Annotated in this window: 47 protein-coding genes, 3 tRNA genes and 1 CRISPR repeat array; of the genes, 15 read left to right on the top strand and 35 right to left on the bottom strand. The window is 71.3% G+C overall.

Annotated features, from left to right (window positions below; all coding sequences use genetic code 11):
- The 11 genes from cas2e to IE145_RS23835 form a co-directional block, all read right to left on the bottom strand.
- On the bottom strand, positions 1-339 hold a 339-nt coding region (gene cas2e / locus IE145_RS23785), incomplete at its 3' end, for a type I-E CRISPR-associated endoribonuclease Cas2e (protein ID WP_229825774.1).
- The gene (gene cas1e / locus IE145_RS23790) at positions 336-1,343 is read right to left on the bottom strand and encodes a type I-E CRISPR-associated endonuclease Cas1e (RefSeq protein ID WP_189527484.1); all 1,008 of its coding nucleotides are present in this window, start codon (positions 1,341-1,343) and stop codon (positions 336-338) included. The genes cas1e and cas2e, both read right to left, overlap by 4 nt.
- A gap of 6 nt (positions 1,344-1,349) precedes the next feature.
- Positions 1,350-2,105, bottom strand: coding sequence for a type I-E CRISPR-associated protein Cas6/Cse3/CasE (gene cas6e / locus IE145_RS23795; protein ID WP_189527567.1), 756 nt, complete (start codon positions 2,103-2,105; stop codon positions 1,350-1,352).
- Between the two features lie 5 nt (positions 2,106-2,110).
- Positions 2,111-2,911: a type I-E CRISPR-associated protein Cas5/CasD gene (cas5e, locus tag IE145_RS23800; protein ID WP_189527485.1), complete on the bottom strand. Its 801-nt coding sequence runs from the start codon at positions 2,909-2,911 to the stop codon at positions 2,111-2,113.
- Complete coding sequence (gene cas7e / locus IE145_RS23805) at positions 2,908-4,062, bottom strand: type I-E CRISPR-associated protein Cas7/Cse4/CasC (RefSeq protein WP_189527486.1); 1,155 nt, start codon at positions 4,060-4,062, stop codon at positions 2,908-2,910. Before cas7e ends, cas5e begins: the two co-directional genes overlap by 4 nt.
- Before the next feature lie 109 nt (positions 4,063-4,171).
- Complete coding sequence (gene casB / locus IE145_RS23810) at positions 4,172-4,777, bottom strand: type I-E CRISPR-associated protein Cse2/CasB (RefSeq protein WP_189527487.1); 606 nt, start codon at positions 4,775-4,777, stop codon at positions 4,172-4,174.
- 132 nt (positions 4,778-4,909) lie between these two features.
- Entirely contained in the window at positions 4,910-6,616 is a 1,707-nt protein-coding gene (casA, locus tag IE145_RS23815) for a type I-E CRISPR-associated protein Cse1/CasA (protein WP_189527488.1), read from the bottom strand.
- A 279-nt stretch (positions 6,617-6,895) separates the two neighbouring features.
- Positions 6,896-9,808 (bottom strand): CRISPR-associated helicase Cas3', encoded by a 2,913-nt coding sequence (cas3, locus tag IE145_RS23820; protein WP_189527489.1) that lies wholly within the window; start codon positions 9,806-9,808, stop codon positions 6,896-6,898.
- A gap of 148 nt (positions 9,809-9,956) precedes the next feature.
- Positions 9,957-10,839: direct repeats of the CRISPR family, unit length 29 nt; unit sequence CGGACCATCCCCGCAGGCGCGGGGTCCAC.
- 647 nt (positions 10,840-11,486) lie between these two features.
- Positions 11,487-11,560 (bottom strand) — tRNA-Ile (locus IE145_RS23825).
- Between the two features lie 247 nt (positions 11,561-11,807).
- Positions 11,808-11,880, bottom strand: a tRNA-Asn gene (locus IE145_RS23830).
- A gap of 5 nt (positions 11,881-11,885) precedes the next feature.
- A tRNA-Asn gene (locus IE145_RS23835) sits at positions 11,886-11,958 on the bottom strand.
- Between the two features lie 182 nt (positions 11,959-12,140).
- Between IE145_RS23835 and IE145_RS23840 the strand changes: the two genes are divergently transcribed.
- The 4 genes from IE145_RS23840 to IE145_RS23855 all read left to right on the top strand — a co-directional run bounded on the left by IE145_RS23840 (position 12,141) and on the right by IE145_RS23855 (position 18,131).
- Positions 12,141-12,446 (top strand): hypothetical protein, encoded by a 306-nt coding sequence (locus IE145_RS23840; protein WP_003969335.1) that lies wholly within the window; start codon positions 12,141-12,143, stop codon positions 12,444-12,446.
- Between the two features lie 245 nt (positions 12,447-12,691).
- Entirely contained in the window at positions 12,692-14,143 is a 1,452-nt protein-coding gene (locus IE145_RS23845; protein WP_189527490.1) for an FGGY family carbohydrate kinase, read from the top strand.
- A 326-nt stretch (positions 14,144-14,469) separates the two neighbouring features.
- Positions 14,470-16,203: an ABC transporter ATP-binding protein gene (locus IE145_RS23850; RefSeq protein ID WP_189527491.1), complete on the top strand. Its 1,734-nt coding sequence runs from the start codon at positions 14,470-14,472 to the stop codon at positions 16,201-16,203.
- Positions 16,203-18,131 (top strand): ABC transporter ATP-binding protein, encoded by a 1,929-nt coding sequence (locus tag IE145_RS23855; RefSeq protein WP_189527568.1) that lies wholly within the window; start codon positions 16,203-16,205, stop codon positions 18,129-18,131. The genes IE145_RS23850 and IE145_RS23855 overlap by 1 nt, the downstream gene beginning before the upstream one ends.
- A gap of 15 nt (positions 18,132-18,146) precedes the next feature.
- Here IE145_RS23855 and IE145_RS23860 read toward each other — a convergent pair whose 3' ends face one another.
- The 5 genes from IE145_RS23860 to IE145_RS23880 all read right to left on the bottom strand — a co-directional run bounded on the left by IE145_RS23860 (position 18,147) and on the right by IE145_RS23880 (position 25,193).
- Positions 18,147-19,238 (bottom strand): RNA polymerase sigma factor, encoded by a 1,092-nt coding sequence (locus tag IE145_RS23860; RefSeq protein WP_189527492.1) that lies wholly within the window; start codon positions 19,236-19,238, stop codon positions 18,147-18,149.
- 205 nt (positions 19,239-19,443) lie between these two features.
- Positions 19,444-21,375 carry a DNA primase gene (gene dnaG, locus IE145_RS23865; RefSeq protein WP_189527493.1) on the bottom strand — a complete coding sequence of 644 codons (1,932 nt, stop codon included), beginning with the start codon at positions 21,373-21,375 and terminating at the stop codon, positions 19,444-19,446.
- A 94-nt stretch (positions 21,376-21,469) separates the two neighbouring features.
- Positions 21,470-22,729 carry an NAD(P)/FAD-dependent oxidoreductase gene (locus tag IE145_RS23870; protein WP_189527494.1) on the bottom strand — a complete coding sequence of 420 codons (1,260 nt, stop codon included), beginning with the start codon at positions 22,727-22,729 and terminating at the stop codon, positions 21,470-21,472.
- A gap of 138 nt (positions 22,730-22,867) precedes the next feature.
- Complete coding sequence (locus tag IE145_RS23875) at positions 22,868-24,217, bottom strand: deoxyguanosinetriphosphate triphosphohydrolase (protein ID WP_189527495.1); 1,350 nt, start codon at positions 24,215-24,217, stop codon at positions 22,868-22,870.
- A 52-nt stretch (positions 24,218-24,269) separates the two neighbouring features.
- On the bottom strand, positions 24,270-25,193 hold the full coding sequence (locus tag IE145_RS23880; protein ID WP_189527496.1) for a sirohydrochlorin chelatase: 924 nt from the start codon (positions 25,191-25,193) through the stop codon (positions 24,270-24,272).
- A gap of 258 nt (positions 25,194-25,451) precedes the next feature.
- On the opposite strand from IE145_RS23880, the gene IE145_RS23885 reads away from it, so the two are divergent.
- Positions 25,452-26,189: a SanA/YdcF family protein gene (locus tag IE145_RS23885; protein ID WP_373296625.1), complete on the top strand. Its 738-nt coding sequence runs from the start codon at positions 25,452-25,454 to the stop codon at positions 26,187-26,189.
- A gap of 119 nt (positions 26,190-26,308) precedes the next feature.
- Here the strand turns inward: IE145_RS23885 and IE145_RS23890 are convergent, their stop codons facing one another.
- From IE145_RS23890 to IE145_RS23900, 3 genes are all read right to left on the bottom strand, one after another.
- Complete coding sequence (locus tag IE145_RS23890; protein WP_373296626.1) at positions 26,309-26,779, bottom strand: gamma-glutamylcyclotransferase family protein; 471 nt, start codon at positions 26,777-26,779, stop codon at positions 26,309-26,311.
- 11 nt (positions 26,780-26,790) lie between these two features.
- The gene (gene cutA / locus IE145_RS23895) at positions 26,791-27,132 is read right to left on the bottom strand and encodes a divalent-cation tolerance protein CutA (protein ID WP_189527498.1); all 342 of its coding nucleotides are present in this window, start codon (positions 27,130-27,132) and stop codon (positions 26,791-26,793) included.
- A gap of 85 nt (positions 27,133-27,217) precedes the next feature.
- The gene (locus tag IE145_RS23900) at positions 27,218-27,826 is read right to left on the bottom strand and encodes an NADPH-dependent FMN reductase (RefSeq protein WP_189527499.1); all 609 of its coding nucleotides are present in this window, start codon (positions 27,824-27,826) and stop codon (positions 27,218-27,220) included.
- Positions 27,827-27,905: 79 nt separating this feature from the next.
- On the opposite strand from IE145_RS23900, the gene IE145_RS23905 reads away from it, so the two are divergent.
- The 4 genes from IE145_RS23905 (at position 27,906) to IE145_RS23920 (ending at position 30,919) form a co-directional block, all read left to right on the top strand.
- Positions 27,906-28,709 (top strand): aminotransferase class IV family protein, encoded by an 804-nt coding sequence (locus tag IE145_RS23905; RefSeq protein WP_189527500.1) that lies wholly within the window; start codon positions 27,906-27,908, stop codon positions 28,707-28,709.
- 55 nt (positions 28,710-28,764) lie between these two features.
- Positions 28,765-29,226 (top strand): DUF5990 family protein, encoded by a 462-nt coding sequence (locus IE145_RS23910; protein ID WP_189527501.1) that lies wholly within the window; start codon positions 28,765-28,767, stop codon positions 29,224-29,226.
- A 383-nt stretch (positions 29,227-29,609) separates the two neighbouring features.
- Positions 29,610-30,155, top strand: a complete 546-nt coding sequence (locus tag IE145_RS23915; protein ID WP_189527502.1) for a GVDTG sorting domain-containing protein — start codon at positions 29,610-29,612, stop codon at positions 30,153-30,155.
- 131 nt (positions 30,156-30,286) lie between these two features.
- Positions 30,287-30,919 carry a class F sortase gene (locus IE145_RS23920; RefSeq protein WP_189527503.1) on the top strand — a complete coding sequence of 211 codons (633 nt, stop codon included), beginning with the start codon at positions 30,287-30,289 and terminating at the stop codon, positions 30,917-30,919.
- Between the two features lie 19 nt (positions 30,920-30,938).
- On the opposite strand, the gene IE145_RS23925 is transcribed toward IE145_RS23920, so the two are convergent.
- Positions 30,939-31,730 carry a TSUP family transporter gene (locus IE145_RS23925; RefSeq protein ID WP_189527504.1) on the bottom strand — a complete coding sequence of 264 codons (792 nt, stop codon included), beginning with the start codon at positions 31,728-31,730 and terminating at the stop codon, positions 30,939-30,941.
- Positions 31,731-31,897: 167 nt separating this feature from the next.
- Here IE145_RS23925 and nirB point away from each other — a divergent pair, with 167 nt between their 5' ends.
- From nirB to IE145_RS23940, 3 genes are all read left to right on the top strand, one after another.
- Positions 31,898-34,525, top strand: a complete 2,628-nt coding sequence (gene nirB, locus IE145_RS23930; RefSeq protein WP_189527505.1) for a nitrite reductase large subunit NirB — start codon at positions 31,898-31,900, stop codon at positions 34,523-34,525.
- The gene (gene nirD, locus IE145_RS23935) at positions 34,525-34,884 is read left to right on the top strand and encodes a nitrite reductase small subunit NirD (protein WP_189527506.1); all 360 of its coding nucleotides are present in this window, start codon (positions 34,525-34,527) and stop codon (positions 34,882-34,884) included. The genes nirB and nirD overlap by 1 nt, the downstream gene beginning before the upstream one ends.
- 154 nt (positions 34,885-35,038) lie before the next feature.
- Positions 35,039-36,205: an alkaline phosphatase PhoX gene (locus tag IE145_RS23940; RefSeq protein ID WP_189527507.1), complete on the top strand. Its 1,167-nt coding sequence runs from the start codon at positions 35,039-35,041 to the stop codon at positions 36,203-36,205.
- 93 nt (positions 36,206-36,298) lie between these two features.
- Here IE145_RS23940 and IE145_RS23945 read toward each other — a convergent pair whose 3' ends face one another.
- From IE145_RS23945 to IE145_RS23980, 8 genes are all read right to left on the bottom strand, one after another.
- Positions 36,299-36,709, bottom strand: a complete 411-nt coding sequence (locus tag IE145_RS23945) for a VOC family protein (protein WP_189527508.1) — start codon at positions 36,707-36,709, stop codon at positions 36,299-36,301.
- Positions 36,710-36,857: 148 nt separating this feature from the next.
- Positions 36,858-37,895, bottom strand: a complete 1,038-nt coding sequence (locus IE145_RS23950) for an ArsR/SmtB family transcription factor (RefSeq protein WP_189527509.1) — start codon at positions 37,893-37,895, stop codon at positions 36,858-36,860.
- 651 nt (positions 37,896-38,546) lie between these two features.
- Positions 38,547-41,258, bottom strand: coding sequence for a pyruvate, phosphate dikinase (gene ppdK / locus IE145_RS23955; RefSeq protein ID WP_189527510.1), 2,712 nt, complete (start codon positions 41,256-41,258; stop codon positions 38,547-38,549).
- A gap of 365 nt (positions 41,259-41,623) precedes the next feature.
- Complete coding sequence (locus IE145_RS23960) at positions 41,624-42,307, bottom strand: HAD family hydrolase (protein WP_189527511.1); 684 nt, start codon at positions 42,305-42,307, stop codon at positions 41,624-41,626.
- Positions 42,304-43,479, bottom strand: coding sequence for an ABC transporter ATP-binding protein (locus IE145_RS23965; protein WP_229825776.1), 1,176 nt, complete (start codon positions 43,477-43,479; stop codon positions 42,304-42,306). The genes IE145_RS23960 and IE145_RS23965 overlap by 4 nt, the downstream gene beginning before the upstream one ends.
- A 6-nt stretch (positions 43,480-43,485) precedes the next feature.
- Complete coding sequence (locus IE145_RS23970; protein ID WP_229825777.1) at positions 43,486-44,490, bottom strand: ABC transporter permease; 1,005 nt, start codon at positions 44,488-44,490, stop codon at positions 43,486-43,488.
- Entirely contained in the window at positions 44,478-45,392 is a 915-nt protein-coding gene (locus IE145_RS23975; protein ID WP_189527512.1) for an ABC transporter permease, read from the bottom strand. Before IE145_RS23975 ends, IE145_RS23970 begins: the two co-directional genes overlap by 13 nt.
- Entirely contained in the window at positions 45,392-46,570 is a 1,179-nt protein-coding gene (locus IE145_RS23980) for an ABC transporter substrate-binding protein (RefSeq protein WP_189527513.1), read from the bottom strand. Before IE145_RS23980 ends, IE145_RS23975 begins: the two co-directional genes overlap by 1 nt.
- Before the next feature lie 206 nt (positions 46,571-46,776).
- On the opposite strand from IE145_RS23980, the gene IE145_RS34005 reads away from it, so the two are divergent.
- Positions 46,777-46,965 (top strand): UTRA domain-containing protein, encoded by a 189-nt coding sequence (locus IE145_RS34005; RefSeq protein ID WP_373296627.1) that lies wholly within the window; start codon positions 46,777-46,779, stop codon positions 46,963-46,965.
- Positions 46,966-46,982: 17 nt separating this feature from the next.
- On the opposite strand, the gene dusB is transcribed toward IE145_RS34005, so the two are convergent.
- From dusB to IE145_RS24010, 5 genes are all read right to left on the bottom strand, one after another.
- Positions 46,983-48,131, bottom strand: a complete 1,149-nt coding sequence (gene dusB, locus IE145_RS23990) for a tRNA dihydrouridine synthase DusB (protein ID WP_189527514.1) — start codon at positions 48,129-48,131, stop codon at positions 46,983-46,985.
- An 89-nt stretch (positions 48,132-48,220) separates the two neighbouring features.
- Positions 48,221-49,189 carry a glutaminase gene (locus IE145_RS23995; protein ID WP_189527515.1) on the bottom strand — a complete coding sequence of 323 codons (969 nt, stop codon included), beginning with the start codon at positions 49,187-49,189 and terminating at the stop codon, positions 48,221-48,223.
- A 99-nt stretch (positions 49,190-49,288) separates the two neighbouring features.
- Positions 49,289-52,000 carry a rifamycin-inactivating phosphotransferase gene (gene rph / locus IE145_RS24000; RefSeq protein WP_189527516.1) on the bottom strand — a complete coding sequence of 904 codons (2,712 nt, stop codon included), beginning with the start codon at positions 51,998-52,000 and terminating at the stop codon, positions 49,289-49,291.
- A gap of 144 nt (positions 52,001-52,144) precedes the next feature.
- A complete protein-coding gene (locus tag IE145_RS24005) occupies positions 52,145-53,113 on the bottom strand; it encodes a dioxygenase family protein (protein ID WP_189527572.1) in 969 nt (322 codons plus the stop codon).
- Positions 53,114-53,370: 257 nt separating this feature from the next.
- Entirely contained in the window at positions 53,371-54,120 is a 750-nt protein-coding gene (locus IE145_RS24010; protein ID WP_189527573.1) for an alpha/beta fold hydrolase, read from the bottom strand.
- Between the two features lie 342 nt (positions 54,121-54,462).
- Between IE145_RS24010 and IE145_RS24015 the strand changes: the two genes are divergently transcribed.
- Complete coding sequence (locus tag IE145_RS24015) at positions 54,463-55,227, top strand: hypothetical protein (RefSeq protein ID WP_189527517.1); 765 nt, start codon at positions 54,463-54,465, stop codon at positions 55,225-55,227.
- A gap of 180 nt (positions 55,228-55,407) precedes the next feature.
- On the opposite strand, the gene IE145_RS24020 is transcribed toward IE145_RS24015, so the two are convergent.
- Positions 55,408-55,764: a DoxX family protein gene (locus IE145_RS24020; protein WP_189527518.1), complete on the bottom strand. Its 357-nt coding sequence runs from the start codon at positions 55,762-55,764 to the stop codon at positions 55,408-55,410.
- 130 nt (positions 55,765-55,894) lie between these two features.
- Between IE145_RS24020 and IE145_RS24025 the strand changes: the two genes are divergently transcribed.
- The gene (locus IE145_RS24025; protein ID WP_189527519.1) at positions 55,895-56,803 is read left to right on the top strand and encodes a sigma-70 family RNA polymerase sigma factor; all 909 of its coding nucleotides are present in this window, start codon (positions 55,895-55,897) and stop codon (positions 56,801-56,803) included.
- A gap of 79 nt (positions 56,804-56,882) precedes the next feature.
- On the opposite strand, the gene IE145_RS24030 is transcribed toward IE145_RS24025, so the two are convergent.
- Positions 56,883-57,608 carry a dienelactone hydrolase family protein gene (locus IE145_RS24030; RefSeq protein WP_189527520.1) on the bottom strand — a complete coding sequence of 242 codons (726 nt, stop codon included), beginning with the start codon at positions 57,606-57,608 and terminating at the stop codon, positions 56,883-56,885.
- Between the last annotated feature and the right edge of the window lie 63 nt (positions 57,609-57,671).

Raw genomic sequence — 57,671 nt, forward strand, 5'->3', positions numbered from 1 at the left:
AGGTCCTTCAGCAGCTCGACGACGACTGACCGTCGGCCCCATTCTGAAACGATCAGTTAGTGGGTTCTTCGGGCGGGCCGAGAGAATCAGGCCGTCGAAGTCGACAGGTTGCCAGCGGTCTCGGCCTGCGGTGCGGACGGCCCATCCCTGTTCGTTGGCAGCGGGTTCGATGAGGATGACCTGGCCGTCGCCGATTCGGATGGCCAGGAGTTCCCAGAGGCGGTCGCGGATCCGGCGGCTGGGGTTGCCGACGAACACTCCGGCGCTGGCCTCGACCATCCATCGGGTCAGGTGACCACGGAGCCCTTCCGGGGCGGCGATGAGAATGATGACGGTCACGACGTGGGTTCGGTTTCGTGAGGTTCGGGTCCGATGACCGCGATGTGGTTGTCGGTCATTCCGTGTGTCGACAGGTCCGCGTGGCTCGCGTAATTGGTACCTCCCGGAACAGCGCCAACACTCTCGTCCCACAGGCTGTTGGCTTCGGGGTCGTCGAAGTCCGTTCCCTCGGGACTGAGCAGGCTCTTGACGTCGGTGACGATTCGGCCGAGCAGTTTGTCGCGGGCGATGAGGTCACGCAGTCCGAGTCGCGCATCGCGCTCTTCCGTGAGGCCCTGTGCTGCGAGATCGAAGGCGAGCGGGATCGTGTATTCGGCCTTGTAGAGGTCGGCGATGTCCAGGACGAATGAGGTGGCTTTGCCGGTGTGGACGAACCCGAGTCCTGTGCTGGCGCCGAGTCCGATAATGACGGCGTGGCAAATGCCGTAGAGGGCGGCGTTGGCGGCGGACAGGAGACGGTTGAGGTCGTCGCCGGCTGCGAATGCGTCCCCCGCCTTGTAGACACGGCCGTTCCAAGCGACGCCGGTTCGGTCGGCCTGCGCGCGGTAGAGCTTCTTGATGCGCGTGCCTTCCCGGCCGCGGAGTTGCTGCATGGTGAGGGCGGAGACGTCCTCGCCCGGGAAGCGCATGCCGTACATGGCGCGGGCCACGGAAAGGCGTTCCTTGGGGCGGGTGACGAGCCAGGCCTGGCGGTGCAGGAGGCCCGCTCCGCGGCTGGGGCCGAGTCCTGCCGCGTACATGCGGACACCTTGTTCACCGACCCAGCACACAGCGGTACCGGAGTCGGCGAGCAAGCGGATGGCACCGTGGGTCACGCGTGTGCCGGGGCCGAGCAGCATCACGGCCACCATCGCTGCGGGCACCCGGACGGTTTGCCTCTTGTTGATGATGACGACGGCGTTCTCGTCGCGGTCGAGATGGCTTCGTTCGACATAGACGCTGGAGACGCGGTCCACGAGACGGTGCAAGTCCTGGGGGTCGGCCTTCCACCAGATATCGGGCACGGGTTGTCATTCCCTTTCGGAGAGCGGGGCGAGGGTGAGCAGTCCGCATCCGTATGCCTTGGACGGTCCGATGCCGCCCAGGAGACGTTCGGTGAGGAGGGCAGGGTCGGTGACCCGCAGGCGTCCCTCGAAGGTCACGGCGTTCAGGACGACGTGGGCCTCCTTCGCGGTGACCGCCCCCTTTTTGAAGGAGCGACGCTGGCGGGCAGTGATGCGGATGTCACGGGGTGGTTCGTTGTCCGCACCGCCGGTTGCCTCCAGGTGGGGAGCGGCAGGGACGTCGAAACCCCACTTGGCGGTACGGGTGAGAAACCAGTTGAGCTGGGCTGCGGCCGTGCGGTGGCCGAGACGGAAACCTCGTCGCCGGCCTCCGTCCTCGATACGTGACTGTTGGCGCTCTGTGGGTTTGTCCGGCCTGCTGGTGTTCTGCACGGGGTTGGCGGTGAGGCGGAAGGCGAAGCTGCGCCCCGGCGCCAGTTGTTGCAGCAGCGGGGCGTAGTCGCGTACGGCGTAGTGATCACCGTCCGCGCCGGGCCATCCCGCCTGTTCGACGAGATGGGTCCAGTCCGGTGCGCCGGTACTCAGGACGAACAGGTGGGGGCGGTGAGGGTTGTCCGGGTCGAGCCGCCACAAGGTACGGGCCTGTTCGGGCACGCCCGGGAGCCCTCCTTCGACCGCGGCGTGCATGGCGCGCGGGCTGGCCAGAAGCTTGCGACTCGCGGCGCGCCAAGGGTTAATGCGAATACGGGAGAGATAGGGCATGTCGGTCACCAGCCCAGGAGGGCGAAGGGGTCGTGGCCGCCGGTGTCTCCGGGGCGATGGGGGTCCGGGGTCAGGCCGGTAGGTACTTCGAGGTAGGTATGCCGGGTACGGCGAGTGGTGAAGGCACGGCCGGCAGGCGCGAAGGACAGGGGAACGTCGTCGCGGACCTCCTCTCCCGCGGGGTCGTCGAGCGTCGCGGGAAGCCGGACGTGCGGTGCGTCGCCGTTCGCCCGCCCCCACCGTCGGCGTACGGCGCGCGCGGCCTGCCAGGGCTCCTCACGCAGTACGCCCTCGAGCGATCCGGAGCGTTGCCCCAGGGCCAGAGGCTGTGAGGGTGCACAGGATCGACGGCCTAGAGCAAGAGGGAAGGCGGGGTGCCGTACGGCGTGTTCGAGGGTGGTGATGAGCTCCTGGGGACCTTCCACTGCCGCGAGGAAGATGGCGTCCTGCAGATAGAAGCGCTGGGTGATATGAGTGCGCTTCGCGGGCGAGGTGGGCTTCTGCGAACCCTTTGCGGTCACGGCGGCGGAGAGGAGCGGCTGTCCCCGGTAGTCGCTCACCGTGTGGTAGTCGCGCAGGATACTGCCGGGTTGGTCGATGCGGATGCCGAGGGCCAGACCGGTCAGATCATCCAAGGGCGCGTAGCGGGAACGGCCGGCGGCTGCCGCGAGGAGCCCGACGACTCCGGATTTCGTCGGCTCGGGCCGGGTTTCACGACGGTTCAGGAGGCTGCTGCGGTCGCCCCACGACTGGAGCGGAGCGGCAAGTCGCAGCAGAAGGACGGAGGTGGGCACTCTGGGCGTCATGCCTGGTCTCCGAGTGCGGTGGCGATGCGGGTACGCAGGGTTGTGCGCAGGTCGGTGAAGGAGACAGGTTCGCCGAAGGCCTGGGTAAGGGTTTCGACCGTGTTTTTGGTGCGGCCCTCACGGTCGGTGAAGGTATGGCTGGCCGCACTGTAGAGGGGGATGTCGCCCCATACCTGTGTGGCGGTGAGGTGCTCCTCAGCAAGGCGCCGGGCGGAGTTCGCCTGGATCCCGGCTTCGGCCGCGACGGGCTCTTCGAAGGCTGAGACCAGGTTGACGGGCTGGTCGGTGCGCACGACGACGGCGACAAGGCTGGGCCGGGTGCGGTGGGCGAAGGAGTTCTGGTAGCCGGTGGGGGCGGACAGAGCGAAGCTGTCGACAAACCTGTCGAGAGCGTCGATGGCGGCTTCGGCGTCTCCACCGACGTTCTCGGTGAGCTGGGCGAACCCGACCGTGGCATACCGGTAAAGGGTCGCCGAGTTGAAGCCGATGGTCCCGATCATGCCGGCGCCGGTCTCGTCCTTCTCGTTCTGGTCGTCGACGGCGGTGTAGTAGTCGAATTCGAGCTGGGTCTCGTGGGTGGAGAGCGCATGGGCTACCTGCACGGCGGCGTCGACATTGAGCTTGGGGATGTCGGCGACCATCCGGCCGAACAGGGCGACGCCCACAGGATGGCCGGCCTGGAAGTGCTCAGCGACGGGCAGTTCCTTGACCGCTTCGGCGAGAGCCTTGTCGTCCAGGGCCGCGAGGTCTGCAGCGCGATCGTTCACCAGGGCGCCGACGGCGTCCAGTTGGGCGTTGCCGTAAAAGAGGAGGTAGGCGGTTTCACCTGCCTTCTTCCCCTGGCTCAGGCCGAGTTGGGCGAGCAACGCGGCGGAGATCCGGTCGGCGTCTTCACGGCCCAGGCCAGTGTTCCGCGAGATCCGCGCGCTGAGTTCGCTGATGATCCGCTTGGTACGGGTGGCGCGGTCGGGCTCTGCGGCGCGGGCGTCGAAGTGCTGGCGAGCGGCCCGCTTCCATGCCTGGGAAGAGACACGGGAGCGGCGGACTCCTCCGTAAATGGCTTCCTTGGGGTTTCCTTGATCATCTCGGTTGAGGTTGGCGGGCGGGACGGTCTGCACAACGTGCACGTCGATGTACATGCGCTGAGTCATCGGATTGCTCCAAGTCGTGTGGATGGGCGGCCCGGCCGGTGGGCGGGCCGCTCTGCGTAATGAGCGGAGGGGAATATTCACCGCAGGCGGATCTTGAGTCCGATGCAGGTCAGCGGCCTTGACGCGGCGAGTCCGCTGTATGCGTCCAGCCGTAGTAGTCGAGACCCCAGCGACGTCGCACGCGGGATCGTGAGTCCGGTCGGTTCCAGTCATGGATGTCGGCAGCCAGGCGGTTGTAGTCGAGGGGCTGCTTGATGTCCTTGAGCTGTGTGATCAGGCCGCGCAGCCGGAACTGGAGCGCCACCGTGGACGTCGCGGAGAAGGCCTGACGGAAGCGGGAGTCGACTGCCTCCTCGCTGGTCCGTTCATGGCGCCGGAGTGCAAGCATGGCCCGGCCGAGTCCGACGCCGTCACGATGCATCGGACGGTCCTGGCTCTGCTGGTGGAGCCCGTAGAGAGCAAGCGCCGCGTGCTCCGCCTCCTGCTGGGCCGAGACTTCCCCGCGACGGGCGGCGAAATCGTCAACGGGGCAGGTGTAGAACGCGAACATCTCCAGCACGGTCCCGGCAGGGCAGCCGAGCCCTCGGCGCAGTACGGCAAGGTCCTCCCCGGGCGGACGCCTTTCCGCCGGGGAGCCTTCCTTGCGGCGCCACGTGCCGTCCGCGGAGATGTAACGATGCCAGATTCGCTGTTTCGTGAAGTCTTCTTCGGTCATGGCCGTGTCCAGACGTGTTGAGGAACTTGGGGCGCAGCAGGGCGTGGCGGGGCGCCCCGGAGAGCGGGGGGAGCAGGAGCACCTCGGCCAGGGGCATGGTGGGCGTGCGAAACCTCGAAGGTGTCTCGTCGCCTATTCGCTGTCGGGGATTCCGCGGCTCCGCCGGACGGCCTCGGCCCGGTGGAGAATCTCTGCTCGGCGCCTGAGGAAGGATGCCTCGGCGAGGGAAGCCCGATACGTACGCTCAGGCTTCCCCTCCCCCTGTGAGACGCTTCTCCCCACGAAAGCTCCGACGGGCACTGCCTGCAGGAGCCGGTCGGCGGTTTCCCAACTCCGCCGCCAGGCCAGCTGTTCCCAGGCCAGCTGGCCCGCTTCGACGCGCTCCAGGTCCTCCACGCCCCTCATCCCCGTCAGCAACCGCCGCACCAGGGGGTCCAAGGCGTGCAGGACGAGTTCGCCAGGGCGCTGCCCCTTGTCCCAGGGGATCGGCTCCGCCCCCAGAGCGCGCCGCAGATCAGCGGAGAGATGGTTGACTGCCGTGGCCAACTGCTCTGCCTGTTCCGCTACTTCCAGAAGCGCTGCGCGGACGACGGTGCCGGCGTCGAGCGCCGCGAGCGGGAGAGGCAGCGCGTCGAACATCACGTCGTCAATAACTGCCGACTGGTTGCCGTACGCGACGCCGGAGAGCTCCACACGCAACGGATAGGACTCACCGAGCTCAGGCACAAGCGCGCCGGCCTGGTCCAGGAGCTTGCTCGTGGCGAACCCACTGGTCCGCTCTCCCGCTTCCCGGGACTGCCGCTCGGGCGCCAGAAGCGCATCAAGTCCGCGCCAGGCGGCTTTACCTGGCTGCAGGCGCAGGGGGCGGCGCGGCAACGAGGTTCCGCTTCTGCCCCTCGCCGAACTGCGACCTCCCGTCGGCTCCAATCGCCACATGGTGTGCGGCTCGGTCTCGGGCGTATGAGGCATCCGGTCCCCTGCGGCAACCAGCACCCGGGTCACTCTCAGGCCCTCGTCGCTCGTTTCCGGAAAGAGCCGAATCCGGCGGGACTGCCAGGTCCACAGGTCCAGGAGCCCTTCGGGTACCCGCGTGTCCCACTGCGGGGTGGCTACGGAACGCGGGGCACCGGCATCGCGCCTTCTCCACTGAGGCAGGTCGGTCGACGTCAGCGGAGCTCCGACCGGGAGATTGAGGAGAAGCGTCTCGAAGAGGGTCGTGCCGATCAGCAGAGTGACGCCCATCTGTCCGAGCGGTCCGGTCGGATTGCCGACCGTTTTGCCCGCTTTCGCCTTGGGGTCGCCCACGGCACCGGTCTTGATCGCCGCGGTGTCCCAGCACTGCGTGTGCATCAGCCAGTGCGCTGCCTGCGCCGGGGTCAGCGGGAAGACATCGCCTTCCGTACGCGAAGCGAACAGGGGAACGTTGTTGCCCGTTGCGGCGGTTGCCACGATCAGCCCGGCGTTCTTGGTCTCGCCCTTCGTCGTACGCAGGTCGGCGACTTGGCCGAAAGGGTGCACCGGGTCGAAGAGGTCGAACAGTGCGTGGTGCGTGTCCAGATACGCCTCGATCTTCCGGCGCTGCTCCGGTGTCCACCGCCCCGTCGAGTACCAACTCATCCACTCCCGCTCGTCCGCGGGGCGGCCCAGAGCGTCGAGAATCACGGGCAGCAGCACTTGCCGGAACACAGCCGCTCTCTGCGTGGGGACCTCCACCACCAGGCCACCAAACTCATGTGCCTCCAGCAGAGCCGTACGCAGGGGGAGTTCCCGTGCAAGCGCCCCCTCGACCGTGGGTAAGAGCAACCAGGGGTCGTCCGTCAGGGAGAAGCTAGGAACCATCAGTCCTCCTAGGGAAAGCTTCTGTGTTTAAAAGTAGCAAGGGCGACCGAGGGGCATGCATGTCTTCTCCACAACCAGGTGCAAGAATCCGGCCGTTGCCCCCGACTCAAGGCCGGGCCACCTGGAGACGGGGATGATCCCCTTCTTTGTTTGCACAACTGATCGGGAATCACTTCGTCCCCGCACACGCGGGGTACCGAGCCGCCGGGCACCAGCCCGGCGGCTCACCATGCCTCGCCTGGGACACCCGCAGTCGCGCGCCGAGAGTCGGCGTCCGAATCAGCAGGTGCCCGGATCTGTAGGCGTCTTGATCTGCCGGAGGCCGAACTCGTCGTCGTACGACACGGTGAACTCCCCCAGACAGGCCGTGCGCGACGCGTCCAGCACCAGAGCCCGGCTCCGACGCAACCACAGGTGCCCGTACCAGCCCGGTAGCGGGCTCAACTTCAGAGCAGATTCCGTGTACTTCGACGGCAGCCGCACTGCCGAGCCCAGCACCTCGTCCAGCACATCCGCCGACACGTCTCCGTTGACGCTCAGATTCCGGCCCGCCAATGTCCGGTAGACGGCGTCCTCACCGTCCCGGACCACCAGGACGACCTCGACGGATTGATCACCATCGCGTACGGCCGCTTGCAGCGATCCCTCATCGCTTCCGGCGGATGAGCCGCCGTAGTGCAGACCCGCCAGTGTCAGACGCTCGTGGTCGCCCTGCGGAGAGAGCAGAAACTGGCACGCCTCTTCAGCACGGGCACGGTCGCGGTCACCTTGCTCGCGGCCGGCGACGTCACCGGCGGGCTGCCACGACTCGGGCAGGAGCGGCATGTCCGCGTCGTACACCTTCTCCACCAGCGTGGGTACGTCCACGGGAACCGACCATTTCTCGCTTGCTCCCGGAAGTACGGCAGCGGTCCGCAGAAGCAGATGACGCCCGTAGATCATCTCGCCGGAGAACGTGAAGGCCGGTTCTCGGCCCGCACGCGGCTCGAAGCCGGTCACGAACACCTGCGGCGCGCGCAGCCGCTCCGGACGCCAGGTCTTCTCATGCCGATGCAGCCGCCCCATGCGTTGCAAGAGGAGGTCGACGGGGGCCAGATCCGAGATCAGCAGGTCGGCATCCACGTCAAAGGACTGCTCGGCAAGCTGAGTTGCCACGAGAATCAGGCGGCGGCCTCGTGACCGCGGCGCATCGGGGCCCAGCAGGCGGAGGCTCTCCTCCGTCAGGTCAGCACGCCGGGAGACCGTGAACCGAGCGTGCAGGAGGCGCACTTCATCGTCGGGGAACCGCTCGCGCAGCTCTCCGTAAAGACTCTGTGCCCGTGCGACGGAGTTACGGATGACGAGTGCGGTCCCTCCGTCGGCGAGCTCACTCGCCAGCAAGTCGCCCACGCCACTGTCTGCCTCGACCTGCAGCCGCTCCCGTTCCTCACGCGTACATCGCGCCCCGGGCACCTTCTCCGGCACCACTCGTACCGCCACATCGAGGTCCTCGCGCCAGCTGCTCGTCGCGTCCACATGGAACCGAGCGCTTCCGGAGGTCGGCAGCCACGCTGTCGTCACACTGGGATAGCCCCGCGGAGCCGGGATCTCCGCCCGGTACTCCTCCTTGGACGCCGCACCGGCGAGGTACGCGTCGAACAGCGTCTGCCGCTGGGCAGGGGCAAGTGTCGCCGAGAGCACGGCCACGGGCACGCCTGCCTGCCCCAGCCAGCGTAGGGCTTCCGCCAGGAACTGGCTCATGTACACATCGCACGCGTGGATCTCATCCAGCACCACGACCTTGCCCGCGAGCCCCGCCATCCGCAGCATCACATGCCGCGTGCGGGTGGCCGCGTACAGCAGTTGGTCGACTGTCCCGACGACGAACGGGGCCAGCAGCCCACGCTTCGGCCCAAGAAACCACTCCGCAGGAGCATTCCGCTCCTGCGGACCGCACACCTCGGACCCGACACCGTACGGGTCGTCGCCCATTCCGAACTCGTCGACTCCGCGGAACGCCTCGTCCAAAGACTTTCCCGCGTTCTCCAGGAGAGTCTTCCACTCATTGTTGAACGCCCTCTTCCCGTGCAGCAGTACCACTCGGGACGCCAAGTCGGGGTCGATGGACCCCGCCCAACGCCGGGTGCGGGTGAACATGGGGTCGCTAGTCGCCTGGGTCGGCATCCCCACGAAGACACCGTCCGCTCCGAACCTGGCCGCCAGGACTTCCGTCGCCGCCTGGGCCGCCTCCGTCTTGCCCTCCCCCATGGGTGCCTCGATCACCATCAGCCCCGGGCCGCCCATCTTGTGTGCGGCGTCGACGACCATGGCCTGCGAAGGCCGCGGGCCGTACCCGAACCGGTCGCGGAACGCCTCGGGCCCGGGGACGTCGAGGGACCCCCAGCCCCGCTGAAGCCCCAACGCCTGCCACGCCGACGCCGCCCGTACGCGGGAAGCCTCAAGGCTCACTCGCCCCAGGTCGTCCAGGCCCGTGAAGAAGCGTTCGTCACTCGCGATCCAGTCCGCCATGACCACCAGGCCGCTGAGCTGCAGCTGCAGCGCCCTGGACGGAACCACGGTGGGCTGTACGTCACCGAGGCTCTCGAATCCCAGCTCCGCGGTGAACACGTCCAGCACCGCTTGCTGAACCTGAAGCCAGGGTCCCGTTCCCCGCATCTGCCCCTTCGCAGGCTTGGGTTCCTGAACATCACGCAGCGAAGGGAACGCGCCGTGATGCCCCGCCACCAACGGCCACACCCAGTCCACCTGCTCCGGATCCCAGTGGGCCGAGGTCAACAGTTCACGCACGATCAGCCCACCGGCCCAGTCGTGCCGCCAGCGCTTCTGCTTCTTCACCCCCGCCACGGCAGCTGTCTCGACCCAGGTCAGCCCGGACCGACGTACCGCATCCGCCCCCTCGGGCCACAGGCGCTGATGCACCGGCGTCGCTTTCCCGCAGTCGTGCAGCCCGCACAACCAAGCGAACATCCGCCGCCCGAGTCCCGGCCCTCCGGCGATCTCCTCCAACGCCGACCGCGCTGAACCAGCAAGCAGACCGTCCCACAACAACTCTGCGACCGCGGCGGTGTCCAGGAGGTGCGCCATCAGGAGGTTCGTGGTGCCGCCCGCACGCTCCCGCGACTTGCCCCACAGCGTTTCCAACGCCCCGACTACGGCGGTCTCGTAATGCCCACTCAGCTGCTGTAAATCCACGATGCTCCCAGCACTCGGAATGCACCAGAGCGTAGAGGGCGCTACTGACAACGCATCGTGACCTGCAAGAAGCTACTGCCCATGAGCACTGACTGCTGGGCTCCGGACTATCTGACCACGATGGTGTTTGTGAGCATTTGGCGGGCACACACCCATCCCCGCAGGCGCGGGGTCCAGGCCCGGTGCTCCACGAGGCGCTTCTCCTCGCTCGGACCGTCCCCGCGGGCGCGGGGTCCACAGTGCGTGGCGCAGGTCGGCGGCCAGGGTGCTCGGACCATCCCCGCGGGCGCGGGGTCCACTGGGATGGCCATGCTGCCGCCTGGGAGGCGAGCGGACCATCCCCGCGGGCGCGGGGTCCACTCGTCGGTGCTCAGCGGCACGGCGGTGTCCTCCGGACCATCCCCGCGGGCGCGGGGTCCACGCCGGACCGATGGCGGGCATCCTCCCCGACACCGGACCATCCCCGCAGGCGCGGGGTCCACTGCCGTGCCCGGCCTGCGCCGCGACGGACCGCCGGACCATCCCCGCAGGCGCGGGGTCCACGGTTTGTCGCCCTCGGGCCACAGGCCGGTCGCCGGACCATCCCCGCAGGCGCGGGGTCCACGTTGGAAGTCACGCTGAACGAGACGATCAAGCTCGGACCATCCCCGCAGGCGCGGGGTCCACCCCGCCCGCTCCTCGACCGCTCCTGGCCGAGAGGACCATCCCCGCAGGCGCGGGGTCCACACCAGGCGGGCGGTGCCGCGGCTGGCGCTGCTCGGACCATCCCCGCAGGCGCGGGGTCCACGTCTCGGTGCCGTCCCAGTCGTGGTGGCCCGGCGGACCATCCCCGCAGGCGCGGGGTCCACCTGCTCTACGACGCCGCGCAGGTGGACGCGCACGGACCATCCCCGCAGGCGCGGGGTCCACAGCAGTGCCGTGGCGATGTCGTCCGGCAGGAACGGACCATCCCCGCAGGCGCGGGGTCCACTCGGTCTCCTCGGTCTCGCTCATCCCCACACCCGGACCATCCCCGCAGGCGCGGGGTCCACGCTTCGTGACCTGCAGCTCTGTGCCACAGAGACGCCGTTCTTCATTAGTCGGCTTCTTGGGGGCGCGAGCAGCAAGGCATATCTTGACGATGTTCTTGCCACAAGTCGATGACTCCCAAGTGCGCTCCCTCGGAGCATGTAGGGGATCGTGAGCCTTCTTGTACCGTCGGCAGCCCCGTGACCACGGCACGTTTCTAGATCATGGGTCGGCCTATGAGTCGGTGTCACTCTCCTGCGCTCGGCGGTCAGTCGGGTGGGGGCCGCGAAGTGTGGAGACAATCCGGCGGGAGCAGAAGCAGGGCCACCGTGAGGGCGAGCGCCGACGGGGGCGATATGGCGGAGGCGCGCCGGCGACGTCTCCAGTCGTCGTGGCGGGCGTGGCTCCCGTGCCGGACTGCACGCCGACGTTATCGGCACGTCGGCCCGACCGAGCCGCCACCGTCAGAATCATGGAAGACGAGTCATGCCCTGCCACAGCGCCAACGGGGTGGGGCGCCCCGCTGCCACAACGCGGACCAGTGCCGCTCGGACGTCTGCAGGTCCCCCGGATCCCGGTCCGAAAGAATGAACGAGGGCCGCCACTCTGGAGTGGCGGCCCCGCTCTCGCGTTCCCGCGGGTAGAAACGGTTCTCCACGAGACCGAACGGTGGGGCGGGTGGGACTCGAACCCACGGCCGACGGATTATGAGTCCGCTGCTCTAACCGGCTGAGCTACCGCCCCGTTTCGGCGTGGCGCGTACAAGTGTGCGCACCGTCTGCCGCAGCATAGCCGGTCATACGATCTCTCGCTTCGGTTGGCCGACTTCACCTGATCTTGAGGACGTCGCTGCGTGCTGCCCGGTTGCGGGGAAGATCGGGGAGACTCCGAAGAGTCGCTCCGAGGGCCCGGCCGAGGCCCCGTCCACCGTCCCGGAGGGGGTGGGGGCACGCACGCGAAAGAGGACCCCGAAGGGTCCTCTCCCGTTCCGCTCCCCCGACTGGACTCGAACCAGTAACCCTCCGGTTAACAGCCGAATGCTCTGCCAATTGAGCTACAGGGGATCGCGCTCCCCCGACTGGACTCGAACCAGTAACCTGCCGGTTAACAGCCGGCTGCTCTGCCAATTGAGCTACAGGGGATTGCTGCGTTGCTTCGAAAGCGTACCTGCCTGGCGGCTGCCGGGCGGCGCGCGTTCGCTGCGACACATACATTAGCGCAAGCAGGGGGGTGCTCCGCCAATCGGTATCGCCCGGGGTGATCTCGGGTGGTCGCGGGTAGGCGGGCTGCACACGTCGCACCAAGCGTAGGAAGGGTGGCAGCCATGCGGTACCGGCTCACGTTCATCGCCGGAGTGGCCCTCGGTTACGTGCTCGGCACGCGAGCCGGGCGCGAGCGTTACGAGCAGCTGAAGAAGTCGGCCCGGCAGTTCACGGAGAACCCCGCCGTGCGCAACGCCGCCGAGAGCGCCGCCCACAGCGGGCGCGACATCGCGGGCAAGGCGTACCACTCGGTCAGCGACAAGGTCGGGGACAAGGTGCCCGCATCCGTCGCCGAGCGGGTCCGGTCGTTGCGCGACCGCAGCAGCCAGAACGGGTTCGAGGACGACTGGGGGACGACCAACACCTAGGTCCTGTCGTCGAACTGCCGTCGTCGCCCGTAGGGCGGCCGCGCGGCCGCCGGTGTGTGCGATCGCAAGGCGCCCAGAGGGTCTTGTGGCGGAGCTGCCGGGGCATGTCGGCGACGCCGCGAGCGTGCGTGCCGGGCGTCGCACGGCGGACGGCAGTTCGACGCCAGGGCCTGGCGGCCCCGCAGGGCCCGGTGCGAGTGCGGTGTGAGTTACGGGAAAGTCCCGCGGTGCGGCAGAATCTCCGTATGGGCATAGTCGCGGGGCTGGACAGTTCTTCCGCCTTCACTCACATCGTCGTCTGCGATACGGACTCGGGCGCCGTGCTCCGGGAGGGGTACGCCGCCCATCCGGTCGAGGCCAAGGCCGCCGAGGTCGATCCGCAGGCCTGGCTGCTCTCGCTCGGTGAGGCGGCCTCCGGTGGGCTGCTCGAAGGTGTGCAGGCCATCGGGGTCTCCGCGCAGCAGCACGGGCTCGTTCCCCTGGACCAGCAGGGCAATCTCGTACGCCCGGCCCTGCTCGGCAACGACCGGCGGGCGCAGGTCGCCGCGGCCGATCTCGTCGACGGGCTGGGCGGGCGGCAGGCCTGGGCCGAGGCCGTCGGGGCCGTGCCGAGCGCCGCGCAGCCCGTGGCGAAGCTGCGCTGGCTGGCGCGGACCGAGCCGGAGAACGCCCAGCGGGTGGCCGCCGTGCTCCAGCCGCACGACTGGCTCGTGTGGCAGTTGCTGGGCAGGCCCGCCCGGCGGACCACGGACCGGGGCGCGGCCTCGGGCACCGGGTACTGGTCGGCCGGGTCCGCCTCCTACCGGCCCGATCTGGTCGAGCTGGCCCTCGGGCACTCCGCCGCGCTGCCCGAGGTGCTCGGGCCCGCCGACTCCGCCGGGATGACCCCGGAAGGGCTGCTGATCTCCGCGGGCACCGGCGAGACCATGGCCGCCGCCTTCGGGCTCGGGGTCGCCGAGGGTGACGCGGTGGTGTCGCTGGGGGCCTCCGGATCCGTCATGGCGGTCCACCACGAGGCGCTCGCCGATCCGAGCGGGATGATCACCTCGTTCGCCGACGCCACCGGCATGCATCTGCCGGTCGTCCACCTCTCCAACGCCGTGCGGGCGCTGCGCGGCACGGCCGAGATGCTGGGTCTGGACGGGCTGGAGGAGCTGTCCTCGCTCGCCCTGAAGTCGACGCCCGGCGCCTCGGGGCTGGTCCTGCTGCCCTACCTGGAAGGTGAGCGCACTCCTCGGCTTCCCCACACCGCGGGCACCCTCTGCGGGCTGCGGCGTGAGTCGATGAAGCCGGAGCACCTGGCGCGCGCCTCGTTCGAGGGCATGCTGTGCTCGCTCGCCGACGCCCTGGACGTGCTGCGCGGGCGGGGTGTGGAGGTGCGGCGGGTGTTCCTGCTGGGAGCCGCCGCCGAGCTGCCCGCCGTACAGGCGCTGGCTCCGGCGGTGTTCGGTACCCAGGTCGTGGTGCCGCAGCCGGCCCAGTACGCGGCGATCGGCGCGGCCCGGCAGGCGGCCTGGGCACTCGGGGTCTCGCAGGGCTCCCTCGACCCGCGCACTCCCCCGCCGTGGCAGGGCGCCGCCGCCCAGGTGCTGGAGCCCGGTGACGAGCTGGCGGTGGGCGGTGCGGTGCGGCAGCAGTACGCGGCGACCCGGGACCAGATCCATCCCGGGGCCTTCGGCGGTCCGCAGCCGGCTTAGGTCCTGTCGTCACACCGCCGTCGTCGCCCGGAGGGCGGCCGCGCGGCGTCCGGTGCGTGCGATCGCAAGGCGCCTGAATGGTCTTGTAGCGGAGCTACCAGGGCATTTGGGCAACGCCGCGAGCGTGCGTGCCGGGCGTCGCGCGGCAGACGGCAGTTCGACGCCAGGACCTAAGCCCCCGTTCGCGCCCGGCTGTGAGCCCGAGCGCGGGGGCCTCCCCCGCGCTCCAGGTTTGACCCGGGCTTGGGGAAAACGGTTCGCCCCCGGAGTACGGCGTACGCGAAACTGGGTCGGCCTCTGCCTGCCGCCGATTCCGAGAGACGCGCGTGCTCATAAAACTCCTGCGGGCCCATCTGGGCCCGTACAAGAAACCCATCGTGCTGCTGGTCCTCCTCCAGCTGCTCCAGACCTGCGCCACCCTGTATCTGCCCAGCCTGAACGCCGACATCATTGACAACGGTGTCGTCACGGGTGACACCGGATACATCCTGGAGTTCGGCGGTCTCATGATCGCCGTCAGCGTTCTCCAGGTGCTCTGCAATGTGGGGGCCGTCTTCTACGGGGCCCGTACCGCCTCCGCCCTCGGGCGGGACGTGCGGGCCGCCGTCTTCGACCGGGTGCAGTCCTTCTCGGCCCGGGAGCTGGGGCGCTTCGGGGCGCCCTCGCTGATCACCCGGACCACCAACGACGTCCAGCAGGTCCAGATGCTGGTGCTGCTGGCGTTCACGCTGATGGTGTCGGCCCCGATCATGTGCGTCGGCGGGATCATCATGGCGCTCGGCCTGGATGTGCCGCTCTCCGCGGTGCTGCTGGCGGTCGTGCCGGTGCTCGGGGTCTCGGTCGGGCTCATCGTGCGGAAGATGGGGCCGCTGTTCCGCACCATGCAGGAGCGGCTGGACGGGGTGAACCGGGTGCTGCGCGAGCAGATCACCGGCAACCGGGTGATCCGGGCGTTCGTCCGGGACGGGTACGAGGAGAAGCGCTTCCGGGGCGCGAACACCGAGCTGACCGATGTGTCGGTGGCGACCGGGCGGCTGATGGCGCTGATGTTCCCGACCGTCATGACGGTGGTGAACCTGTCGTCGATCGCGGTGGTGTGGTTCGGCGCGCACCGCATCGACAGCGGCGGGATGCAGATCGGTGCGCTGACCGCGTTCCTCGCCTACCTGATGCAGATCGTGATGGCCGTGATGATGGCCACCTTCATGTTCATGATGGTGCCGCGCGCCGAGGTGTGCGCCGAGCGCATCGAGGAGGTCCTCGGGACCGCATCGAGTGTCGTGCCGCCCGTCGCCCCGGTCCTGGAATTGGGCCGGCACGGGCATCTGGAGGTGCGGGGCGCGGAGTTCCGGTATCCGGGGGCGGAGGAGCCGGTGCTGCGGAACGTCGACCTGGTGGCCCGGCCCGGGGAGACCACCGCGGTCATCGGGTCCACCGGCAGCGGGAAGTCCACGCTGCTCGGGCTCGTGTCCCGGCTTTTCGATGTGACGGACGGCGAGGTGCTGGTCGACGGCGAGGACGTGCGGACGCTGGATCCGGCGCTGCTGGCGAGGACGGTGTCCCTGGTGCCGCAGAAGCCGTACCTCTTCTCGGGGACGGTCGCGACGAACCTGCGGTACGGGAATCCGGACGCCACCGACGAGGAGCTGTGGCACGCGCTGGAGGTGGCGCAGGCCAAGGAGTTCGTCGAGGCGCTGGAGCACGGGCTCGACGCGCCGATCGCGCAGGGCGGCACCAATGTGTCCGGCGGTCAGCGGCAGCGGCTCGCGATCGCGCGGACGCTGGTGCGGCGGCCGGAGATCTATCTCTTCGACGACTCGTTCTCGGCGCTGGACTACGCGACCGACGCCGCGCTGCGGGCGGCGCTCGGCCGGGAGACGGCCGGGGCGACCGTGGTGATCGTGGCGCAGCGGGTGTCCACCATCCGTGACGCGGACCGGATCCTGGTGCTGGACGAGGGCCGGCTCGTGGGCACCGGCACCCATCACGAGCTGATGGACGGCAATGAAACGTACCGGGAGATCGTGCTCTCCCAGCTGACGGAAGCGGAGGCCGCGTGATGGCCGGTCCGGGCGGACGGATGATGGCCGGGGGCGCGCCCACCGACCGGTCGATGGATTTCAAGGGGTCGAGCAAGCGGCTGCTGAAGCGGTTCGGCCGGGAGAAGGCCTCACTGTGGCTGATGCTGGGCGCGGTGGCGCTGAGCGTCGCGCTGTCGGTGGCCGGGCCGAAGATCCTGGGGAAGGCGACCGACCTGGTCTTCGCCGGTGTGGTCGGGCGGGAGATGGCCGGGGGCACGACGAAGGCGCAGGCGATCGAGGGGCTGCGGGAGGACGGCCGGGGGTCGATGGCCGACATGCTGTCGGGCGTGGACTTCACCCCGGGTGAGGGCATCGATTTCGGCGCGGTGGGGAACGTCCTGCTGATGGCGCTGGTGGTCTACGTCGGGGCCGGGCTGCTGATGCTCGTGGCGACGCGGGTGTCGATCCGGGTGATCAACCGGATCGTGTTCCAGTTGCGCGAGGACCTCCAGACGAAACTGGCGCGGCTGCCGCTGTCGTACTTCGACCGGGCCAAGCGCGGTGAGGTGCTGAGCCGGGCGACGAACGACATCGACAACATCTCGCAGACCCTCCAGCAGACGATGGGCCAGCTCATCAACTCCCTGCTGACGATCGTCGGCGTGCTGGTCGTGATGTTCTGGATCTCGCCGCTGCTGGCGCTGGTCGCGCTGGTGACGGTTCCGCTGTCGGTGGTCGTGGCGACGCAGGTCGGCAAGCGGTCGCAGCCGCAGTTCGTGCGGCAGTGGCAGGTGACGGGGAAGCTCAACGCCCATATCGAGGAGATGTACACCGGGCACACCCTGGTGAAGGTTTTCGGCCGGCAGGAGGAGTCCGCGCGGGACTTCGCCGAGCAGAACGACGCGCTCTACGAGGCGGGCTTCAAGGCCCAGTTCGCCAGCGGGCTCATGCAGCCGCTGATGTTCTTCATCTCGAACATCAACTACGTGCTGGTCGCGGTGGTCGGGGGGCTCCGGGTCGCCTCGGGTGCGCTGTCGATCGGTGACGTGCAGGCGTTCATCCAGTACTCGCGGCAGTTCTCGATGCCGCTGACGCAGGTCGCCTCGATGGCCAACCTGGTGCAGTCCGGCATCGCTTCGGCGGAGCGGGTCTTCGAGCTGCTGGACGCCGAGGAGCAGGACGCGGATCCGGAGCACGGAGCGCGCCCGGAGCGGTTGGAGGGCCGGGTCTCGCTGGAGAAGGTGGCCTTCCGCTACGAGCCGGAGAAGCCGCTGATCGAGGATCTGTCGCTGAGCGTGGAGCCGGGGCAGACCGTGGCGATCGTCGGTCCGACGGGGGCGGGCAAGACGACCCTGGTCAATCTGCTGATGCGGTTCTACGAGGTGACCGGCGGGCGGATCGCGCTCGACGGGGTCGACGTGGCGAAGATGTCCCGGGACGATCTGCGGTCCTCGATCGGGATGGTGCTCCAGGACACCTGGCTGTTCGGCGGGACGATCGCGGAGAACATCGCGTACGGCGCTTCGCGCGAGGTCACCCGGGAGGAGATCGAGGAGGCGGCCCGGGCGGCGCACGCGGACCGGTTCATCCGGACGCTGCCCGACGGGTACGACTCGGTGATCGACGACGAGGGGACCGGGGTCAGCGCGGGCGAGAAGCAGCTGATCACCATCGCGCGGGCGTTCCTGTCCGACCCGGTGATCCTGGTCCTCGACGAGGCGACCAGCTCGGTGGACACCCGGACCGAGGTGCTGATCCAGAAGGCGATGGCGCGGCTGGCCCACGGGCGTACGTCGTTCGTGATCGCGCACCGGCTCTCCACGATCCGGGACGCGGACGTGATCCTGGTGATGGAGAACGGGTCGATCGTCGAACAGGGCACGCACGAGGAGCTGTTGGCGGCCGGTGGGGCCTATGCCCGGCTGTACGCCGCCCAGTTCGCCCAGGCGCTGGCCGAGGTGGACTGAGGCGTTCCCTGCGGATCAGTCGAGGTAGCCGCGGAGTTGGTCGGCGAAGGCGTGGTCCCGCAGCCTGCTGAGGGTCTTGGACTCGATCTGGCGGATACGTTCGCGTGTCACGCCGAAGATGCGTCCTATCTCCTCCAGGGTGCGGGGCCGCCCGTCGTCCAGGCCGTAGCGCAGTTGCACCACCTTGCGTTCGCGTTCGCCGAGGGTGGAGAGCACCGCCTCCAGGTGCTGGCGCAGCAGCAGGAAGGCGGCGGACTCGACGGGTGAGGCGGCGTCGCCGTCCTCGATGAGGTCGCCGAAGGAGACGTCGTCCTCCTCGCCGACGGGGGCGTGCAGGGAGACCGGTTCCTGGGCCAGGCGGAGGACTTCGGTGACCCGCTCGGGGGTCAGGTCCAGTTCGACGGCGATGTCCTCGGCGGTCGGCTCGACGCCGCGCTCCTGGAGGAGGTGGCGCTGGACGCGCACCACGCGGTTGATCAGCTCCACGACGTGGACGGGGACGCGGATGGTGCGGGCCTGGTCGGCGAGGGCGCGGGACATGGCCTGGCGGATCCACCAGGTGGCGTACGTGGAGAACTTGTAGCCCCGGGCGTAGTCGAACTTCTCCACGGCCCGGATCAGGCCGAGATTGCCCTCCTGGACGAGGTCGAGCATGGTCAGCCCGCGGCCCACATACCGCTTGGCGACGGAGACGACGAGGCGGAGGTTGGCCTCGATGAGGCGGCGTTTGGCGGTGCGGCCCATGACGACGAGCCGGTCCAGGTCGCCCGCGAGCCGGGAGTCCAGGTCCGGGGTGCCCGCGAGCCGCTCCTCCGCGAAGAGTCCGGCCTCGACGCGGCGGGCCAGCTCGACCTCCTCGGCGGCGGTGAGCAGCGGGATGCGGCCGATCTCGCGCAGATACTGCCGGAACAGGTCGGAGGTGGGGCCACCGGTGTCCGCCCGGTTCCTGGGGTCCGGGGGTTCGGGGAGGTGCGTCGCTTCCACCATGACTGCCTCGGGTGCGTGTCCGGGCGGGCCGGCTGCGGTCTCCGGGTGGCGCAGGGCCCTGTTCTGCGCGGGGATGGCCGCCATGGGCGCGGTCGTGGTCGTCACGGTCCGGGTCTGCACGGGGGCGACCTCCAGGTGATCGCTGCCGGATGACGGGGCGGAGGCCTGTCCGGGCCCGGGTGTTCCCCTGCGGACCGGCGTGCTCCGATGACTCAGACATTCCCCAGTGTGGGGTACGACACACGGCTGTCACGAGGGGCGTGCGGGGACTTTCTGATTCCGGTCCGTCACCGGGCGGTTACCGGCCCGGCCGGGGAGGGGGGCCTCAGAGCGCGGCGGCACCGTGGGCGCGCAGCGTCTGGGCGTACTGCTGGAGCACCCAGACCTCGTTCTGCGCGGCGGCCAGGTCCTGGGGGGCGACGTGGTTGCCGAGGCGGGCGAGGCTGCTCTGTACGTCGGCGATGCGGCGGTCGACCGCGCGCAGCCGGACGTGGACGAGGTGCATGCCCGCGTAGGTCTCGTCGATGGTGCGGCCGTGGAAGACCTCGACGGCCAGCTCGGTGACGAGGTTGCGGACGGTGTTGTCGGGGGCGGCGTCCAGGACCGCGCCCAGATACGCCCGGTCGTCGGCGATGCCCTGCTCGGCGCCGCCCGCCTCCTCGATGCAGCGGCGCACGGCGGCGTAGGGCGGGGCGGTGAACTCGTCCACGCCGTACGCGTCGAAGGCCGGGGAGACCAGGGCGGGCTTCTGGAGGGCGAGCTTGAGCAGTTCGCGCTCGGTGCGGTGGGCGGGGCTGCGGAGGTTGAGCGCGGGGCCGGAGAAGGCGGGCGCCGGGGCGGGGGCGGTCTGCTGCGGGGCGCCGCCGCGCGGGCCCCGGCCCTGGGGGCCGCCCCGGCCGCCGCGGTCGCCCTGGTCACCGCCCTTGTCACGGGCCCAGCGGGCGAGCTGGGCGACGCGGTGGACGACGAACTCCTGGTCGAGGATGCCGACGAGACCGGCGAGCTGGACGGCGACCTCCCGCTGCACGCTGCTCGTCTTGATCTTGGCGACGACGGCGGCGGCCTCGTCCAGGGCGGCGGCCCGGCCGGCCGGGGTCTCCAGGTCGTAGCGGCCGACGATCTGGCGCAGGGCGAACTCGAAGAGCGGGGTGCGCGGCTCGACCAGGTCGCGCACGGCGTCGTCGCCCTTGACGAGCCGCAGGTCGCAGGGGTCCATGCCGTCCGGGGCGATGGCGATGTAGGTCTCGGCGGCGAACTTCTGGTCGTCCTCGAAGGCGCGCAGGGCGGCCTTCTGGCCGGCCGAGTCGCCGTCGAAGGTGAAGATCACGCGGGCGCTGCCGTTGTCCATGAGGAGGCGGCGCAGGATCTTGATGTGGTCGTTGCCGAAGGCGGTGCCGCAGGTGGCGATGGCGGTGGTGACCCCGGCGAGGTGGCAGGCCATGACGTCGGTGTAGCCCTCGACGACGACGGCGCGGCTGGCCTTGGCGATGTCCTTCTTGGCCAGGTCGATGCCGTACAGCACCTGGGACTTCTTGTAGATCGGGGTCTCGGGGGTGTTCAGGTACTTCGGGCCGTTGTCGTCGTCGCGGAGCTTGCGGGCGCCGAAGCCGACGATGTCGCCCGCGGTGTCGCTGATCGGCCACATGAGCCGGCCGCGGAAGCGGTCGATGGGGCCGCGCCGGCCGTCCTGGGAGAGGCCGGAGGTGATCAGCTCCTTGTCGCTGAAGCCCTTGCCGCGGAGATAGCGGGTGAGATGGTCCCAGCCGGCCGGGCTGTAGCCGACCCGGAAGTGGGTGGCGGCCTCCTGGTCGAAGCCGCGCTCGGCGAGGAACTTCCGGCCGATCTCGGCCTCGGGGCTCTCCAGCGCGCGCACGTAGAACTCGGCGGCGGCCTGGTGGGCCTCGATCAGCCGGATGCGTTCGCCGCGCTGGTGGGAGGGGTTGTAGCCGCCCTCCTCGTACCGCAGGGTGATGCCCGCCTTGGCGGCGAGGCGCTCGACCGTCTCCGAGAAGGAGAGGTGGTCGATCTTCATCACGAAGGCGATCGTGTCGCCGCCCTCCTGGCAGCCGAAGCAGTGGAACAGGCCCTTGGAGGGGCTGACCTGGAAGGAGGGGGACTTCTCGTCGTGGAAGGGGCAGAGGCCCTTGAGATTTCCGCCGCCCGCGTTGCGCAGCTGGAGGTACTCGGACACGACGGCGTCGATCGGGACCGCGTCCCGTACCGCCTTCACGTCGTCGTCATTGATCCTGCCTGCCACGCATGAAGTCTACGGGTGGCGTCGGACAGCCGGGCGCGCGGCGGGCTTCGGACCGGGGTGCGGGCTCTGACCGCCCGCACCCCGGCGTCACGTCTCAGAGCAGGGAGTCCAGCGGGACCGACGGGTCGGCGAGGGCGTCCGCATCGTGCTGCTGGCGGGCCCGGATCAGCTCCTGGATCGTCTCGGTGACATCCCACACGTTGACGTTCATCCCGGCGAGGATCCGGCGGTCCTTGAGCCAGAACGCGATGAACTCCCGCTTCCCGGCGTCGCCCCGGATGATCACCTCGTCGTAGGAGCCGGGCGGGGCCCAGCCGGAGTATTCGAGGCCCAGGTCGTACTGGTCGGAGAAGAAGTACGGGATCCGGTCGTACGTCACGTCCTGGCCGAGCATGGCGCGGGCGGCGGCCGGGCCGCCGTTCAGGGCGTTGGCCCAGTGCTCGACGCGCAGCCGGGTGCCGAGCAGCGGGTGGTGGGCCGCGGCGACGTCCCCGGCGGCGTAGATGTGCGGGTCGGAGGTGCGCAGCGAGGCGTCCACCGCGATGCCGCCGCCGCGGGCGCGCTCGGCCATCTCCAGCCCCGCGGCCTCGGCGAGGGCGGAGCGCGGGGCGGCGCCGATCGCGGCCAGGACGTCGTGGGCGGGGTGCTCCTCGCCGTCGTCGGTGCGGGCGGTGAGGACCATGCCGTCCTGGCCGGTGATCTCGGTGAGGCGGGCGCCGAAGTGGAAGCGGACACCGTGCGAGCTGTGCAGTTCGGTGAAGATCTGGCCCAGCTCGGGGCCGATGACCTGGTGCAGCGGGGTGGGCTCGGGCTCGACGACGGTCACCTCGGCGCCGTAGCCGCGGGCGGCGGCGGCGACCTCCAGGCCGATCCAGCCGGCTCCGGCGATGACCAGGTGGCCGTTGTCGCGGCCAAGGGCGGCGAGCACGTTGCGCAGCCGGTCGGCGTGGGCGAGGCGGCGCAGATGGTGGACGCCGGCCAGGTCGGTGCCGGGGATGTCGAGGCGGCGCGGTTCGGAGCCGGTGGCCAGCAGCAGCTTGTCGTAGTGGATGACGGTGTTGTCGCCGAGCCGCACGGTCTTCGCGTACCGGTCGAGCGCGGTGACCGGCTGTCCGAGGTGCAGTTCCACGTCGGCGCCCGCGTACCAGGGGCGTTCATGGGTGAAGACGCTGTCCCGGTCGGCCTTGCCGTCCAGGTATCCCTTGGAGAGCGGGGGGCGTTCGTAGGGGTGGTCGCGCTCGTCGCCGATGAGGATCACCCGGCCGGTGAACCCTTCGGCACGCAGTGTCTCGGCCGCCTTCGCCCCTGCGAGTCCCGCTCCGACGATGACGAACGTCTGGTGTGCGTCGACCACGTGATGCCTCCTCAGTGCTGTGCTGCGCGGCGCCCCCACAGCTGCGAGCGTCCCGCACGCAGCGTGATGGCGAAAGAGGGTGTGCCCCGGACAGGTCACACCCGGTGGTCAGAGATCCGGCCCCTTCCAGTCTGCCGGTCAGCCGCGACGGGCGGTGAGTGCGGCGTGCAGGGATCGTGCGGAGGCGTCGGTGAGGGCGGCGATCTGGTCGATCAGGACCCGCTTGCGGGCGTGGTCGTCGGGGGCCCGGTCGAACAGGGCGCGGAAGTGCGGCTCCAGGCCCTCGGGGGCGCGGGCGGTGAGGGCGGCGGCCAGCTCGGCGATGACGATGCGCTGGTCGGCGCGGAGGGTCTCCTGTTCGGCGCGCTGCATCACGTAGCGGTCGGCGACCGCCTTGAGGACGGCGCACTCGTTGCGGACGGCGCGCGGGACGACCAGCTCGGCGCCGTACCGGCCGAGGCGGCCGGGGCCGTACACCGCGCGGGTGGCGGTCTCGGCCTCGGTGCAGAACCGGCCGATGAGCTGGCTGGTGGCGTCCTTCAGGCGGGCCTGGGCCACGGCGGAGCCGTCGTAGCCGTGCGGCCACCAGTCCTGGTCGATCAGCCGGTCCAGGGCCTCGGCCAGCTCCTGCGGATCGGTGTCGGCGGGGACGTAGCGGCCGATGGCGACCGCCCAGATCTCGTCGCGCTCCGGTTCGGCGTAGAGGCAGTTGGGGTCGATGTGGCCGGCGTGCAGCCCGTCCTCGAAGTCGTGCACGCTGTACGCGACGTCGTCGGACCAGTCCATGACCTGGGCCTCGAAGCAGGTGCGGTCCTCGGGGGCGCCCTCGCGGGCCCAGGCGAAGACCGGGAGGTCGTCGGCGTACACCCCGAACTTCGCCGAGTGCGGGTCGGTGGGGTGCGCGCCGCGCGGCCAGGGGTACTTGGTGGCGGCGTCCAGCGCGGCCCGGGTGAGGTTGAGGCCGACGCTGACCAGGTCGCCGGTGCGCGGGTCGCGGACGAAGCGCTTGGGTTCCAGGCGGGTGAGCAGGCGCAGGGACTGGGCGTTGCCCTCGAAGCCGCCGCAGTCGGAGGCGAAGTCGTCGATCGCCTGTTCGCCGTTGTGGCCGAACGGCGGGTGGCCCAGGTCGTGGGCCAGGCACGCCGTCTCGACCAGGTCGGGGTCGCAGCCGAGGACGGCCCCCAGCTCGCGGCCGACCTGGGCGCACTCCAGGGAGTGGGTGAGCCGGGTGCGGGGGCTGGCGTCCCACTGGTGGGAGCGGGTGCCGGGGGTGACGACCTGGGTCTTCCCGGCGAGCCGTCGCAGGGCGGCGGAGTGCAGGACCCGGGCGCGGTCGCGCTGGAAGGCGGTGCGGCCGGGCCGCTTGTCCTCCTCGGTGTCGAAGCGCTCGGTGTCGGCGGGCCCGTAGGGGCTGGTCTCCGTCGTCCTCTGTGCGCCCCGTGTGCCGAGTGCCGGTTCTGTCCCGTGTGCGCCCTGTGTGCCGTCCATGCTCCCGACAGTAGCGACCGGGACGGACAACGGGCGTGAGCGGACGGGGATGTCAGGCGGAAGCGAGCGAGCTCATGGCGTCGGCGGGGGCGAGCGCGGCGCGTGCCTGGTCGTAGCGGTGCAGGACGAGCCGGGCCATCGCCGGGTGGGCGCCGAGCGGCGCGGCGGCACGGTGCGGTACGGCGTCGGCGCAGGCGCCGGCGAAGCGGCCGGGGGCGGTGAAGTACGAGGCGAGGAAGGCGCGGTGGCGTCCTCGGGCGGCGAGTGCGCGCAGGGCGGCCGGGACGGTGGGCGTGTTGGCCGAGGCGTACGCGGGGACGACGGGCACGCCGAGCCGTTCGGCGAGCAGGCGGGCGGTACGCCGGGTGTCCTGGGCGGAGTCGGGGTCGCGGGACCCGGCGGCGGCGAGGACGACGGCGGTGTGGCGGTCGCCGTGGTCGGCGGCGTCCCAGCCGGCCTCCACGAGCCGCCCGTACAGCGCCTCGACGAGCAGCGGGTGCGGCCCGAGGGGCGCGGCGATCCGGGTCCGTACGGCGGGGGCGGCGGCGGTCGCGGCGGGCAGGTCGCGCTTGACGTGGTGGCCGCGCCCCAGGAGCAGTGGTACGAGGACGGCTTCGGCCCCGCTCAGGCTGTCCAGGGTGTCCGGGAGCAGCGGCGCGTTCAGCTCGATGTGGCCGAGCCGGACGTCCAGGCCGGGGCGCAGGTCGCGGATCCGGTCCAGGAGGGCCAGCACGGTGCGCAGGGCCTGCGGGTCGCGGCTGCCGTGCGCCACGGCGACCAGGGCCGGGGCGGGCGCGCCGTTGTCCGCCGCGGGGCGGTCGGGGTACCGGGTGCGGTGCATGGGTCTGGGGGTTCCGTTCGGGGAGGCGAGGCTGAGCTGTGCGCCGAGGTGGTCGGTGACGCGGGCGAGTCGGTGCGCGGTGCTGTCGGTCGGCGGGGGTGGCTGCTGGGGGTGTTCCGGGGCCGGCTCCGTCATGGACCGATGGTGCCGGGCGGAGGTTGCCGGGCCGTTGCGTGGGGGTCACCGGTGTTTTCCGCCGCCTCACGGCGGGGGCGGGGGCGGTGTGCGGGGCCCCGGAGGGGCGGTGTGCGGCCGGTGTCGGACGCCACAACCGGGGCGGCGGGCGAACCTTTGCGGTGTCCCGGTCGTCAGGTGGGGTGGGGCGCGGTTACGCGTGCGGCGCGGCCGGCGGACGGACGACGCGGGGACGAGTGGGGACGAGTGGGGGTTGCGGTGCGTGGGAAGAGCGGGGAGAGAGGGAAGCGGCTCGGGCGGCGGCTGAAGGAGGTCCGGTGGCCGGCCCGGCTGCGGCTGCCGCGTACCCGGCGGGGGCAACGGCGGCTGGTGCAGGGGCTGATGGTCGCCTGTGTGCTGGCGCTCGTGCCCGCGACCTGGATGCGGCTGGAGGCCGGTGACCGGGTGGGCACGGTGGCCGAGGCTCCGGTGCGGGAGGTCGCCGTGGTGTTCGGGGCCGGGCTGTGGAACGGCAGGCCGACCCCGTATCTGGCGCACCGGCTGGACACGGCGGCGGAGCTGTACCGCACCGGGAAGGTCAGGGTCGTCCTCGTCACCGGGGACAACAGCCGGGTGGAGTACGACGAGCCGGACGCGATGCGCACGTATCTCACCGGGCGCGGGGTGCCCGACGAGCGGATCGTGAGCGACTACGCCGGATTCGACTCCTGGGACTCCTGTGTCCGGGCCAAGAAGATCTTCGGGGTCGACCGGGCGGTGCTGGTGAGCCAGGGCTTCCACATCCACCGGGCGGTCACGTTGTGCCGGTCCGCCGGGATCGACGCGTACGGCGTCGGGGTCGACGAACCACGGGATTCCGTCTGGTACTACGGCGGTGTCCGGGAGCTGGCCGCATCCGGCAAGGCGGCCCTGGACGCCGTGTTCCAGCCCGACCCGCGCTTCCTGGGACCCGAGGAGCCGGGCGTGGCGGAGGCGCTGGCGGCCGGGGCGCGCTGACGGGCCGGCCCGCCCGGGGCGCGGTGCGGCCGTGCTCCGGGCGGGTGCACCCTGCGGATCCCGAGCGTGCGTGCCGGGCGTCGCACGGCAGACGGACGACGGGCGACGGACGACAGGGCCTAGGAGGCGTCCGGTGTGCGTCCGGTGATCCACCGTCCCCCGGGGATGAGCACCCCGCCGGTCCGCAGCGAGCGGGTCACGGCGGTGGCGGCGAGGTAGACCCAGGCCCGTACGGGGTGCCCGTCGCCGGAGCCCGTCGGCTCGACCTCGCGGACGACGCGTTCGTACAGGTTGCGCGGGTGGCCGGGGCCGAGGAACTCCTCCAGGTGGTCCAGCAGCCCGAGCAGTTCCCCGTAGACCCCGGGCGCGGCGACGAGCAGGGTGCCGTGGACGCGGCCGTGGCCCTCGACGGCGTACGGGTAGCCGGGGCCGTCGTAGAGCAGGGCCCGGGGCAGCACGGCCGGGCGCTCCCCCGTCGTACGGCCCCGGAGGAAGAGGTCGTGGTTGGGTTCGCCCGGCAGGAGGGTCCCGTACACGAAGAAGGGCAGTTCGGCGTCGGCGCCGCCGCCGCCCGGGTCGGGGGTGGTCATGACCTCCGCCGTCACAGGGCTGCCGGAGGAGCCGTCTCCGCCGTCACCCAGCCGAGGTAGCGGGCGCTGCCCCGGATCACCGGCAGGGCGATGATCTCCGGCGTGTCGTAGTCGTGCTCCCGCTGGATGTGCTCCTCCAGCTCGTCGTAGCGCTCCGCCGTGGTCTTGAGGAGCACCTGCCACTCCTGTGCCGACTCGATGGCGTTCTGCCACCGGTAGACGGAGGTGACGGGGGCGGAGATCTGCGCGCAGGCCGCCAGCCTGGCCTCCACCGCCGACCGGGCCAGGGCGTGGGCCTTGGCCTCGCTGTCGGTCGTGGTCAGGACGGTCAGCCATGCCGGCGGCGCTGTCATCGTCGGTCTCCTCGGGATGCGGAATGCGGACTACGGCGGGCGTTCTGCCCGTGGGCCTTCGATGTGATTGTCGGCCCCCCGGGCGTCAGGCGCCGTACGGACGGGCGTTTCTGGCGTCGCGCAGGGCGGTGCCCCACCACACCAGCTGGTCCAGCAGGACCTTCGCGGCCGCGTCGGCGGGGCCCGGGTCCCGGTGGCGCCCCTCGTCGTCGAAGAGGGCGCCGGCGTTGTGGAAGGACACGGTGTCGCGGACCGTGACGGTGTGCAGCTCGGCGAAGACCTGCCGGAGCTGTTCGACGGCGCGGAGCCCGCCGGAGATGCCGCCGTACGACACGAAGGCGACGGGCTTGGCCTGCCATTCGGCGCTGTGCCAGTCGATGAGGGTCTTCAGCGGTGCGGGGAACGAGTGGTTGTACTCGGGGGTGAGGACGACGAAGGCGTCGGCCGCCGCGAGCCGTTCGGAGACCGCCGCGAGGCGCGCCGCCTCCTCCGGTCCGGGGCTGAAGGTGATCACGGTGGGCAGGCCGGCCTCGGCGACGTCGATCAGATCGGTCCCGATGCCGGGGTGTTCGGCCGCGCGGGCCAGGAACCAGTCGGCGATGACGGGTCCGAACCGGCCGTCGCGGTTGCTGCCGAGGATGACGGCGACCTTGAGGGGGGTGGTGGGCTGGGTGGATGCGGCTGTGGTGTCCATGGGGACGACCTTTCAGCCTCAACCATGGTTGAGGTCAAGCCCCGCCCGGGCGGGCGGGCGCGCCGCATACGGTGGCCGCATGACGACGCAGCCGCCCGCGCCCCACATCGAGTTCGACGGCCGTCCGGCCACCGAGGAGACCCTGCGGATCCCCGCCCTGTACGGCTTCGGCCACTTCACCGCACTCCAGGTGCGGGACGGCCGGGCGCGGGGTCTGGGCCTGCACCTCGCGCGGCTGGACGCCGCGAACCGGGAGCTGTTCGGTCTGCCGGTGGACGGCGACCGGGTGCGGGGGCTGATCCGGCACGCCCTGGACGGGGCGGGGCGGCGGGACGCCTCGGTGCGGGTGAACGCCTATCAGCCGCCCGGGGCGACGCGTACGACGTTGATGGTGACCGTCCGGGAGCCCGCCGTCATGCCGTCCGGGGCGCGGAGTCTGATGTCGGTGCCGTACGCGCGCACCGCCCCGCACATCAAGCGGCCCGGTGAGTTCGGGCAGACGTACTACGGGGTGCTGGCGGGGCGGGCGGGGTTCGACGACGCGCTGCTGACCGCGCCGGGCGGCGTGGTGACCGAGGGGGCGGTCACCAACATCGGTTTCCGGGACGGGGCCTCGGTGGTGTGGCCCGACGCCCCGGCGTTGACCGGCGTCACGATGGCCCTGCTGGAACAGGGCCTGGAGCGGGCCGGACGGCCCTCGGTCCGCCGTCCGGTCACGCTGGACGGGCCGGACGGGGTGGGCCGCTTCTCCGCCGCCTTCGTCTGCAACTCGCAGGGCATCGCACCGGTGCGGCGGATCGACGACACCGTGTTCGCGGTGGACGAGGAGTTGATGAAGGACCTGGGCGCGGTGTACGACAGCGCTCCGGAGGACACCGTGTGACGCTCCCCGTACCGCAGGGGGGTGGGCGGCCCCGGCCGTGCCGGACCATGGGGGGATGCAGATCCATATCGAGGCCTCGGCCCTTCCCGGCCGCGCCTGCGGCCCGGACAGCGACTTTCCCGGCCACGAGAACATCCATGTCGGCGTCCAGCGCAAGGACCGGCCGGGCGAGCTGCTCGACCCGCACCCCGGCGACGCCCCCTCCGCGTCGTGGGTGCTCGACTGCGAGGCCACCGTGGCGGAGGACGGGGTCGTGGTGTCGGGGCCGTACATCCAGAACCGGCTGGGCGGGCGGTTCGTCTATCTGTCGTGGGGCACGGTGGACGAGGCCGGGGTCTTCACGATGTTCCGGCGCGCGAAGCTGATGTTCAGCGACATCGACCCGGATGTGCTCGCCGCCGCCGCGCGCTCCGGGCATCTCACCGGGCGGCTCGGGCTCACCGACGCCAAGGGGCAGCCGCTGTGCGCCCGGGTGCGTCCGCCGCAGATCACCTGGAGCGCCACGGGCGGGGCGTGACCCGCGGGTGACGGCCGGCCGGAGGCGGAGCCGACACCGCCCCCACCGGTCCAGGGGGGAGTGGACCGGTGGGGGCGGGTGCCGTGGGGGGCGGGAATCCGTCCCGTGGGGGGTGTCTTGCGTGTGCCCGGGGTCCACGAGGCCACGCATGTGATGTGCATCACACTTCAGACGGGCGTCTCACCCGATCGGCACCCGGCGCGGCAGCACGGACCGAACGGCCCAGCCACACCGCCGCGACCTGCGGCGATCCACTCCGGCAAGGGTGCCGCGCCGGTCCGTACGGGTGAAAGCTGACCCCACGTCAGAAGGCGTGGCGGGCCGCTCCCCCGTTGGCTCGGGGCAGGACACACCCGCTCGCGCCGTCTGCCCGGAGGATCCCCATGCGCAGTCCTGCCCGCCTCGTGACCGGCACCGTCGGTGCCGCGTTCACCGTCATCGCGTTCGGTCTCACCGCCGCCGCTCCGTCCGCGTACGCGGGTGACTTCGGCCGTCTGGAGATCACCCCGGCGACCGCGCCCCCCGGCGCCACCATCACCGTCAACACCACCGCCTGCGGCAAGAAGGGCTCGGGCATCGGCGACGCGAACGAGCTGGACGCCGGGGACTTCGAGATGCGCCCCGGCACCCACAAGGGCCTCCTGGTCGGCCAGTTCACCGTGCCGCACGACACCCGGCCGGGTGTCTACGAGATCGTCGTCTCCTGCGACAACGGCAAGGACGCGGCCGGCGACCTCAAGGTGATCGGCGGCGGCAAGCACGAGAAGCCCATCCACGACCGTCCGTCCGGCCATGTGCGGACCGGGGTCGGCGGCAGCGTCGAACCGAACTCCACGCAGGTCGCCCTCGGTGTCGGCGTGATCGGCCTGGCCGCTGTCGGCGGACTGTGGCTGCTGCGCCGCCGCTCCGAGGGCGCCGAAGGAAGCTGATCCGAGGGCGCCGCCGAAATCCCCTTCCGCCGGCGCCACAGGAAGCCGCACCGCCGCTTCCCCCCTGACCGGGCGGGGCGCGTCCCCGAGCGCGTCCCGCCCGCCCCGGACCACCGACCGAGGACGACGCCGTGTCACCGAGCGCGCAGAAGGCCAAGGGCTGGCTGGTGGGCATCGCCGTACTGTGCGGCATCTGGCTCATCCAGAACGGGCCCGGCGGCCAGCTGATCCCGCCGCAGCCCTCCAGCGCCCAGGCCTTCGCCGCCGGGCCCCAGCTCCAGCCCGGCTCCCCGGTCGCCGAACCGCTGAACCCCTCCGACCCGGTCCGTATCCGCATCCCGGTCATCGAGGTGGACGCGCCGATGACGCCGCTGGGGCTGGCCGCCGACGGCAGCCTCGACGTACCGCCGGACGAGGACCGCAACCTCGCGGGCTGGTACGAGGACGGCGTCCCGCCCGGCGTGAAGGGCACCGCGATCGTCGCGGGGCACGTGGACAACGCCGAGGGCCCGTCCGTCTTCTACGCCCTGGGCGCCCTGACCAAGGGGACCCGGGTCGAAGTGGACCGCAGGGACGGGCGCACGGCCGTGTTCTCGATCGACGCCATCGAGGTCTACGACAACGACGACTTCCCCGACCAGCGCGTCTACGGCGACGCGCCGCACGCCGCGCTCCGGCTGATCACCTGCGGCGGCGGCTTCTCCGAGGAGACCGGCTACCAGGGCAATGTGGTGGCGTACGCGCACCTCACGGACGTGCGCTGACCGCCCGGCCCGGGATCGCTCACGCGTTCCACTGGTCGAAGCCGAGCTTGGCGACCAGCGAGAACACCACCGTCAGCAGCACCGCCCGGACGAAGCCGCTCCCCCGGCTCAGCGCCATCCTCGCCCCGATCATCCCGCCCGCCAGGTTGAAGACCGCCATCACGGCGGCGAGCTGCCACAGCACACTGCCCTGGTACGCGAACATCGCGAGCGCCCCCGCGTTGGTGCACACGTTGACGATCTTCGCGGTGGCCGACGCGGTCACCAGGTCGAGGTGGAGCACGGCGGTCAGGGCCAGTACCAGGAAGGTGCCGGTGCCCGGCCCGAACAGTCCGTCGTAGAAGCCGATCCCACCGCCGACCAGCACGATCGCCATGATGATCCGGCCCCGGGCCACCGGCCGGTCCGTGCCGTCGCCCGCCGCGGCCGTGCCGAAGGACGGGCGCAGCAGCACGAAGGCCGCCACCCCCAGCAGCACGACCATGATCACCGGGCGGAGCACCTCGCTGCTGATCCCGGCGGCGAAGAACGCCCCCGTCATCGACCCGGCGAGTGCCATCAGGCCGATCCGCACCGCAAGACCCACCCGTACCGGAGCCTTGCGCAGGAAGGTCACCGCCGCACCCGAGGTGCCGACGATCGCGACGGCCTTGTTGGTGCCGAGGACCTGCGCCGCCGGTACGTGCGGCAGGCCGAGCAGCAGCGCGGGCAGGAGCAGCAGTCCGCCGCCGCCGACCACCGCGTCGATCCAGCCCGCGGCGGCCGCGGCGAGGCAGAGGAGGATCAGGGTCGTCAGGGATATGTCAGGCACGAGCCGACATTAGACGCCTGTCGCGTCCGCCTCCTCACCCGGTCCCTCACAGGGCCCCCGCCCGGCCGCTGAGCGCAAGGTTCCGCCCGGGAAACAGACGGGATGCGGCCGGGTAACACCGCCCGATCAGGCTCGGGGCACAAGGACAACCGACGGAGGCCACTGAGATGCCGGAGCCCACCTTCGAGCCGCGCACCACCGCCGCCGCCTCGAACACCACCCCGAACACCCAGGCGCACACCGCCGTCCCGACGATCGTGGTCGTGGGGCACGGCATGGTCGGCCAGCGGTTCCTGGAGTCCCTTGCCGAGCGCGGGCTGACCCCGGCGGCCGGCGGCGCCCGGGTCGTCGTGCTGTGCGAGGAGCCCCGGCCCGCCTACGACCGGGTGCGGCTCACCTCGTACTTCGCCGGGCAGAGCCCCGAGGACCTCTCGCTGGTGGAGCCGGACTTCATGGCCCGGCACGGCATCGAGCTGTACGTGGGCGACCCGGCCACGGCCGTGGACCGGGCGGGGCGGACGGTGACCGCGCGGTCCGGGGCGGTGTTCCCGTACGACACGCTGGTGCTGGCGACGGGCTCGTACCCGTTCGTGCCGCCGGTGCCGGGGAAGGACGCCCGGGGCTGCTTCGTGTACCGGACGATCGAGGACCTGCTCGCGATCGAGGAGTACGCGAAGGGCGCGGCGACCGGTGCCGTGGTCGGCGGGGGGCTGCTGGGTCTGGAGGCGGCCGGGGCGCTGAAGGGGCTCGGGCTGGCCACCCACGTCGTGGAGTTCGCGCCCCGGCTGATGCCGGTCCAGGTGGACGAGGGCGGGGGTGCGGCGCTGCTGCGGACGATCCAGGACATGGGCCTGACCGTCCACACGGGTGTCGGCACACAGGAGGTGACCGCGGCCGAGGACGGGGCGGTGACCGGGATGTCCCTCTCCGACGGATCCTCGCTCGCCGTCGATCTGGTCGTCTTCTCCGCGGGCGTACGGCCCCGGGACCAGCTGGCCCGGGAGTGCGGCCTCGCGGTCGGCGAGCGCGGCGGGATCGTCGTGGACGAGGAGTGCCGGACGTCGGACCCGGCGGTGTTCGCGATCGGCGAGTGCGCGCTGGCCGCCGACGGCCGGGTGTACGGGCTGGTCGCGCCGGGCTACGACATGGCCCGGACGGCGGCCGAGGTGATCGCGGGCGGGCGGTCCGCGTTCACGGGGGCGGACCTGTCGACGAAGCTGAAGCTGCTCGGGGTGGACGTGGCCTCGTTCGGCGACGCGCACGGGGCGGCCGAGGGCTCGCTCGACGTCGTGTACTCCGACGCCCGCGCCGGGGTCTACAAGAAGCTGGTGATGGGCCCGGACGGGACCCTGCTGGGCGGGGTGCTGGTCGGGGACGCGGAGCAGTACGGCACGCTGCGGCCGCTGACGGGCTCGGTGCTGCCCGTCGCCCCGGAGCAGTTGGTGCTGCCGGCCGGGTCCGGCGGCGGCCCGGTGTCGCTCGGCCCCGGCGCGCTGCCCGACGAGGCGGTGATCTGCTCCTGCCACAACGTGACCAAGGGCGCGATCTGCGAGCACACCACGCTGCCCGAGGTGAAGAAGTGCACCAAGGCCGGTACGGGGTGCGGCAGTTGCCTCAAGGTGATCGGGCAGCTGATGCCGCCGCCCGAGGACTCGGGGCTGTGCGGCTGCTTCCCGTACAGCCGCAGCGAGCTGTACGAGATCGTCCGCACCCTGGAGGTCACCTCGTTCGCCGGACTGCTCGACTCGCACGGCCGGGAGGAGGCGCGGGGCGGCGACGGCTGCGAGGTCTGCAAGCCGACGGTCGGCTCGGTCATCGCCTCGCTGGCGCCCACGGTCGGCGCGAGCGGCTATGTGCTGGACGGCGAGCAGGCGGCGCTCCAGGACACCAACGACCACTTCCTCGCCAACCTCCAGCGCAACGGGTCGTACTCGATCGTGCCGCGCATCCCGGGCGGTGAGATCACCCCGGAGAAGCTCATCGTCATCGGCGAGGTCGCCCGCGACTTCGGCCTCTACACGAAGATCACCGGCGGCCAGCGCATCGACCTCTTCGGCGCCCGGGTCGACCAACTGCCGCTGATCTGGACCCGGCTGGTGGACGCGGGCTTCGAGTCCGGGCACGCGTACGGGAAGTCCCTGCGCACGGTCAAGTCCTGTGTGGGGCAGACCTGGTGCCGCTACGGCGTGCAGGACTCGGTGAAGATGGCGATCGACCTGGAGCTGCGCTACCGGGGCCTGCGCTCGCCGCACAAGCTGAAGTCGGCGGTCTCCGGCTGCGCCCGCGAGTGCGCGGAGGCCCGGGGCAAGGACTTCGGGATCATCGCCACCGCCCAGGGCTGGAATCTGTACGTCGGCGGCAACGGCGGGGCCACCCCGCGCCACGCGGACCTGCTGGCCCAGGACCTCTCCGACGCCGAACTGGTGCGGCTCATCGACCGGTTCCTGATGTTCTACATCCGTACCGCCGACCGTCTTGAGCGCACCTCCGCCTGGCTGGAGCGGATCGACGGCGGCCTCGACCACGTCCGGGACGTGGTCGTCCACGATTCGCTGGGGCTCTGCGAGGAGCTGGAGCGGCTCATGGCCGACCATGTCGCGGGCTACCGCGACGAGTGGGCCGAGACCATCAACGACCCGGAGCGGCTGCGCCGGTTCGTCACCTTCGTCAACGCCCCCGACGCCCCCGACCCCTCGGTGAGGTTCATTCCGGAGAGGGACCAGATCAAGCCGGATCTGGACCTGCTGGCCGGACCCGTCCTCGCCGTCCGCACCCTCGAAGGGACCGCATCCTGATGGCAACCGCGACGATCACGACAGCGCGGGGCACCGGATCCGTCCGGCTCGCCCACGGCAAGGACTGGCTGACGGTCTGCGAACGGGGACTGCTGATCCCCGGCCGGGGGGTGGCGGTGCTGCTGCCCGACGGGGACCAGGCGGCCGTCTTCATGGACCGGGCGGGCCAGGTGTACGCGATCGGCAACCGGGACCCGTTCACCGGGGCGTACGTCCTCTCGCGCGGGCTGCTCGGCTCGGCGGGCGGGCGGCCGTTCGTGGCCTCACCGCTGCTGAAGCAGCGCTTCGACCTGGCGACGGGGGCGTGCCTGGACGACGAGGAGGTGTCGGTGCCGGTGTTCGCCGTACGGGCGGACTGACAGCCGGTCCGCGGGCGGGGCGGGGGCCTGCGCAGTTCCTCCGCCGCCCGTTCACCTTCGCGTGACGCCCCGTCAATTGCCGCCTCCTACAGTCCTGACGCGCGACCCGCCGGCCTGTCCGGGGCGGCGGGCCACACTCATGCGTGGAGTGATCGTGGAACGTCGGAACTTCTTGCGCACCGCGGTGATCGGCGGCTCGGCGGCCGCCTTCGGCGGCACCCTGTGGCGGGGTGCCGCCTTCGCCGACCCGGCCCAGCCGGCCCCCGGCCCGTACGGCGCGCTCCAGGCGGCCAACGGGGACGGGATCCGGCTGCCGGGCGGCTTCACCAGCCGCGTGATCGCCCGTTCCGGGCAGACCGTGCCCGGCACCTCCTACCGCTGGCACAGCGCGCCCGACGGCGGCGCCACGTACGCCGACGGCGCGGGCTGGATCTATGTCTCCAACGCCGAGGTCTCCCCGAGCAGCGGGGGCGGGGCGAGCGCGGTGCGGTTCAACTCCTCGGGGACGGTGACGGCCGCGTACCGCATCCTGGGCAACACGAACAACAACTGCGCGGGCGGCGCCACCCCCTGGAAGACCTGGCTGTCCTGCGAGGAGGTCACCCGGGGGTACGTCTACGAGACCGACCCGTGGGGCGTGGACGCGGCGGTGCGGCGTCCGGCGATGGGCCGCTTCAAGCACGAGGCGGCGGCCGCGGACCCGGACCACGGCTACATCTATCTGACCGAGGACGAGAGCGACGGCCGCTTCTACCGCTTCCGGCCCACGACCTGGGGGGATCTGTCGAGCGGCACGCTTCAGGTGCTGGTGGCGGGCACGGGCACCTCCGGCCCGGTGAGCTGGGCGAACGTACCGGACCCGGCCGCCTCCTCCACCCAGACGCGGCACCAGGTGTCCGGGGCGAAGGTGTTCAACGGCGGCGAGGGCTGCTTCTACGCGGCGGGCACCTGCTGGTTCACCACCAAGGGCGACAACCGGGTGTGGGCGTACGACGCGACCACCTCGTCGATCTCGCTGGCCTACGACGACTCCCTGGTGACGGGCGGCTCCGCCCCGCTGACCGGGGTGGACAACGTCACCCGGTCCGGGTCCGGCGACCTCTACATCGCGGAGGACGGCGGGAACATGGAGATCTGCCTGATCACGCCGGACGACACGGTGGCCCCGTTCCTGCGGATCACCGGGCAGTCCGGTTCGGAGATCACCGGGCCCGCGTTCTCGCCGGACGGCAGCCGGCTCTACTTCTCCTCGCAGCGCGGGACGAGCGGAAGCTCCTCCGGCGGCATCACGTACGAGGTCAAGGGGCCGTTCCGCAGCTGACGCGGAAGGGGGCAAGGGCGGGGGCGGACTCGGACGCCCGCGTGCGCCGGGGCTCCCCCGTGCCCCCGGCGCACGCCGTTGCGGTCGGCCGGCTCAGGCCTGGCCCTCGGCGGCGGCCGGGTCCATCCACACGACCTCCCAGATGTGGTGGTCGGGGTCCTGGAACGAGCGGCCGTACATGAAGCCCATGTCCTGCGTCTCGCCCGCCGGGGACCCGCCGGAGGCCAGCGCCGCGTCGACGATCTCGTCGACCTTCTCGCGGCTGTCGGCGCTCAGGGCGAGGATGACCTCGGTCGCCGTCGAGGCGTCGACCACGTCCTTCTTGGTGAACTCCTTGAAGCGCTCCTCCGTCATCAGCATCGCGAAGATCGTGTCGCTGATCACCAGGCACGCGGTCTTGTCGTCGGTGAAAGCCGGGTTGGTCGTGAAGCCGAGCTTCCCGAAGAAGCCCACCGTCGTCTCCAGGTGCTTCACCGGCAGGTTCACGAAGATCATCTGAGCCATGGTCGTTCCCTCTTCTTCTCTCCCGTGGCGCCCGCGGTGCTCCGTCCGGCGCTTTCGATGGGTAGACGGCGGGGCCGTGCGGAACTCATCGCCGTTCGGCGGACGAATCTCTCCGGGGCGGCGACGGGGCGGCGGGGGTCCCCAGGACCTAGTGGAGGGTCAGCGGGGCGCCTCCGCGCAGCAGGGAGCCGCCGAGCGGGGTCAGGGTGTGGAGGACCGAGCTGCCGTGGCGCAGCGTCAGGACCAGGCCCGCCTCGCGCAGCACGGAGGCGTGCTGGCTCGCGGAGGCCAGCGACACCCCGGCCCTGCGGGCGAGTTCGCTGGTGGTGCAGCCCGTCCCTATGGAGGAGAGGACGGCCGAGCGGGTGTGCCCGACGAGCCGGCCGAGCCAGGGGCCCGGCTCGGCGAAGACCGGGGCGCCGGGGTTGGTCACCGGGTAGACGAGGACCGGAGGCAGCGACGGGTCCCGGTAGACGACGGGCGTGCCCCGGCAGAAGAAGGACGGCTGGAGCAGCAGTCCGCGCCCGTCCAGATGCAGATCGCGGTCGACCGGGTAGTCCGCCTCCAGCACGGGTGAGCGCCACCGGATCGTCGGCGGCAGGGTGGCCAGCAGCTCGTCCGTGCCGCCGTCCAGCAGGGCCCTGCCGCGCACAGCCCGGTCCGCCTCGACGCTGGCCCTGATGTGCGGCCAGTAGGGCTCGACGGCCGCCTGGTGGTAGCTGCGGAGTGCTCCGATGAGCCGGGTGAGCGGTTCGGCGCGGCCCTCCATGAGCGCGGCGGGCAGCGCCGCGCCCGCCTTTCCCGCTCCGGCGGGCCGCTGACCGACCGGCCGGTCTGTCCGCTGCCGCGTCCGGGCTGCGGCCAGCAGCTCCAGTTCCGCGTGGACCCGGTCGGCGGGAGTGTCGCGCAGGGCCTCCATTCCGACGTCGAGCCCGAAGGGTTCGGCGCCTTCCTGAGAGGGCGTCAGAAAATCCGGGAAATAGCCGCGGGGCGGAACGACCGCCGCCAGCAGCTGCGCTTCACCATTCAACCGCGCCCGGGATTCCGTACGCCATTTCCCGAACACCGTCGAGGCGCGCCGGTCCCTGAGCCGGTGAAAACTCAGAATGGTTTCCCACAAGGCGTCCGGTCTCGTGGCCATCCGCACCCGCGAAAGGTCCAGCCTGGACATATGGATCCTTAGCACTGCTCCCCCACCTGTTGCATCCGCAATTGCCCCCACCGAAGGGTATGCGGACCGTCACAGGAGGTCACCACGGGGTTTCGGCCAGAAGTGAAAGGTGTCGCCCCGTTCCGCTTCACCGATAAGGCTGTACGACGTCGGGTACGCATCCGGTGCCCACCGGATGAGCACGTGAAGGCCGTGGGGGGCTTTGTGTGTTCGGCGGCGGTGGGCGACGGTGCGGCTCCGTACCCGACGGGGGTAAGCCGGGTGCGGTCCATGGGTGGGGATCCATGGACCGCACCCCGGTCCGGCACCCCGACCGTCACCCGAATTTCTTTGCGCATTAAACAAAGCAATGTGCTCTGCGCCACATTCTTCGCGCGTCATTCGATGCGCGCTTCTGACGCCTTGTCCGCACGGCCGGTCATTTCCGTGCACGCAAGGCGAAGCGGCGGCACAGCGAAGCGGCGGCACCCCCGCACAGGGTGCCGCCGCTTCTCGGTGCTCCGGGGCCGCCGCCGGGCCGGTGCGCCCGGTGAGGGCCGGGCTCGGCTTCCGGGGCGGTCCCGGAGGGGCAGGCCGCTCGGCGGCCTTGGTCGGTGGGCAGGGCTGTTCGTGCAGCCCTGCCCCTGAGGTCCGGGGTGTTCGTGCACCCCGGACCGTGAGTCCGGGTCAGCGGCTGTCACTGCCCCGGGACTCGGCTGCGGCCCGGCCGGCCTCAAGACGGGCGACCGGGATGCGGAAGGGCGAGCAGGACACGTAGTCCAGGCCCACCTCGTGGAAGAAGTGCACCGACTCCGGGTCGCCGCCGTGCTCGCCGCAGACGCCGAGCTTGAGGTCCGGGCGGGTGGCCCGGCCGGCCTCGACGGCGCTGCGGACCAGCGAGCCGACGCCGTCCTTGTCGATCGTCTCGAACGGGGAGACCCCGAAGATGCCCTTCTCCAGGTACGCGGTGAAGAAGGAAGCCTCCACGTCGTCGCGGGAGAAGCCCCACACCGTCTGGGTCAGGTCGTTCGTGCCGAAGGAGAAGAACTGCGCGGCCTCGGCGATCTGGCCCGCCGTCAGCGCGGCGCGCGGCAGCTCGATCATGGTGCCGATGGTCAGCTTGAGGTCGGTGCCGGTGGCGGCCTGGACCTCCTCGATGACCCGGTCGGCCTCCTCGCGGACGATCTCCAGCTCCTGGACCGTGCCGACGAGCGGGATCATGATCTCGGCGCGCGGGTCGCCCTTGGCGTTCTTGCGGTGGGCGGCGGCCTCGGCGATCGCCCGGACCTGCATGGCGAACAGACCGGGGATGACCAGGCCGAGGCGCACGCCGCGCAGGCCCAGCATCGGGTTCTGCTCGTGCAGCTTGTGCACGGCCTGGAGGAGCCGCAGGTCGTTCTCGTTGGCGTCCTTGCGGGACTCGGCGAGCGCGACGCGGACCGACAGCTCGGTGATGTCGGGCAGGAACTCGTGCAGCGGCGGGTCCAGGAGGCGGACGGTGACGGGCAGCCCGTCCATCGACTCGAACAGCTCGATGAAGTCGGCCTTCTGGAGCGGGAGCAGGGCGGCGAGAGCGGTCTCGCGCTCGTCGTCGGTGTCCGCGAGGATCAGCTTCTCGACCATCTCGCGGCGCTCGCCGAGGAACATGTGCTCCGTGCGGCACAGGCCGATGCCCTGGGCGCCGAAGCGGCGGGCCCGCAGGGCGTCCTCGGCGTTGTCGGCGTTGGCCCGTACGCGCAGCCGGCGCACCCGGTCCGCGTACGCCATGATCCGGTGCACGGCGGCGACCAGCTCGTCGGCGTCGTCGGCGCCCGCGTGCATGCGGCCCTCGAAGTACTCGACGACCGGGGACGGTACGACGGGTACCTCGCCCCGGTAGACCTTGCCGGTGGAGCCGTCGATCGAGACGAGGTCGCCCTCCTCGATCACGATGCCGCCCACCGTCATCCGGCGGCGCTTGGTGTCGACCTCCAGGTCCTCGGCGCCGCAGACACAGGTCTTGCCCATGCCGCGCGCCACGACTGCGGCGTGCGAGGTCTTGCCGCCGCGCGAGGTGAGGATGCCCTCGGCGGCGATCATGCCTTCGAGGTCGTCGGGGTTGGTCTCGCGGCGGATCAGGATGACCTTCTCGCCGGAGCGGGACCACTTGATCGCGGTGTACGAGTCGAAGACGGCCTTGCCGACGGCGGCACCGGGCGAGGCGGCGATGCCCCGGCCGAGCAGCTCGGTCTTCGCCTCGACGTCGAAGCGCGGGAACATCAGCTGGGCGAGCTGGGCGCCGTTGACCCGCTGGAGGGCCTCGGCCTCGTCGATCAGGCCCTGGTCCACGAGCTGGGTGGCGATGCGGAAGGCGGCCCCGGCGGTGCGCTTGCCGACCCGGGTCTGGAGCATCCAGAGCTGGCCGCGCTCGATGGTGAACTCGATGTCGCAGAGATCCTTGTAGTGGTTCTCCAGGGTCTCCATGATCTGCATGAGCTGGTCGTACGACTTCTTGTCGATCGACTCCAGATCGGCGAGCGGCACCGTGTTGCGGATACCGGCGACGACGTCCTCGCCCTGCGCGTTCTGGAGGTAGTCGCCGTAGACGCCCTGGTGGCCGCTGGCCGGGTCGCGGGTGAAGGCGACGCCCGTACCGGAGTCGGGGCCGAGGTTGCCGAAGACCATCGAGCAGACGTTGACGGCCGTGCCGAGGTCGCCGGGGATGCGCTCCTGGCGGCGGTAGAGCTTGGCCCGGTCGGTGTTCCACGAGTCGAAGACCGCGTTTATGGCGAGGTCCATCTGCTCGCGCGCGTCCTGCGGGAATTCGCGTCCGGCCTCGGACTCGACGATCTTCTTGAACTGCTTGACCAGCTTCTTCAGGTCGGCCGCGGCGAGGTCGGTGTCGACCGTGACCTTCTTCGCGTGCTTGGCGGCCTCCAGGGCCTCCTCGAAGAGTTCGCCGTCGACGCCGAGGACGGTCTTGCCGAACATCTGGATGAGACGGCGGTAGGAGTCCCAGGCGAAGCGCTCGTCGCCGGACTGGGTGGCGAGACCGGCCACCGAGGCGTCGGAGAGGCCGATGTTCAGGACGGTGTCCATCATGCCCGGCATGGAGAACTTGGCGCCGGACCGGACGGAGACCAGCAGCGGGTCGTCGGCCTGGCCGAGCTGCTTGCCCATGCGCTCTTCCAGCGACGTGAGGTGCGCACTCACCTCGTCGCGCAGCGCGGTCGGCGCGTCACCGCTCTCCAGGTAGACCTTGCAGGCCTCGGTGGTGATCGTGAAGCCCGGAGGGACGGGCAACCCGAGGTTGGTCATCTCGGCGAGGTTGGCGCCCTTGCCGCCCAGAAGATCCTTCAGATCCTTGTTGCCCTCGGTGAAGTCGTAGACGAACTTCTGGGGATCTTTGTTTTCCGACACGGGTCTCGACTCCTCGAGGACGCGGTGGCTGCCCTGACGGCGAGGAACATACCCAGATCGAAGGTGTATGGGTACGTCCACTTGGTCGTCATGCGGCCGCAACCACCCGTCCGCCAGCAGATCGAAAGGGTCGCCCGGCCGGAGCGCAGGAATCCTTGCCTTCACCTCCTGAAGGCGGCATGGCCGAAACTTGACCATAGCCGCTCACCTGAGCGGAGACTGGAGCAGGTGAGTCCACTTCTCGAAGAGAAGAGGGTGGCACTGAGTGCCACGTCTTCCAGAAGTGCAGTCGCCCCTATTCCGCTCATCTGAGCGCAACCCCGATCAAGGGTGGCGTGAATCACGCCCGATTCGGACCCCGGATTTCAGGATCCGGACGCCTCGGGACGCCTCAGGCAGTCGCTGAGCACCCCGAGATCCACCTCTTCCAGGCTACGGGCGAAGGTCCTCCCCCGCGCGGGGTCGACCGGCAGCAGCGAGGGCACCACCAGCACGGCACACCCCGCGGCGTGCGCGGACGCGGTCCCGTCCGGGGAGTCCTCGACGGCGACGCAGGCCGCCGCCGGGACCCCGAACCGGGTCGCCGCGGCCAGGTACGGATCGGGATGCGGCTTGGTCCGTACGGTGTCGTCGGCCGAGAGCGTGAAGGCGAAGGCGGCCTCGGCCAGCGCCCCTGCCACCACCGCGTCCACGACACTCCGGGGTGAGGCGCTGACCAGGGCGAACGGCACCCGGTGCCGCTCCAGGGCGGCCAGCAGGGCGGCGGCCCCGGGGCGCAGCGGGGCCCCCGCGTCGACCTTGCGGCGGAAGGAGCCGGTGAGCTCGGCGGCGACGGCGGGCAGCCCGTCCGCCGTCCCGCCCGTCACCGCGATCAGATGAGCGGCGGTGTCCGCGACGGCCCGGCCGACGACTTCGGGCGCGTCCGCGTCGGTGAGCCGGTGGCCGAGTCCGGCGGCGACCTCGTGGGCCGTCTCCCACCAGAGGACCTCGGTGTCGACGAGGGTGCCGTCCATGTCGAACAGCACGGCCGCGGGCGCGGGCGCGCTCATGCCGTCGCCGCTTTCCCGGTCGGCTCGTCCGTCGCGGGAACGGCCGGGACGACCAGCACCGGGCGCGGTACGGGCGTGACCCGGGCCCGTACGCCGGGCAGCAGGTCGGCGGCGTCCCGGGACGCCAGGTCGGCCTTGACCGCCACGCCGTCCGGGAGGTCGAGCAGGACCCGGGTGACCGAGCCGAGGAACGAGGCGGAGACGACGGTGGCCGTGCCCTCGGGATCGGCCTCCACGCGGACGCCCTCGGGCCGGATCAGGACCTCGACGGGCCCGCTGCCGCCCGGGACCCCGCCGTCGGCCGGCAGGACCGGCAGGGTGCGGCCGGCGACCTCGACCGAACCGGTGCCGGTCAGCCGGCCCGGCAGCCGGTTCATGGTGCCGACGAACTCGGCGACGAACGCGGTGGCGGGACGTTCGTACAGCTCGGCCGGGGGCGCGCACTGCTCCAGGCGGCCCGCGTTGAGGACGGCGACCCGGTCGGCCAGGGAAAGGGCCTCCTCCTGGTCGTGGGTGACGAAGATGGTGGTGATCCCGAGCGCGAGCTGAAGGCGGCGGATCTCCTCGCGGAGGGCGAGCCGGACCTTGGCATCGAGTGCCGAGAGCGGCTCGTCCAGCAGCAGCACCCGGGGGCGCAGGGCGAGCGCGCGGGCCAGGGCGACGCGCTGCTGCTGGCCGCCGGACATCTGGTGCGGGAAGCGGCCGCCGTGGTCGGGCAGCCCGACCAGGTCGAGGAGTTCGGCGGCGGTGGCGTGCCGCTCGGCGGCGGACACCTTCCGTACGCGCAGCCCGAAGGCCACGTTGTCGCGGGCGTTCAGGTGCGGGAAGAGGCTGTAGGACTGGAAGACCATTCCGGCGTCCCGCCGGTTGGCGGGGACCCGGGTGATGTCCTCGCCGTCGACCAGGACCTCGCCGGAGTCCGGCTGCTCGAACCCGGCGAGCACCCGCAGCGCGGTGGTCTTGCCGCAGCCGGAGGGGCCGAGGAGGGCGAGGAGTTCGCCGGGTTCGGCGGTGAGGTCGAGCCCGTCGAGGGCGACGGTCGGGCCGAACGCGCGGCGCAGCGAGCGGAACTCCACCCGGGCTCCGGCGGCGGAGGGCGCGCCCCCGGCGGCCCGCGCCGGACCTGGACGGCGGTCGGCGGTGGCGGCGGGCGGGACGGGCAGGGCTGACATGGGCGGCTACTCCTTGCCGGGTACGGGGGCGGGGGCGGCGGACGCGGTGGTGGCGGTTTTGGAGGCGACGGCTCCTGAGGCAGCGGCTCCTGAGGCGGCACCGGCGGCCGGGGCGCCGGCGGACGGGCCGCTTCCGGCGCGGGAGAGAACGAGCAGCAGGGCCCAGGTGATCAGCAGGGAGAGCAGGGACACCGCGACCGACATCCGGGCCTCGGCGCCGGAGACGGAGACGATCCACACCGCGAACGGCCGGAAGCCCAGCAGCGAGGCGACGGTGTACTCGCCGAGCACCAGGGCCAGCGTGAGGAAGGAGGCCCCGGCGAGGGAGGAGCGCAGATTGGGCAGGATGACGCGGAGGATCACGTACAGCCGCCCGGCCCCGCAGTTCCGGGCCGCCTCCACCAGCGTGGGCACGTCGACCGCGCGGAGCCCCGCGTCCAGCGAGCGGTGCACGAACGGCAGCGCCAGCACGGTGTGGGCGAGGACCAGCACCACCGGGAACGACTCGTTCTGCACGGCGAGGAAGGTCTGGTAGAGCGGCGTGCGGGAGAAGTGGTCGGGCCCCCAGCGCAGCACCGTGGCGATCCCGGTGACCAGCGCGATCGGCGGCACCACCAGCGGCAGCATGCAGACGATCTCGACGACGGCGCGCAGCCGGGGCGGCCCGAGCCGGACCGCGACCAGGGCGGGTACGACGAGCAGCAGGGCGAGCGCGATGGTGGCGGCGGCGAGGGAGAGCGAGAGGAAGAGGCTCTCGGTGAAGCCGTCGGCCGACAGGATCCCGCTGTACGCGGCGAAGGTGAGGCCCTGCCCCGGCACATGGACGGTGAAGACGAACGAGGAGATCAGCGGGGTGAGGAAGTACAGCCCGGCGACGGTGAGCACGGCCCCGCGCCAGTAGCGGGGCCGGCGGCGGCGGGCCGTGACGGGCACGGCTCCCGGGGAAACCGGGGACGGGGAGTCGGGGGGCGTGGAGTCGGGAGAAAGGGAGACGGGGGTCAGCGCAGCCATCGGGAACTCCGTCGCTGGAGGGGCAGGTAGACGGCCATCACCAGTCCGGCGATCACGATCATGTCGAGGCTGAGCGCCAGGGCCACGTTCTCCTGGCCGACCAGGACGTTGCCCGAGAGGGCGTCGGCGATCTTCAGGGTGACCAGCGGGACGGAGCCGCCGACGAGGGCGGCGGCGGTGGCGTGCGCGGCGAAGGCGCTGCCGAAGAGCAGGACGAACCCGCCGAGCAGCGAGGGCGCGAGGACGGGCAGGCCGACGTGGCGCCAGAACTGCCCGGTGGAGGCCCCTGTGCTGAGCGCGGCCTCGCGCCACTGGGGGCGCAGTCCGTCCAGCGCGGGGACGACGACGAGGACCATGAGCGGGACGAGGAAGTAGAGGTAGATGACGGTGAGCCCGGTGAAGGAGTAGAGGTTCCAGCCGAGGGCGTCCAGGTGCCCGAGCTCCGTGACGACCCCGGAGATGCCGAGGGTCGCGACGAAGGCGAAGGCGAGCGGGATCCCGCCGAAGTTGGCGAGCACCCCGGAGGCGGTGAGGACCGCGCCGCGCAGGGCGCCGCGCCGGGAGGTGACGACGGCCTGGGCGATGAGCACCCCGAGCACGGTGGCGAGGGCGGCGGTCAGCGCGGAGAGCTGGACGCTGCCGGTGAGCGAGGTGAGGTAGGGCCCCTGGAGCGAGCGCGAGAGGTGCTCGCCGGTGAACTCGGTGGTCCCGGCGACCGGATCGGTGCGGGTGAACGCCCCGTACAGCAGGGCCCCGGCGGGCAGTCCGAAGCAGAGCCCGGCGAAGACGAGCAGCGGGAGCGCGCCGAGCCAGACGCGGGACGGGCGGCGGCGGGCCCGGCCGCCGCCCTGCTCGGCGGCCGCCCCGGGGCCCGGGGCGGCGGACGGGTGCGGGACGGTCATCAGGAGACGGCCTTGTCCCAGTTCTCGGCGAGGGTGGCGTTGGCCTCGTCCAGCTCATCGGAGCTGGGGAACGCCGGGGTGCCTTCGACCTTCGGCAGCTTGGCGACGAAGGCCTTGTCGGCGGTGCCGTCCTCGGTCATGGCGGGCAGCAGCACGGGGCGGGCGTACCCCTTGAGCCAGAGGTTCTGGCCCTCGGCGCTGTAGAGGTACTCCATCCACAGGCGGGCGGCGGCCGGGTGCGGGGCGTCCTTGTTGATGGCCTGCGAGTAGAACTGGGCGTACACGCCGTCGGCCGGCACGGAGACCTTCCAGTCGACGCCCTTGCCCTTGAACTGGTCGGCGTACCCGGCGTTCAGGTAGTCCCAGTCGATGCTGATGGGCGTCTCGCCCTTCTCGACGGTGGCCGGGGTGGACTCGACGGGGATGAAGTTGCCGCTCTTCTTCAGCTTGCCGAAGAAGTCGATGCCGGGCTGGATGTCGCCGAACGAGCCCTTGTTGGCGAGGGAGGCCGCGTACACGCCGCCGAACGCGGAGCCGGACTTGGTCGGGTTGCCGTTGAGCGCGACCTTCCCCTTGTACTCGGGCTTGAGCAGATCGGCGAAGGTCTCGGGGCAGGTGGTGATGCGGGCGGCGTCGCAGCCGATGGAGACGTAGCCGCCGTAGTCGTTGTACCAGCGGCCGTCGGCGTCCTTCTGACTGTCGGGGATCCGGTCCCAGGCGGTGACCTTGTACGGGGCGAAGAGGTTCTCGGCGGCGCCGCTGCGGGCGAAGGCGATGCCGAGGTCGAGGACGTCGGGGGCGCGCTTCTGGCCCTTGCGGGACTTGACGGCGGCTATCTCGTCGGAGCTTGAGGCGTCCGGGGTCTCGCTCTTGATCCTGACCTTGTACTTGGCCTGGAAGGCCTTGATGATCTCGCCGTAGTTCGCCCAGTCCGGCGGCAGGGCGATCACGTTCAGCTCGCCCTCCTTCTCGGCGGCGGCGACCAGCTTCTCCATCCCGCCGAAGTCGGCGACCGAGGTCGCCTCGGTCGACTTCACCCCGTTCACCCCGGTGGCGGCCTTCTCCTCGGGCGCGGCGCCGCACGCGGTGAGGGCGGTGAGGGCGGCGGTGGAGAGGGCGAGAGCGGCAACGGCACGGCCGTTGGCACGCGTGAGGGGGCGGGGTCGGGCTCTGTGCACGGTCTGTCTCCCGGAAGCGAAGTGAGGGCCACTTGTTCATACAAGCTGGCATCAGTTCGCCCGGCTCAGATGTCCGAGGAGTTAACGTCCGATGGCCGGTGCCGCAAGAGCCGAGGAAGAGGGAAGCCGGTGATATCGGGGTTTTGGCAGGTACGGAAGCCGTGCTCGGCCGGCCCCGGAGGGAGGGCCAAGGTGAGGACCGACCCATGTCCCGGACCAGCACCTGTGCGCAGCTCGGGGCGCTGACCGACGGGGGCCCGTGGGCCGCTCGCGAGGAGGCGGCCCGCCTGGACGTCGGGCCGGGCAGCGAGGTCCTGTACGTCCTGCGGCTTCGGCACCTGGACGGCGAGCCGGTGAGGGTGGAGCGGCGGGCGGGGCGGGGCGTGGCGGGGTGAGCCCCTCCCGTACCGCTTCAGCCGCCGGAGGTGTCCAGCTCCGCGTCGGCGCTGACGCCCGAGCAGTCGTACGGGTCCTTGAGCCAGCCGTCCGGGAGGACGACCCGGTTGTTGCCGGAGGTCCGTCCGCGGGGCCCGTCGGCGCCGTCGGGCCAGGGCTGGTCGAGGTCCAGCTCGTGCAGCTGGCCGCCCAGCTCCTCCAGGGAGGAGGTGATGGCGAGCTTCTTGCGCATCTCGGAGCCGACCGCGAAACCCTTGAGATACCAGGCGACGTGCTTGCGGAAGTCGATGACGCCCCGCGCCTCGTCGCCGATCCACTCCCCCAGCAGCGTGGCGTGGCGCACCATGACGTCGGCGACCTCCCGCAGGGTGGGCGCGTGCCGTTCGCCGCGCCCCTCCAGGGCGCTGACCAGATCGGCGAAGAGCCAGGGCCGCCCGAGGCACCCGCGCCCGACGACCACGCCGTCGCAGCCGGTCTCGCGCATCATCCGCAGGGCGTCGTCGGCGCACCAGATGTCGCCGTTGCCGAGGACGGGGATCTCCGGGACGTGCTCCTTGAGCCGGGCGATGGCGTCCCAGTCGGCGGTGCCGCCGTAGTGCTGGGCGGTGGTGCGCCCGTGCAGGGCGACGGCGGTCACGCCCTCCTCGACGGCGATGCGCCCGGCGTCGAGGAAGGTGAGGTGGTCGTCGTCGATGCCCTTGCGCATCTTGATCGTGACGGGGAGGTCACCGGCGCCCGAGACGGCTTCCCGCAGGATGGCCCGCAGCAGGGGCCGCTTGTACGGGAGCGCGGAGCCGCCGCCCTTGCGGGTGACCTTGGGGACCGGGCAGCCGAAGTTCAGGTCGATGTGATCGGCGAGATTCTCGTCCACGATCATGCGGACGGCCTTTCCGACGGTGACCGGGTCCACTCCGTACAGCTGGATCGAGCGCGGGGTCTCGGTCGCGTCGAAGTGGATGAGCTGCATGGTCTTCTCGTTGCGCTCGACCAGCGCCCGCGTGGTGATCATCTCGCTGACGAACAGCCCCTTGCCCCCGGAGAACTCCCGGCACAGCGTCCGGAAGGGGGCGTTGGTGATGCCGGCCATCGGGGCCAGCACGACCGGCGGCTGCACGGTGTGCGGGCCGATACGGAGCTGCGGGAGGGCGGGGGCGAGCGTGGTCATTGCTCCATTGTCGCGTACGCCGGACGGGTGGCGGGCCGGTCGTCCGGCGTACACCGCTGGGCGTCGGCCCGAGACCCCGAGGCGGTGCCTCAGAAGACGGACAGCCCGGTGAGCGTGGTGAACCGGTCGAGCGCCGCCACGCCGGCCACCGAGTTGCCGCGCCGGTCGAGCCCCGGGCTCCACACGCACAGGGTGCACTCCCCGGGCACGATGGCGATGATCCCGCCGCCGACGCCGCTCTTGCCGGGCAGCCCCACCCGGTAGGCGAACTCCCCGGCCGCGTCGTACGTACCGCAGGTGAGCATGACCGCGTTGACCTGCTTGGCCTGGCTGCGGGTCAGCAGCGCGGACCCGTCGGCCCGGACGCCGTGCCGGGCGAGGAACCCGGCCGAGAGGGCCAGGTCCGCGCAGGACGCCTCGATGGAGCACTGGCGGAAGTAGGCGGCGAGGAGTTCGGGGACCGGGAGCGTGACGTTGCCGTAGGAGGCCATGAAGTGGGCCAGCGCGGCGTTGCGGTCGCCGTGGGCCGCTTCGGACCCGGCGACCTCCGGTACGAAGTCGATGGCGGGGTTGCCGCTCTCCTCGCGCAGCAGCTCCCGCACCTGCCCGGCGGCGTCCCCGGTCAGCGTCTGGAGCCGGTCGGTCACCACCAGGGCGCCCGCGTTGATGAACGGGTTGCGGGGGATCCCGTTCTCGTACTCCAACTGCACCAGGGAGTTGAAGGGATTGCCCGACGGCTCACGGCCCACGCCCCGCCAGATCCGCTCGCCGTCCAGGGAGAGCGCCAGGGCCAGGGCGAAGACCTTGGAGATGGACTGGGTCGAGAACGGCTGCCGCCAGTCCCCGACCCCGTACACCGTCCCGTCCGGCTCGGCGACGGCCATGCCGAAGCGCCGGGGGTCGACGCCCGCGAGCATCGGGATGTAGTCGGCGGGCGTGCCGTGGTCGTCGCGGGCGGCCATCTCCTCGGCTATGCGGCTGATGACGGAGCTGAAGCGGTGCGGGCCGGAGCGCGGAGCGGCACTGCTCGCCGGGGCGGCGGCGGAGGCGTGGGACACGGCGATTCCTGACGGGGAGAGGAGCGGGACCGGGACAAGGATGCCCGGAATGCCCCGGCACGACGAACCCGCCGTGCGGGGCCCGCCTCCTCGCCCCCGTCAGTCCAGGATCTCGACGTACCCGTCCGTCCCGTGTACGCGGATGCGCTGGCCGTCCCGGATCAGCCGGGTGGCCCGGTCCACCCCCACGACGGCGGGCAGTCCGTACTCGCGGGCGATCACCGCGCCGTGGGTCATCAGGCCGCCCACCTCCGTCACCAGTCCCGCGACGCCGAGGAACAGCGGGGACCAGCTGGGGTCGGTGAACCGTGTGACCAGGATGTCGCCCTCCTCCAGCTCGGCGTCGGCCAGGTCGAGGATGACGCGCGCCCGTCCCTCGACGCTCCCGGTGGAGACCGCGAGACCGGCAAGCGCGCCCGTCGGCACGTCGTTACGCCGGTACGAGCCGGTGACGGCATCGCCGTCCGAGGTCAGCACCCGGGGCGGGGTGAGCGTCTCGTACGACCGGAACTCCTCCCTGCGCCGTGCGATCAGCCGGTCGTCGACCCGGCGGGAGCGGACGACGTCTTCCAGCTCCTGGAAGGTGAGGTAGTAGACGTCCTCCCGCTCGGCGAGCACACCGTCCCGCACGAGCCGCCCGGCCTCTGCCAACAGGGCCTGCTTGTAAAGGAAGTAGCGGCAGACGATGCCGTACTTCGGGTACTCCCGGTATCCGGCGAACGCCCGCACCTGGTCGATCATCCGCTTCGTCTCGTCGGCCTTTTGATCCCCGTCCGGCAGGGCCCGCAGCCGGGACAGCACGTCCCGCTCGGCCCGGAGCGCCTTCTGCCGCCCCTGCTCGAAGCGGCGCTCGGCGGCGCCCGGCCCGAAGTTCCGGACGTTGTCGAGGATCGGCGGGACCAGGGTGGCGGGGCGCTCGCTCCACCGGGGCCGTGTGATGTCGATCTCGCCGACGCAGCGCATGCCGTAGCGGCCGAGGTACGTCTCGATCGCTTCGCGCGCACGGGAGCCGCCGGGCAGTTTCACGAGCTCGTCCAGGAAGGCGGCGTCCCGTACGTCCACGCCGTTCAGGAATGCCACCACCTCGGGGTGGGGGCGGATCGCGTCGGCCACGTCGAGCAGGTCGAGACCCATCTCGGACGTGATGTTGCCGGGGGCGGAGAGCGTGAGCGTGTCAGCGGCGTTCTTCTCGCCCAGCCACTCCCCCAGCTTGTCGTTGAGCCACCATGTGGCCTCCATCCCCGCCGTGATCGCCCGCATGCTCACCGGGTCGCCGAGCACGCGCTTGTGCTCCTCGAACGCCTCCGCCAGGAAGTCGAACAGCTCCGGGCCGCTCTTCGTCCGGATGTCGCGTTCGAGGGCGGCGAGGGACGTCTCGCTGCGTTCGACCAGCTCCGCGACGACGGCCGGATCGGCCTCGGTCACCGGGGCCTCGGACGGGCTGCCCGCCGGAGGGCCGACGGGGTCCGCGTCCGGAACCGGCGGAGCGGACCCGTCCCGCTCCAGCACCGTTTCCAGGGCATCCCTGACCAGCGGGTCGCTCTTCCCCAGGATGTCCAGAAGAGCGGCGCGGGACGCGGGCGAGGCCAGCCGCGGGGTGACGTCGACGAACAGCCGCCCGCCGGCCTCGTGCATCGGCACCATGGCGGTGCGCTGCCACATGGACCAGCCCAGCGGTTTCATGGCGTCGGTCATCATCTGCTGATGGCCCACGGAGACGTAGAGGCTCGGGGTCCGGCCGTCCTCCGCGGCCTCCGGCAGGGGCCCGGGGGCCGGGACGGGGAACAGCGTCGTGATCGGGCGGCTCTGCACGATCCGGAACCCGTCGTCGGTCAGGCACCACTCGATGTCCTGCGGACACCCGAAGCGGGCCTCGATCCGCCGTCCGAGCCGCGCGAGCTCCACCGCCTGCGCATCGGTCAGCGCCGGTCGCTCCCGCTGCTCCGGTCCGACCGTCACCTCCCGCGTGCCGCCGCCCGGCAGAGCGTGAACGGCGCGCTCCTTGACGGCGATCGTCCTGGCGACGACCTCGCCGTCCCGCACGGCGAAGACGTCCGGGTTCACCAGCCCGGAGACCAGCGCCTCGCCGAGCCCGAACCCGGCGTCCACGGTGGCGGTCCGCCGGTTGCCTGTGACGGGGTCGGCGGTGAACAGGACCCCGGACGCGTCCGGGAAGACCATGCGCTGGACGACCACGGCCATGTGGACCGTCCGGTCGTCGATCCCGTTGCGCCGCCGGTAGGTCACCGCGCGCTCGGTGAACAGCGAGGCCCAGCACCGGCTGATGTGCCGGAGGACCGCCGCGGTCCCCACGACGTTCAGGTACGTGTCCTGCTGCCCGGCGAACGAGGCCGTCGGCAGGTCCTCCGCCGTCGCGCTGGACCGCACGGCGTACGCGGCCCCCTCACCGGACCGGGCGACCGCCCCGGCGATCTCGGCCGCCAGGTCGTCCGGGAGCCCCGCCCCTTCGACGGCCCGCCGGACCTCCGCGCTGAGCTCCCGCACCGCCTGCCGGTCGTCCGGGTCGGCGTCCGCCAGCCGGTCGAGCAGCGCGTCGACGGCCGAAGTCCGCGCCACGACCCGCCGGTAGGCGTCCGTCGTCACGCAGAAACCGTCCGGCACCCGGACCCCGTCGATCCGGGAGAGCGCACCGAGATGGGCCGCCTTCCCTCCGACGAGCCCGGCCCGGTCCTCGTCGACCTCGCCGAGACCGAGCACGTACGACCCGCTCACGCCGCCCCCTTCGCGTCCCTCGTCGAACTTCTTGTCGCGCACGTCGTCATTCCAGGTGTCTTCCGCAGGCTGTGGCATAGGCGGACATTCTGAGCCCCACCCGGGGCCTTGCGGCAAGACCCCCTGTGCGCTATAAGTTGAGAGTGGCGAGGAGAGGTGTCTCCTCGCCTTTGTGCTGCGTACGAGCCCCGGCGCCCTCGGGCGTCCTTCTCACCCGGGGGTTCAGCGGGGTGCCCCGCTGGGCGGCTGTCCCCCCGGGCCTCCGCCGCTCCCTCCGCCCGGTCCGCCTCCGCCCGGTGCGTCGCCCCCGGCGGGTTCGGTGCTGGTGTCGATGGGCACGGTGAGGGTCGCCGTGTAGCCGGCTTTCGGGGATCCGGTGGTGGCGGCGAGCTGGTGGGCACCGCCGTCGTCGCCGAAGACGTTGTCGGTCTTGAGGGTGAGCCGGGCGAGGTTGGCGACAGAGGCTTCGTAACCGGTCGTGGCGAACACGGCGTCGCAGACCTTCTCGGGCAGCGCCAGTTGGGAGGTCGACAGCCGTTTGCCGTAGTCGGTGACCGAGTCGAGGTCGGGGTACACCTCGAAGTGCACATGCGGCCAGCGCCCCGGGTAGCAGGCGGGGAAGACGCTGACGAACGTCACCCGGCCCCGGCTGTCCGCCACTTGTACGCCGCGCAGATAGTTCTCGTCCTCGATCCCTTCGGAGTACAGCGAGTACTTGCCGTCCCGGTCGCACTGCCAGGCGTAGACGGCCGCACCGGCCATCGGCTCGCCGCCCTCGACGATGTCCAGCACGGTGAGTTCGAAGGTGAGGGGGATTCCCTGGGCCGTCGCACCCGAGTCTCCGAAGCCGGACCGGATGTCGCGCCGGACGATGCCGTCCTTGTCCAGGACGTTGACTCCGTTCGTTCCGTCCGCGGGGTAGGGGCCGTTGGTCTCGTCGGGGATCTCCGTCAGCGAGGAGTCCACCGCCGCGGAGGACGAGGCGGAGGGAGAGGCGGAGGTACGGTTCGCGGGCGTGGAGCCCGAGCCGCACGCCGCGAGGGCGGCCATCCCGCCGACCCCACCGAACAAGCCCAGGACCCTTCTGCGCGAGTGCAGCGTGCCGAGGTCGAACCCCAGGCCCTGGTCGACGACCTCTTCCTCCGGGTACGGCAGCGGGCGCCCCTGGTAGGCGGGGCCTTCGGGCGTCATGCCGGGTTTCGGCGTCATGCCGGGTTTCGGCTCACTCATCGCGTGCGCGCCTTCCGTCAGCGGTGCGGGACAACGGGGTACGTCGACCCCGCTGCTCCCACCATCACCGCCGAACCCGTGACCGGCCTCGGCATGAGCTGTGAGCCCGCTGAGAAGGCTCCGCACGCAGGCCGATGCGTGGTCGGCGAGCGAAGGCTCCAGCAGGCCGAAGGCGGTGTCGGCCTCCACGGCCGTGATCGTTCAGTTCGTCGAGCGGGTCACGCCGTCCGCCCCCGAGGAGACGTGAGCGCCGCCGCCGTGGCGCGTACGAAGCCCTCCGGGTTGTCCAGCATGATGTTGTGGCCGCAGTCCGGGACGGGGACGACGGACACCCCGGCCCGGGTGAGCGCCTCGGCGCCCGGGAGCGGCCCGTCCGCCTCCGGCAGCAGGTAGGTACGGGGAATCTCCAGCTCCACCAGCAGTTCCCGCATGGTGGGAACGGTCCCCCGGACGAGATGGGTGGCCGTACGGTGCAGGGCCTCGCGGCCGGTGAGGCGCATGGTGGACCACCAGCCGGGCCCCACCCGGTCCCGGACCTCTTCCCAGCCACCGGCCAGGAACTCCTTCTCCCCGTACGCGGCGATACCGCTGCTGCCGCCCGCCCCGGGCACGGGCGTGAGCGGATCGAGGTTGGCGTCGACCAGGACCAGCCGGGAGACCAGACGGGGGTGCCGGGCCGCGAGCACGACGGCCACCGAGCCGCCCATGCTGTGCGCGATCACTTCGGCACCGGTGACGCCCGCCGACTCCAGGGCCCGCGCGAGGGCGTCGGCGTGCGATTGAAGGGTGTAGTCGAAGTCCGTCGGCCGGTCGCTCAGCCCGTGCCCCAGCAGATCGATGAGCAGCGAACGCCGCCCTGCCAGCAGCGGATGCACCGCGACCTCGGTGAAGTAGGCGGGCGACGTCGCCCCCAGGCCGTGTACGTATACGCGGGGCGGCTCCTCCCCCGGCAGCTCCACCCAGCGCATCCGGTCACCGCCCGCCGTCACCGTGGTCGCCCGCACAGTCCGCCCCCGTCCCCGCTCCGTGATCCATGTCCGTGTTCGGGACGAGAAAGTAGCCCTTGATCCAGGTCCGCCGCCGCCCCTTTCGAGCGGGGGCTGGGCCCGGACGCCACGCGGGCGCTCCTGGCGCACGTGGGCGGCGAGCCGGGCGGGCGGCGCGTGACCGATCCCGTCCACGAGAACGTACGCCCCGGACGATGCCCCATCGTGATGCACGGGTGCACAACCCTGGGCGGCTGCCGGACGTCTGAAGATCGCCGGAGGGGTGAACCTCCGGCGCCTTTCCGTACGGAGATCGGGGATCAGGTGGGGAAGCAGGTCTGGAGAGCCGTCGTGGCCGGTGGTGCGGCCGCGGTGTTCACGGCCGTGGCCGCGGCGCCGGCCGGGGCGGCCGAGGGCGGGGCCTCGTTCAGCCGTATCCAGGTGAACGGCGGCAAGCCGATCGTGATCGGGACGACGAACGAGGTCGCGGTGCCCGCGTCCTTCCGGATGACGACCACGAAGCAGTGGAAGCAGCCGGGGTTGGTGTTCCTCCACCGCGACAAGGGGAAGGAGCAGCTGTGGCACTCGATCGAGACGAACGACTGCCCCAACCGGATCGGCGTCTGCGACATCAACGAGACGATGTACTTCGACCCGAGCGTGTGGGACATGCGCAACAGCGAGGCCGGGGTCTGGCGGGTCGGGGCCGAGGTGCGGTTCAAGGACGGCGGCGGTGACACCGACGACAAGGGCATGGCGGTGTACGTCCAGCGCAACTCCCGTCTGACCGTGAACGCGTCGCCCGAACCGGTGGCGAAGGGCAGGACCATCACCGTGACGGGCAAGGTGACCCGGGCCAACTGGGAGACCAGGAAGTACGCCTCCTACGGCGGCCGCCACGTCAGCCTGCAGTTCAAGCCCTCCGGCTCCACCTCCTACACCACGGTGAAGAAGATCTACGCGGACGGCTCGGGCAACCTCAAAACGACCGTGAAGGCCTCCAGAACCGGTACGTGGCGCTGGGCGTACTACGGCAACACCACCACCGGGGCGTCGAAGTCGTCCGGGGACAACGTCGTGGTGAAGTGAAGTGAGGTGACGGCGGCGGGGCCGCAGCCCGTCGCAAGCGCGTCGGGCCCCGGCCCCGCCGCTGCGCCTGCGCGGCCTGGGGTGCCCCTCGTGGACCACCCCACCGATGGCCTTCCGTCTACCGGAGTTGCTGGGCGCCTCCGACTCGGCCGGGAAAGCCGGGGCCCAGCCGGAGGACGGTCATGCTCCTCCGCCCGCGAAGAAGCCGACGCAGGCGACGGCGAGCAGCAGGAACACACCCGGGAAAGCGATGTTGTGGAACACGCGCGCACGGACATGGGCCAGGATCGCGCCGACGTAGAACAGCGTCAGTCCGACCGCGGCCGCCAGACCCAGCCCGTGGACACCGAACAGACCGATGGCAAGGCCCGCGGCGCCGGCGAGTTTGAGGGCTGCCAGGTAGGGCAACGCCGCGGGCGGAACGCGTACCTCGGCGGAATTGGCCAGCACGAAGGGTGCCCGTACGTAGTCCGCGAAAGCGATGGACACGTTCGCGACGAGACTCGTCACGGTGGCGATGAGCAGTACGGAGGTCATGTGTTCACCGTCTGTCGGCTCATGGCATTCTCATCTCCTCGGGAGCCGTGCCGGGAAGCACGGCAGGAAGGCGGACAGGAAAGGTTCAACCGACCCTCCTGACGTCCGCCCTCCCACAAAGGTGACACCCTTGCCGATCACGGCCGCAGAATTCGAGACCGCCCGACCGCGTCTCCTGTCCGTCGCCCACCGCATCCTCGGCTCGGCCCAGGATGCCCAGGACGCTGTCCAGACCGCATGGGTACGAGCAGCCGCCGCCCGGTCGGCACCGCCGGTCGAGAACCCGACAGCCTGGCTCACCACGGTCACCGCCCGGGTCTGCCTGGACGAGCTGCGTGCCCGACACCGCCGCAAGGAAGCACCGCTGCTCGCGGACGCCGTCCCGGCGGAGGACCTGGCCGCGGACGAGGCGGTCCTCCGCGCCGAGGATGTCTCACGGGCGCTGATGGTGCTGCTGGACCGGCTGACCCCGCCGCAACGGGTCGCCTACGTCCTGCACGACCTGTTCGCCACGCCGTTCGACCGGATCGCGGAGGTGCTGGGCACGACCGTGCCCAGTTCCAAGCAGCATGCCAGCCGGGCACGCCGACGCCTCGCCCCCGCCGGCGCCCGCCCGGACGCGGAGCACACCGGCCGCGCCGATCAGCAGCTCGTGGACGCCTTCATGGCGGCGGCCCGTACCGGCGACACACGCAGAATGGTTCAGTTGCTCGCGCCGGACAGCGTCCGTGACGCCGACGCGGCACTCCTGCCGCACGGCGGTCGCACCATCGTGACCGGCGCCGCCGGCATCGCGGCCGAGACCGGGCAGTTCCGCGAGGGCATCCGTGCGGCCTGCCGGCTCACCGTGAACGGCTGCCCGATGTACGTCATCGCCCCGGGCGGGCACCCCCTCGTCCTGATCGAGATCGGCACGTCGGGGGGCCGGATCACCCGCATCGCGTTGCGGCCGGTACGAGCCGACGACCGGTTCGACGCCCCCGAGCCGCTGACCCCTCCGGAGGCAGGGGTCCTGCCTTCCGCTCGCGATACGCGCTGACGGGCACCATCGCCCTGCGGGGCGGGGCGAGGCTCGGAGGGGCTGGGAAGGTCCGCCCCGGATGCCCGCGGCGATCGGATCACTCCGTGACGGGCAGGCACTCCGCGAGCAGAGCGACGACGTCGCACCAGGCTCGCCGGGCGTGCCGTGGGTGGTGGCCGACGCCGGGGCGCACGGTGTGGCCGACCGGCGGGTGGTGGAAGGCGTGCAGGGCTCCCCCGTACACCACGAGCCGCCAGTCGACGCCCGCGGCCTGCATCTCCGCGGTGAACGCGTCCCGTTGGGCGGGGGGCATGATCGGGTCCTCCGATCCGACCCCGGCCCACACCGGACAGCGAATGCGTGCCGCCTCCCCCGGCCGACCGGTGGTCAGGGCGTTGACCGTGGCGATCGCACGCAGGTCGACGCCGTCACGGCCGAGCTCCAGGGCGACCGCGCCCCCGGTGCCGTAGCCGACGGCAGCGGTCCGGCCGGGGTCGGCCCGTGGTTCGGCACGCAGCACGTCGAGCGCGGCGTACCCGATTCCCCGGAGCCGTTCGGGGGAGGCGAGCAGCGGCAGGCAGCGGGCCAGCATGGCGTCCGGGTCTCCCAAATAGCGCCCGCCGTGGAGGTCGAAGGCCAGCGCCACGTACCCCAGCTCGGCCAGCGCCTCGGCCCGGCGGCGCTCGACGTCGCTGAGCCCCACCCCCTCCGGCCCGATCAGAACGGCGGGCCGCCGCCCGGCACCGGCCGGGAGGGCCAGGTGTCCGACCATCGTCAGGTCGTCGGCCGGGTAGGTGACCGTACGGGTCGTGATCGTCGTCATGCGGCTGGACGGTACTGACTGCCACGCCCGCGCGGCGCGATATTCGCCGTTGGCAGAGCAGCC

Origin of the sequence: Streptomyces sindenensis, assembly GCF_014649035.1 — a bacterium.
Classification (GTDB): Bacteria; Actinomycetota; Actinomycetes; order Streptomycetales; family Streptomycetaceae; genus Streptomyces; species Streptomyces sindenensis.

Coding starts and splice junctions, on each gene's coding strand:
- casA (WP_189527488.1), bottom strand. CDS start 6,616: ATGGTTCCTAGCTTCTCCCTGACGGACGACCCCTGGTTGCTCTTACCC.
- nirD (WP_189527506.1), top strand. CDS start 34,525: ATGGCAACCGCGACGATCACGACAGCGCGGGGCACCGGATCCGTCCGG.
- IE145_RS23880 (WP_189527496.1), bottom strand. CDS start 25,193: ATGACGGAGCCGGCCCCGGAACACCCCCAGCAGCCACCCCCGCCGACC.
- IE145_RS24020 (WP_189527518.1), bottom strand. CDS start 55,764: ATGACCTCCGTACTGCTCATCGCCACCGTGACGAGTCTCGTCGCGAAC.
- IE145_RS23965 (WP_229825776.1), bottom strand. CDS start 43,479: ATGTCAGCCCTGCCCGTCCCGCCCGCCGCCACCGCCGACCGCCGTCCA.
- cas7e (WP_189527486.1), bottom strand. CDS start 4,062: ATGACTCAGCGCATGTACATCGACGTGCACGTTGTGCAGACCGTCCCG.
- IE145_RS23915 (WP_189527502.1), top strand. CDS start 29,610: ATGCGCAGTCCTGCCCGCCTCGTGACCGGCACCGTCGGTGCCGCGTTC.
- IE145_RS24010 (WP_189527573.1), bottom strand. CDS start 54,120: ATGCGCTGGGTGGAGCTGCCGGGGGAGGAGCCGCCCCGCGTATACGTA.
- IE145_RS23840 (WP_003969335.1), top strand. CDS start 12,141: ATGCGGTACCGGCTCACGTTCATCGCCGGAGTGGCCCTCGGTTACGTG.
- cutA (WP_189527498.1), bottom strand. CDS start 27,132: ATGACAGCGCCGCCGGCATGGCTGACCGTCCTGACCACGACCGACAGC.
- IE145_RS24030 (WP_189527520.1), bottom strand. CDS start 57,608: ATGACGACGATCACGACCCGTACGGTCACCTACCCGGCCGACGACCTG.
- IE145_RS23975 (WP_189527512.1), bottom strand. CDS start 45,392: ATGACCGTCCCGCACCCGTCCGCCGCCCCGGGCCCCGGGGCGGCCGCC.
- dusB (WP_189527514.1), bottom strand. CDS start 48,131: ATGACCACGCTCGCCCCCGCCCTCCCGCAGCTCCGTATCGGCCCGCAC.
- IE145_RS34005 (WP_373296627.1), top strand. CDS start 46,777: ATGTCCCGGACCAGCACCTGTGCGCAGCTCGGGGCGCTGACCGACGGG.
- casB (WP_189527487.1), bottom strand. CDS start 4,777: ATGACCGAAGAAGACTTCACGAAACAGCGAATCTGGCATCGTTACATC.
- IE145_RS23960 (WP_189527511.1), bottom strand. CDS start 42,307: ATGAGCGCGCCCGCGCCCGCGGCCGTGCTGTTCGACATGGACGGCACC.
- IE145_RS23945 (WP_189527508.1), bottom strand. CDS start 36,709: ATGGCTCAGATGATCTTCGTGAACCTGCCGGTGAAGCACCTGGAGACG.
- IE145_RS23900 (WP_189527499.1), bottom strand. CDS start 27,826: ATGGACACCACAGCCGCATCCACCCAGCCCACCACCCCCCTCAAGGTC.
- cas6e (WP_189527567.1), bottom strand. CDS start 2,105: ATGCCCTATCTCTCCCGTATTCGCATTAACCCTTGGCGCGCCGCGAGT.
- IE145_RS23845 (WP_189527490.1), top strand. CDS start 12,692: ATGGGCATAGTCGCGGGGCTGGACAGTTCTTCCGCCTTCACTCACATC.
- nirB (WP_189527505.1), top strand. CDS start 31,898: ATGCCGGAGCCCACCTTCGAGCCGCGCACCACCGCCGCCGCCTCGAAC.
- IE145_RS24005 (WP_189527572.1), bottom strand. CDS start 53,113: ATGACGCCCGAAGGCCCCGCCTACCAGGGGCGCCCGCTGCCGTACCCG.
- IE145_RS23855 (WP_189527568.1), top strand. CDS start 16,203: ATGGCCGGTCCGGGCGGACGGATGATGGCCGGGGGCGCGCCCACCGAC.
- IE145_RS23875 (WP_189527495.1), bottom strand. CDS start 24,217: ATGGACGGCACACAGGGCGCACACGGGACAGAACCGGCACTCGGCACA.
- IE145_RS23910 (WP_189527501.1), top strand. CDS start 28,765: ATGCAGATCCATATCGAGGCCTCGGCCCTTCCCGGCCGCGCCTGCGGC.
- IE145_RS23890 (WP_373296626.1), bottom strand. CDS start 26,779: ATGACCACCCCCGACCCGGGCGGCGGCGGCGCCGACGCCGAACTGCCC.
- IE145_RS23970 (WP_229825777.1), bottom strand. CDS start 44,490: ATGGCTGCGCTGACCCCCGTCTCCCTTTCTCCCGACTCCACGCCCCCC.
- cas5e (WP_189527485.1), bottom strand. CDS start 2,911: ATGACGCCCAGAGTGCCCACCTCCGTCCTTCTGCTGCGACTTGCCGCT.
- rph (WP_189527516.1), bottom strand. CDS start 52,000: ATGCCACAGCCTGCGGAAGACACCTGGAATGACGACGTGCGCGACAAG.
- IE145_RS23905 (WP_189527500.1), top strand. CDS start 27,906: ATGACGACGCAGCCGCCCGCGCCCCACATCGAGTTCGACGGCCGTCCG.